Origin of the sequence: Agrobacterium sp. LAD9, from assembly GCF_003031125.1 — a bacterium.
In the GTDB taxonomy this organism is placed as follows: domain Bacteria; phylum Pseudomonadota; class Alphaproteobacteria; order Rhizobiales; family Rhizobiaceae; genus Agrobacterium; species Agrobacterium radiobacter.
Window position 1 is genome coordinate 1 of sequence record NZ_PHGS01000003.1, and the last position, 56925, is coordinate 56925.

General features: G+C 60.9%; 54 protein-coding genes and 1 pseudogene (1 of these 55 only partly in view). 28 read left to right on the top strand and 27 right to left on the bottom strand.

From position 1 onward, the window contains the following. The coding region (locus DA915_RS03205; protein ID WP_107675149.1) for a LysR substrate-binding domain-containing protein at positions 1-690 on the bottom strand (690 nt) is incomplete at its 3' end. A gap of 203 nt (positions 691-893) precedes the next feature. On the opposite strand from DA915_RS03205, the gene DA915_RS03210 reads away from it, so the two are divergent. After that, a complete protein-coding gene (locus tag DA915_RS03210) occupies positions 894-1187 on the top strand; it encodes a DUF1127 domain-containing protein (protein WP_060722940.1) in 294 nt (97 codons plus the stop codon). A gap of 164 nt (positions 1188-1351) precedes the next feature. On the opposite strand, the gene DA915_RS03215 is transcribed toward DA915_RS03210, so the two are convergent. The 7 genes from DA915_RS03215 to DA915_RS03245 form a co-directional block, all read right to left on the bottom strand. Continuing rightward, on the bottom strand, positions 1352-2725 hold the full coding sequence (locus DA915_RS03215) for a glutamate--cysteine ligase (protein ID WP_107675150.1): 1374 nt from the start codon (positions 2723-2725) through the stop codon (positions 1352-1354). 118 nt (positions 2726-2843) lie between these two features. After that, entirely contained in the window at positions 2844-3581 is a 738-nt protein-coding gene (locus tag DA915_RS03220) for a 16S rRNA (uracil(1498)-N(3))-methyltransferase (protein ID WP_003503215.1), read from the bottom strand. A gap of 14 nt (positions 3582-3595) precedes the next feature. After that, on the bottom strand, positions 3596-5104 hold the full coding sequence (locus DA915_RS03225) for an inorganic phosphate transporter (protein ID WP_060726040.1): 1509 nt from the start codon (positions 5102-5104) through the stop codon (positions 3596-3598). 161 nt (positions 5105-5265) lie between these two features. Beyond that, positions 5266-5706, bottom strand: coding sequence for an NUDIX hydrolase (locus DA915_RS03230; protein WP_035212549.1), 441 nt, complete (start codon positions 5704-5706; stop codon positions 5266-5268). A gap of 299 nt (positions 5707-6005) precedes the next feature. Further along, on the bottom strand, positions 6006-6752 hold the full coding sequence (locus tag DA915_RS03235) for an HAD family hydrolase (RefSeq protein ID WP_107675151.1): 747 nt from the start codon (positions 6750-6752) through the stop codon (positions 6006-6008). Further along, on the bottom strand, positions 6749-8095 hold the full coding sequence (locus DA915_RS03240) for a glycosyltransferase family 1 protein (RefSeq protein ID WP_192886392.1): 1347 nt from the start codon (positions 8093-8095) through the stop codon (positions 6749-6751). Before DA915_RS03240 ends, DA915_RS03235 begins: the two co-directional genes overlap by 4 nt. Positions 8096-8198: 103 nt before the next feature. Then, on the bottom strand, positions 8199-8972 hold the full coding sequence (locus tag DA915_RS03245; RefSeq protein WP_107675152.1) for a FadR/GntR family transcriptional regulator: 774 nt from the start codon (positions 8970-8972) through the stop codon (positions 8199-8201). A gap of 36 nt (positions 8973-9008) precedes the next feature. Here DA915_RS03245 and DA915_RS03250 point away from each other — a divergent pair, with 36 nt between their 5' ends. Together DA915_RS03250 and DA915_RS03255 are read left to right on the top strand one after the other, a co-directional pair. Continuing rightward, on the top strand, positions 9009-9278 hold the full coding sequence (locus DA915_RS03250) for a hypothetical protein (protein WP_080865866.1): 270 nt from the start codon (positions 9009-9011) through the stop codon (positions 9276-9278). Next, entirely contained in the window at positions 9265-10539 is a 1275-nt protein-coding gene (locus DA915_RS03255) for a DUF3422 family protein (RefSeq protein ID WP_107675153.1), read from the top strand. The genes DA915_RS03250 and DA915_RS03255 overlap by 14 nt, the downstream gene beginning before the upstream one ends. A 165-nt stretch (positions 10540-10704) precedes the next feature. Here DA915_RS03255 and DA915_RS03260 read toward each other — a convergent pair whose 3' ends face one another. Next, a complete protein-coding gene (locus DA915_RS03260; RefSeq protein ID WP_003503202.1) occupies positions 10705-11604 on the bottom strand; it encodes a LysR family transcriptional regulator in 900 nt (299 codons plus the stop codon). A gap of 110 nt (positions 11605-11714) precedes the next feature. On the opposite strand from DA915_RS03260, the gene DA915_RS03265 reads away from it, so the two are divergent. From DA915_RS03265 to glcF, 3 genes are all read left to right on the top strand, one after another. After that, positions 11715-13148, top strand: a complete 1434-nt coding sequence (locus DA915_RS03265) for an FAD-linked oxidase C-terminal domain-containing protein (protein WP_107675154.1) — start codon at positions 11715-11717, stop codon at positions 13146-13148. A 241-nt stretch (positions 13149-13389) separates the two neighbouring features. Continuing rightward, complete coding sequence (gene glcE / locus DA915_RS03275) at positions 13390-14604, top strand: glycolate oxidase subunit GlcE (RefSeq protein WP_107675155.1); 1215 nt, start codon at positions 13390-13392, stop codon at positions 14602-14604. A 3-nt stretch (positions 14605-14607) separates the two neighbouring features. Further along, positions 14608-15909, top strand: coding sequence for a glycolate oxidase subunit GlcF (gene glcF / locus DA915_RS03280; RefSeq protein ID WP_107675156.1), 1302 nt, complete (start codon positions 14608-14610; stop codon positions 15907-15909). Between the two features lie 223 nt (positions 15910-16132). Here the strand turns inward: glcF and DA915_RS03290 are convergent, their stop codons facing one another. Next, positions 16133-16792, bottom strand: a complete 660-nt coding sequence (locus DA915_RS03290) for an outer membrane beta-barrel protein (protein ID WP_003503198.1) — start codon at positions 16790-16792, stop codon at positions 16133-16135. A gap of 263 nt (positions 16793-17055) precedes the next feature. Then, entirely contained in the window at positions 17056-17835 is a 780-nt protein-coding gene (locus tag DA915_RS03295; RefSeq protein WP_003503197.1) for a L,D-transpeptidase, read from the bottom strand. Positions 17836-18072: 237 nt separating this feature from the next. Between DA915_RS03295 and DA915_RS03300 the strand changes: the two genes are divergently transcribed. Continuing rightward, positions 18073-18702 carry a DNA-3-methyladenine glycosylase I gene (locus DA915_RS03300; protein ID WP_107675157.1) on the top strand — a complete coding sequence of 210 codons (630 nt, stop codon included), beginning with the start codon at positions 18073-18075 and terminating at the stop codon, positions 18700-18702. Next, entirely contained in the window at positions 18699-19145 is a 447-nt protein-coding gene (locus tag DA915_RS03305; RefSeq protein ID WP_080865875.1) for a hypothetical protein, read from the top strand. The genes DA915_RS03300 and DA915_RS03305 overlap by 4 nt, the downstream gene beginning before the upstream one ends. Positions 19146-19160: 15 nt before the next feature. Here the strand turns inward: DA915_RS03305 and DA915_RS03310 are convergent, their stop codons facing one another. Beyond that, positions 19161-20204 carry a YeiH family protein gene (locus tag DA915_RS03310; RefSeq protein ID WP_065694890.1) on the bottom strand — a complete coding sequence of 348 codons (1044 nt, stop codon included), beginning with the start codon at positions 20202-20204 and terminating at the stop codon, positions 19161-19163. An 81-nt stretch (positions 20205-20285) separates the two neighbouring features. Here DA915_RS03310 and DA915_RS03315 point away from each other — a divergent pair, with 81 nt between their 5' ends. Next, positions 20286-21203 carry a LysR substrate-binding domain-containing protein gene (locus DA915_RS03315; RefSeq protein WP_026363679.1) on the top strand — a complete coding sequence of 306 codons (918 nt, stop codon included), beginning with the start codon at positions 20286-20288 and terminating at the stop codon, positions 21201-21203. A 170-nt stretch (positions 21204-21373) separates the two neighbouring features. On the opposite strand, the gene DA915_RS03320 is transcribed toward DA915_RS03315, so the two are convergent. From DA915_RS03320 to DA915_RS03340, 5 genes and pseudogenes are all read right to left on the bottom strand, one after another. Beyond that, positions 21374-21748, bottom strand: coding sequence for a DUF305 domain-containing protein (locus tag DA915_RS03320; protein WP_060726049.1), 375 nt, complete (start codon positions 21746-21748; stop codon positions 21374-21376). Positions 21749-21804: 56 nt separating this feature from the next. Beyond that, complete coding sequence (locus tag DA915_RS03325) at positions 21805-22197, bottom strand: hypothetical protein (RefSeq protein WP_223568205.1); 393 nt, start codon at positions 22195-22197, stop codon at positions 21805-21807. 41 nt (positions 22198-22238) lie between these two features. Next, a complete protein-coding gene (locus tag DA915_RS03330) occupies positions 22239-23003 on the bottom strand; it encodes a hypothetical protein (RefSeq protein ID WP_107675158.1) in 765 nt (254 codons plus the stop codon). A gap of 6 nt (positions 23004-23009) precedes the next feature. Further along, positions 23010-23277: pseudogene (locus tag DA915_RS03335) on the bottom strand (type II toxin-antitoxin system RelE/ParE family toxin). Continuing rightward, positions 23261-23494: a DUF6290 family protein gene (locus tag DA915_RS03340; protein ID WP_107675159.1), complete on the bottom strand. Its 234-nt coding sequence runs from the start codon at positions 23492-23494 to the stop codon at positions 23261-23263. The pseudogene DA915_RS03335 and the gene DA915_RS03340 overlap by 17 nt, the downstream one beginning before the upstream one ends. A gap of 157 nt (positions 23495-23651) precedes the next feature. Here DA915_RS03340 and hisS point away from each other — a divergent pair, with 157 nt between their 5' ends. From hisS to hisG, 4 genes are read left to right on the top strand one after another with little or no spacing between them, the layout of a single operon-like run. After that, a complete protein-coding gene (hisS, locus tag DA915_RS03345; protein WP_107675160.1) occupies positions 23652-25175 on the top strand; it encodes a histidine--tRNA ligase in 1524 nt (507 codons plus the stop codon). 4 nt (positions 25176-25179) lie between these two features. Beyond that, positions 25180-25548, top strand: a complete 369-nt coding sequence (locus DA915_RS03350; RefSeq protein ID WP_099085622.1) for a VOC family protein — start codon at positions 25180-25182, stop codon at positions 25546-25548. Between the two features lie 16 nt (positions 25549-25564). Further along, positions 25565-26692: an ATP phosphoribosyltransferase regulatory subunit gene (locus DA915_RS03355; protein ID WP_107675161.1), complete on the top strand. Its 1128-nt coding sequence runs from the start codon at positions 25565-25567 to the stop codon at positions 26690-26692. Continuing rightward, complete coding sequence (gene hisG, locus DA915_RS03360) at positions 26689-27381, top strand: ATP phosphoribosyltransferase (RefSeq protein WP_003503184.1); 693 nt, start codon at positions 26689-26691, stop codon at positions 27379-27381. The genes DA915_RS03355 and hisG overlap by 4 nt, the downstream gene beginning before the upstream one ends. Before the next feature lie 62 nt (positions 27382-27443). Here the strand turns inward: hisG and DA915_RS03365 are convergent, their stop codons facing one another. The 4 genes from DA915_RS03365 to groES form a co-directional block, all read right to left on the bottom strand. Then, on the bottom strand, positions 27444-27890 hold the full coding sequence (locus DA915_RS03365) for a DoxX family protein (RefSeq protein WP_003503183.1): 447 nt from the start codon (positions 27888-27890) through the stop codon (positions 27444-27446). 156 nt (positions 27891-28046) lie between these two features. Then, positions 28047-28481: a hypothetical protein gene (locus DA915_RS03370; RefSeq protein ID WP_003503182.1), complete on the bottom strand. Its 435-nt coding sequence runs from the start codon at positions 28479-28481 to the stop codon at positions 28047-28049. Positions 28482-29109: 628 nt separating this feature from the next. After that, complete coding sequence (gene groL, locus DA915_RS03375) at positions 29110-30744, bottom strand: chaperonin GroEL (protein WP_099085620.1); 1635 nt, start codon at positions 30742-30744, stop codon at positions 29110-29112. Between the two features lie 74 nt (positions 30745-30818). Further along, complete coding sequence (groES, locus tag DA915_RS03380; RefSeq protein ID WP_003503180.1) at positions 30819-31115, bottom strand: co-chaperone GroES; 297 nt, start codon at positions 31113-31115, stop codon at positions 30819-30821. Positions 31116-31484: 369 nt separating this feature from the next. On the opposite strand from groES, the gene DA915_RS03385 reads away from it, so the two are divergent. The 4 genes from DA915_RS03385 to DA915_RS03400 all read left to right on the top strand — a co-directional run bounded on the left by DA915_RS03385 (position 31485) and on the right by DA915_RS03400 (position 37329). Continuing rightward, a complete protein-coding gene (locus DA915_RS03385) occupies positions 31485-32333 on the top strand; it encodes a TIGR01459 family HAD-type hydrolase (protein WP_107675162.1) in 849 nt (282 codons plus the stop codon). A gap of 47 nt (positions 32334-32380) precedes the next feature. After that, positions 32381-33361, top strand: coding sequence for a bifunctional riboflavin kinase/FAD synthetase (locus tag DA915_RS03390; RefSeq protein ID WP_035261003.1), 981 nt, complete (start codon positions 32381-32383; stop codon positions 33359-33361). 280 nt (positions 33362-33641) lie between these two features. Next, a complete protein-coding gene (gene ileS, locus DA915_RS03395) occupies positions 33642-36545 on the top strand; it encodes an isoleucine--tRNA ligase (RefSeq protein WP_107675163.1) in 2904 nt (967 codons plus the stop codon). 142 nt (positions 36546-36687) lie between these two features. Beyond that, positions 36688-37329 (top strand): hypothetical protein, encoded by a 642-nt coding sequence (locus tag DA915_RS03400; RefSeq protein ID WP_020811949.1) that lies wholly within the window; start codon positions 36688-36690, stop codon positions 37327-37329. A gap of 50 nt (positions 37330-37379) precedes the next feature. Here the strand turns inward: DA915_RS03400 and DA915_RS03405 are convergent, their stop codons facing one another. Beyond that, positions 37380-37838, bottom strand: coding sequence for a nucleoside deaminase (locus tag DA915_RS03405; RefSeq protein WP_003503170.1), 459 nt, complete (start codon positions 37836-37838; stop codon positions 37380-37382). Between the two features lie 71 nt (positions 37839-37909). Between DA915_RS03405 and DA915_RS03410 the strand changes: the two genes are divergently transcribed. The 3 genes from DA915_RS03410 to DA915_RS03425 all read left to right on the top strand — a co-directional run bounded on the left by DA915_RS03410 (position 37910) and on the right by DA915_RS03425 (position 41520). Next, positions 37910-39868 (top strand): pseudouridine synthase, encoded by a 1959-nt coding sequence (locus DA915_RS03410; protein WP_003503168.1) that lies wholly within the window; start codon positions 37910-37912, stop codon positions 39866-39868. Further along, positions 39849-40406 (top strand): 16S rRNA (guanine(966)-N(2))-methyltransferase RsmD, encoded by a 558-nt coding sequence (gene rsmD, locus DA915_RS03415; protein WP_003503166.1) that lies wholly within the window; start codon positions 39849-39851, stop codon positions 40404-40406. Before DA915_RS03410 ends, rsmD begins: the two co-directional genes overlap by 20 nt. Before the next feature lie 187 nt (positions 40407-40593). After that, positions 40594-41520 (top strand): patatin-like phospholipase family protein, encoded by a 927-nt coding sequence (locus tag DA915_RS03425; protein ID WP_003503164.1) that lies wholly within the window; start codon positions 40594-40596, stop codon positions 41518-41520. A 61-nt stretch (positions 41521-41581) separates the two neighbouring features. On the opposite strand, the gene DA915_RS03430 is transcribed toward DA915_RS03425, so the two are convergent. Further along, positions 41582-43378, bottom strand: coding sequence for a cation:proton antiporter (locus DA915_RS03430; protein ID WP_107675165.1), 1797 nt, complete (start codon positions 43376-43378; stop codon positions 41582-41584). 116 nt (positions 43379-43494) lie between these two features. Between DA915_RS03430 and DA915_RS03440 the strand changes: the two genes are divergently transcribed. From DA915_RS03440 to lpxK, 6 genes are all read left to right on the top strand, one after another. Continuing rightward, positions 43495-44841: a TldD/PmbA family protein gene (locus DA915_RS03440; protein WP_087744264.1), complete on the top strand. Its 1347-nt coding sequence runs from the start codon at positions 43495-43497 to the stop codon at positions 44839-44841. Between the two features lie 93 nt (positions 44842-44934). Continuing rightward, positions 44935-45741 carry a 3'(2'),5'-bisphosphate nucleotidase CysQ gene (locus tag DA915_RS03445; protein ID WP_107675167.1) on the top strand — a complete coding sequence of 269 codons (807 nt, stop codon included), beginning with the start codon at positions 44935-44937 and terminating at the stop codon, positions 45739-45741. Between the two features lie 61 nt (positions 45742-45802). After that, positions 45803-46042 carry a DUF4170 domain-containing protein gene (locus tag DA915_RS03450; RefSeq protein ID WP_003503155.1) on the top strand — a complete coding sequence of 80 codons (240 nt, stop codon included), beginning with the start codon at positions 45803-45805 and terminating at the stop codon, positions 46040-46042. A gap of 215 nt (positions 46043-46257) precedes the next feature. Continuing rightward, positions 46258-47580, top strand: a complete 1323-nt coding sequence (gene waaA, locus DA915_RS03455) for a lipid IV(A) 3-deoxy-D-manno-octulosonic acid transferase (RefSeq protein ID WP_020010543.1) — start codon at positions 46258-46260, stop codon at positions 47578-47580. Further along, positions 47574-48311 carry an HAD family hydrolase gene (locus DA915_RS03460; RefSeq protein ID WP_003503151.1) on the top strand — a complete coding sequence of 246 codons (738 nt, stop codon included), beginning with the start codon at positions 47574-47576 and terminating at the stop codon, positions 48309-48311. Before waaA ends, DA915_RS03460 begins: the two co-directional genes overlap by 7 nt. A gap of 149 nt (positions 48312-48460) precedes the next feature. Then, positions 48461-49507 carry a tetraacyldisaccharide 4'-kinase gene (gene lpxK / locus DA915_RS03465; RefSeq protein WP_080865888.1) on the top strand — a complete coding sequence of 349 codons (1047 nt, stop codon included), beginning with the start codon at positions 48461-48463 and terminating at the stop codon, positions 49505-49507. A gap of 231 nt (positions 49508-49738) precedes the next feature. Here the strand turns inward: lpxK and DA915_RS03470 are convergent, their stop codons facing one another. Beyond that, positions 49739-49960 (bottom strand): DUF2093 domain-containing protein, encoded by a 222-nt coding sequence (locus DA915_RS03470; protein ID WP_003503147.1) that lies wholly within the window; start codon positions 49958-49960, stop codon positions 49739-49741. Between the two features lie 151 nt (positions 49961-50111). Next, entirely contained in the window at positions 50112-51944 is a 1833-nt protein-coding gene (gene mutL / locus DA915_RS03475; RefSeq protein ID WP_107675168.1) for a DNA mismatch repair endonuclease MutL, read from the bottom strand. Positions 51945-52353: 409 nt separating this feature from the next. On the opposite strand from mutL, the gene DA915_RS03480 reads away from it, so the two are divergent. Continuing rightward, on the top strand, positions 52354-53973 hold the full coding sequence (locus tag DA915_RS03480; protein ID WP_192886398.1) for a response regulator: 1620 nt from the start codon (positions 52354-52356) through the stop codon (positions 53971-53973). An 86-nt stretch (positions 53974-54059) separates the two neighbouring features. Then, positions 54060-55412 (top strand): bifunctional diguanylate cyclase/phosphodiesterase, encoded by a 1353-nt coding sequence (locus tag DA915_RS03485; protein ID WP_003503140.1) that lies wholly within the window; start codon positions 54060-54062, stop codon positions 55410-55412. Between the two features lie 191 nt (positions 55413-55603). Here the strand turns inward: DA915_RS03485 and DA915_RS03495 are convergent, their stop codons facing one another. Beyond that, positions 55604-56491, bottom strand: coding sequence for an SMP-30/gluconolactonase/LRE family protein (locus DA915_RS03495; protein ID WP_107675171.1), 888 nt, complete (start codon positions 56489-56491; stop codon positions 55604-55606). A 4-nt stretch (positions 56492-56495) separates the two neighbouring features. Next, a protein-coding gene (locus tag DA915_RS03500) for a 2-dehydro-3-deoxy-6-phosphogalactonate aldolase (protein ID WP_003503136.1) crosses the window boundary here: on the bottom strand, positions 56496-56925 show its 3' portion. It continues 200 nt past the right edge of the window; the window shows 430 of its 630 coding nt (coding positions 201-630); its start codon lies beyond the right edge, outside the window — the gene reads right to left on this strand; it ends in the stop codon at positions 56496-56498.

Here is a 56925-nt window from a genome sequence, read left to right on the forward strand (position 1 = left end):
CGAGACGGCCATTCCCGCCAGCACGGCGGCGGCGACCACGGTGGAAGACCAGCTCGTAAACAGAACCTGATACTCCCGCCCATCGGCATCGAGCGCCGAACAGGCGAGCTGACGCCAGTGGCAGTCGCGCCGGCCGACGGCAAGCGGCACCGGCGCGTCATCCTTCAGCGGATGGTTGGCGGAAGCGACCCAGCAGAGCGGTTCGGTGCGCACCACATCCGAGGAGCGCGCGCGCGGATTATGGGTGACGAGCGCGATATCCAGTTCGCCGCGCGCCATTTTTTCGGCAAGGCTCACGGATGGTTCGCAGACGATGTAGAGCTCGACATTGGGATGGGTCTTGGCAAAACGCCCGATGATCTCTGGCATGTAGCGGTCGGCATAGTCATCGGGCGTGCCGATGCGCAGCGTGCCCTCCAGCCGGTTGTCGTCGAAGGCGGCAATCGCCTCATTATTGAGGCGGATGATGCGGCGGGCATAATTCATCAGTTTTTCGCCCTCCGCCGTCAGGCGGTTGCCGCGCCCGTCTTTTGCAAAGAGCTGTTTGCCAATGCGTTCCTCAAGCCGTCGCATCTGCATGGAGACGGCGGATTGCGTCTTGAAGACGCGGTCTGCGGCCTTGGTGAAGCTGCCCGTATCAACGATGGCGATGAAGGTGTGCAGCTGGTCTATGTCGAGAGGTGCGGACATGGATGGTCATCCATCAGAATGATTGATGCCTCACATTAGAAACATTCGTTGGACTGATCAATAGTCTTGCGACATTTTGACACCAAGCAAATCAATATCAACCCCGGGCCGACGAGATGTCGAGCCCTCAACCCGAGGCAGCTTCTCGCGCGTGGTGCGCCGGGAGCGGTGCCGCATCGTGCCGTTACGGAAGGATAAGTGTCATGCGCACGGCAGAACGGAGAATGGAACTGGAACTCGCAACCGGCAGGGAAAGCGATGCGCTTCGTCGCCTCGTTGTCGGTGTTGCTTCGACCGTGAAAACCTTTCTGCAGCGCATCTATAACCGTATCTGCGCCAATGAGCTGACGGAACTCGACGACCGCCTGCTTGCGGATGTCGGTCTGGTGCGATCGGATGTGACGAATGCGCTCAATACCGGCCTTTTCGATGACCCGACCGCCCATCTGACCCGGGCCGCACAGCTACGCTCGGTCACGCGGTTTGAGGCGCTCTAAGTTTTGTTCGCGCAACTCCGGCAGACCTCCAGCTGCCGGAACTGCTCCGAGCTGAAAAGTTTTCCCCGCAGGGTGATTTGCCAATAGCCCTGCCTTTGCCCGGTGTCAGGCCCCTCGGCCGCGCCGGGCTTTTTTAATGGCGGTGCAGCTTTAGTGCCAATGCCTCAATATTGATATTCCTCGAAGACCGGCAGCACCGAACCGCCCCAGCGGCCATTATAAAGCGCAAGCAGGTCTTCGGCGAGGGTGGTCTTCTTGGCCAGAACCTCATCCAGCGAGGACAGGAACACGGTCTCATCCTGGCCTTCGCCATTCAGGCGTTTGCGGTTTTTCAGGCCGGTGCGGGAAATGTCGAGCACCTCACGGGCGATGCCGAGGAGCGGCTTGCCGGCGATCTCTGCGGCCAGACCCTTGGCCGGTACGGCGTCGCGAAGGGCGATGACCTCGTCGAAACTCCAGCCGGCCGTCAGTGCATCGGCAGCATCCAGCGCTTCCTGATCATAGAGAAGTCCGACCCAGAACGCCGGCAGGGCGCAGATGCGCCTCCACGGGCCGCCATCCGCACCGCGCATTTCGAGGAAGCGCTTCAGGCGCACATCCGGGAACAGGGTGGAAAGATGGTTCGTCCAGTCGCCCATTGTCGGCTGCCACTCGGCGATTTCGCCCTTCAGCGCGCCGTTCATGAACTGACGGAAGGTGACGTGGGTGCAATCGTGATATTTGCCGTCGCGCACGATGAAATACATCGGCACATCAAGCGCCCATTCCACATAATCCTTGAAGCCGAAATCCTGGTTGAAGGTGAAGGGCAGCACGCCCGAGCGACGATTATCGGTGTCGCGCCAGATATCGCCGCGCCAGGAGAGCAGACCGTTCGGCTTGCCTTCGGTGAAGGGCGAAGAGGCGAAGAGCGCGGTTGCCAGCGACTGCAGCTTCATGGAAACGCGCATCTTCTGGCGCATGTCCGCTTCGGAGGAGAAATCGAGATTAACCTGAATGGTGCAGGTGCGGTACATCATGTCGAGACCCTTGGTCCCGACCTTCGGCATATAGCGCGTCATGATCGCGTAACGCGATTTCGGCATATGCGGCGTTTCGTCATAGCTCCACAACGGGCTGCCGCCGATGCCGAGGAAACGAATGCCCATCGGCTCGGCCACTTCGCGCACGGTCGCCAGATGCTGATTGGATTCCTTGCAGGTCTGATGCAGGTTTTCGAGCGGCGCGCCTGACAGTTCGAACTGGCCGCCCGGCTCGATGGAGATGGCCCCCATGCCGTGCTGTTCGCCAAGGCCGATGATGTTCTCACCGTCCATGATCGGCTCCCAGCCGAGCTTTTCCTGCATGCCCTTCAAAAGGGCCGAAATGCTGGCTTCGCCGAAATAGGGAACGGGACTGTTATCCTTGCGGAAAAAGGCGAATTTTTCGTGTTCGGTGCCGATGCGGAAATCGGCTTCAGCTTTGCAACCGCCTGCCAGATAATCTGTAAGCTCCGTGACGGAGGAGAGGGGTGTCTGGTCGGTCGTGTCGCGTGCCATGGCTTACCTTGTTATGACGTCTCTGTTGCGGCGAGGCATATGATTGGCAGATAGGGCCGGATCGTATCCGGAGGCAAATGAATTTCTTTTAAAGATGCATGAAGCGCAATGGTGCCTCTCAGTTCCAGTCGCCGATAACAGCCTGAATGACTGCAAGTGCGGCGACGGCGGCCGTGTCGGCCCTCAGGATTCGCGGCCCGAGCGGAATGGGGGTGACGAAGGAAAGGCCGCGCAGAAGCTCCCGCTCCTCTTCGGAAAATCCGCCTTCCGGGCCGACCAGCAGGGCAATTTTGCGTTCCGTGACGGATTGCAGGATTGGCAACGGATTTTGCCCCGCATCGCCTTCGTCACAATAGATGATGCGCCGGTCGTGAGGCCAGGACTCGAGCATGTCCTTCAGTTTCACCGGCTCGGCCACGTCGGGCAGGGACAGTATGCCGCACTGCTCGGCGGCCTCGATGGCGTTGGCGCGCAGTTTTTCGGTGTTGTGAATCTTGCCCTGCACATGCTGCGTCATCACCGGCTGCAACAGGCCGGCGCCCATTTCCACCGCCTTCTGCACCACATAATCCATGCGCCCGACTTTCAGCGGTGCGAAAAGATAATGCAGGTCAGGTGCATCCGGCTGCGGACGTGTCTGCTCGAGGGGCACGAGAATGATCTTCTTGCGGCTCGGAAAGGAAAGTCTCGTTTTCCATTCGCCGTCACGCCCGTTGAACAGCAGGATTTCCGCGCCGTCGGTCATGCGCAGCACATTGGCGAGATAGTTGAACTGTTCGGTTGTTGCCTCCTGCGCGACGCCTTCGGCAAGATTGGCTTCGATGTACAGGCGTTGCATCCGGAAATTAGCGCGCATGGGATTTTTCGGTTTCAGAGAAAGAGGAAGGACATGAGCCAATAGAGCAGCGCCGCAAGCGTTGCACTTAAGGGAACGGTGACCAGCCAGGCGGCGATGATCGTCATGAAGTGGGAGCGCCGGACAAGATAACGGCGGCGCACCTCGGAGGGATTGTCGGCATATTTTTGGGCGCGGCGGATTGTCTGGCCGGCTCCCGCCTGAACGAGCTCCTGCCGCCGCCGTGACGATTGCGTATACCATTCACGGAAGAAGCCAACGCCGAACACCGCGCCGATGGCGGTGTGGGTGGTGCTGACCGGCAGGCCGAAGCGCGATGCAACGAGGACAGTGAGCGCCGTGGCCACGGAAACGCAAAACGCGCGCATCGGATTGAGCTTGGTGATCTGTTCACCGACGAGGCGGATGAGGCGCGGGCCATAAAGAAGAATACCGCAGGAAAGCCCGAAGGCGCCGACCAGCATCACCCACAGCGGTGCGCGGGCGGAGGTGCTCACCGCCTCATCATGCAGGGCGCGCACGATGGCCACGACAGGGCCGATGGCGTTCGAAACGTCATTTGCCCCATGCGCGAAGGACATCAAGGCGGCGGCGAGAACGAGCGGCCATTGGAACAGGATTCGAAGCGACTGGTTGCGGTTCTCCAGCCCTTCCGATTGTTTGTGGATGATCGGCACACAAAGCCGCCACGCCACAAGCCCGGTCACCAGCCCTATGAGGCTGGCATGGCCAAGCGACACATGCATGAGCTGCCGCAATCCGACCCAGATGAGATAGGCCATGAAGACGCCCGCCATCAGGCCGATGAGAACCGGAACCCACAGCCGGGCCGAGCCGATCTTGTCCTCGCGGTAAATGATGAATTCCTTGATGAAAGCAAGGATGGCGACGGCGATGAAGGCGCTGATGAAGGGTGCGAGTACCCATGCGAAGGCGATGCTGCCGAGCGAAAGCCAGTCGACCGCTTTCGCCCCATAGGCGGCCATTCCGGCGCCCGCAACCCCGCCGACCACCGTATGGGTGGTGGAGATCGGCGCTCTTGTCCAGGTCGAGATATTGACGAGAAGGCCGGCGGCGAGAAGCGCCGACAGCATCGCCCAGGAAAAGGCGGTCCTGTCGGGGATGGTCTCGACGTTGATGATGCCGCTGGAAATGGTCTCCACGACATTGCCGCCGGTGATCAATGCCCCGGCAATCTCGCAGATGGCGGCGACGATGAGCGCAACGGCAAGCGGCATGGCCTTGGCGCCGACCGCCGGGCCGACATTGTTCGTCACGTCGTTCGCGCCGATATTGATGGCCATATAGGCGCCGATGGCGACGGCGGCGATGATGATGACGGCACCCGCGGTGCCCGTGACGAAAGCGCCTGCGAAGACAGCCGCGAGAACAACGAACATGAACCCCGCGCCAAGGCCGGCAAGCTGCTGCGTGACGTGCAGCGTCGCCTCCTCGACACGGGTGAACTTGTCGAGATCCTTGTCGAGCGTCGGCTTCATGTTTGATGGCGGCTTCGTTGCCATTCACACCTCGTTTGCCAGCATTCCCTTTCGTCCGGCAGCGTCGCAGGTTGAAGGCAATTTACAGAAAGACTGTTACATCTCGCACATCTTTCCAAAAGGAAAGACGATAAAAGCCATGTTGGAAAAACAAACTGCACATTGCCACATCAGGGGCGGGCGCGCTATTTCGAATGCGCCATCCGCTTGTCGAAAGCGAGCATAAGCGCCTTCAGTTCCGGCTCGTTGACGCGCTTGCCGGCTTCTTGCGGACTGACCCATTCCAAACGTCTCGATTCCTTCTCGGGAAAGCTTTCCTGCATTTCCGAAACTTCGAGCAGATGCACCTGCACCCTGCATGGCACGTTGACGCCGCTGTTCAGCTTTTTCTCGTAGTCGTAATAACCGAAGGGCGCCTTTTCCACCGTGCCTTTGACACCGGCTTCCTCATAGGCTTCCTGCTCGGCCACCGCATGGGCCTTCTTGTTGGCCATCGGCCAGCCCTTGGGAATGACCCATCGGCCCGTATCCCTGCTGGTCAGCAGTAAGACTTCCGGCCCCGGATTTTTTTTCGACAATCGATAGCACAGCGCCGCATATTGCTGTCGCGGCGGTCTGCGCAACATCAAGCCAACATCTGTCGCCAATCGATTCAAAATCTTCAATCCGAATAAATCCTCTTTGCCGGGTAGTGATAATTGCTAATATAGAGATGCCGCAGATTCCGCCAATCCCCCTTTACCCATAACCCACTACTGTCTTCATGCTGATGAAGCCTTTGGGCGCAGGGGATGTGGTAGATTTGCGAACAAAGTTCTGACCGGGCGGTTCCCCGCGGCCGGACAGCCGATGCGGTAATACTCTCTCTGCCTGCCTTCAAGCCATTCAGAATGCAAAGCCGCTATGAATTGTGGCCGGGGCTGCTTTAATCAGGGGTTATCCCCCAGTGCCGGAGGCCCTCGACCACACCGTCCGCTTCTCTCGCAGCCGCGTGAAAAAAGCGCGTATCCTGATGTGCCAGCGAGACAAGCTCCGGCAGGGCATTGCCGACGATCACGCCGCGAATATTCTTCAACTCGAACATCGCCCGATCATTGCCAGTATCGCCCGCAACCACTGATTCGTCGAGGCCGATGCGTAATTGTCCACATAACCATGTGAGCGCTGCGCCCTTGTCCGCGGCTTTCGGCAAGATGTCGAGGTCGCGATCGCTGGAGTAGACGAGACGGGCGTCGATATCAGCCGCTACAAGCGCTGCTTCGATCTCTCCGAGCGCGGCGTCATCGGCGCCATGCAGGAACCAGCTCGATTTCAAGCCGTGCTGGTAACGCTCCTCCTGCATCGTCACACCGGGAATTCCGGCCATGACCTCGGTAATCCTCCGCGGGTCGAAACCGGTGCCGAGGGACTGTGTGTAGGCGCTTTCCAGTTCGCTTCGCTTTTTGGCGTGCAGCATCGTGCCGACGCCGCCGATGATGTAGTCCGGCTGCGGCAGCGGCACCTCTTCCAGGAGGGCAAGCTGGTCGTCGATCAGCCTGCCGCTGTTGAAAACGAGGAGGGGACGTTGCGCCTCCGGCAATGAGTGCCAGAAATCGCGAAACCGCCGCGTGGCGTCATTGTCGCCGACAACGGTTCCGTCGAGATCGGTGGAAAAAAGACGAAGCGGTTTCAATCGCCGTCATTCCATGGTTCGGCCCAGTCGGCTTCTTCCAGAACCGGCATCATGGTCCTGCCTTCCACAAGGGCGAGCAGCTGCTGGGCAATGCCGGTCCAGGTGAACAGGCTGCGCGCCTTGTGTGCCCCCATGCGGGAAAGCCGCCCGTAAAGCCGCTCGTGCTTGAACGGCTTCATCATGGTGATGCCGAGGTCTTCCTTGTCGAAAGGATCGGCAAACAGCGCATGACGGCCATAGCTCACGGCCCGGAACAACCCTCCATGGATGGTGACGACAGTTGGCGTGCCGCTCGCCATCGCCTCGATCGCGGTCATGCCGAACGGCTCATAGCGACTGGAAAGCACGAAAAGATCGGCAGCGCGATAGATATCCGGCAGGTCTTCATCCGCGACATAACCGGAAAAGGCCACCTTGTCTTCCAGACCGAGCGCTTTCACCCGCTCCTTCAGCTGGTTGAGGATCGTGGTTTCCTGTTCGTCCATATTCTCACCGCCAACGGCGAGATGCAGACGGGCTTCCGGTTCGCGCTCCGCAAGAACGGAGAAGCCGTCGATCAGCAGATCATAACCCTTGTTGGTGGCAAGCCGCCCAAGGGCCAGAACCGTCTTTCCCTCGAAGCCGAAACGCTGCCGGATCATCTGCCGCGTCGCATCCGAAACCGGGAAGAAACGGTTGTCGTCATAACCCGGCGGGATCATGTGGATGTGCTTGCGTTTTTGCCCGTAATCCTCAATCAGCACGTCGAGCTGCACCGGCGTCGTGGCGATCACTATGTCGCAGCTGCGATAGATGATAAGCTCGTGCTGAATGCGTTCCCTGAAGTTGAATTCCAGTTCGAACGTATCGGCCTTTTCCGGATAGTCCGTCTCCATCTGGCGCTTTTTCCAGATGCCGAGCGAATGCGGCGTGTGCAGATGCGGCACTTTCAGCGCTTCGGAGAGTCGCTGCCCGGCCACGCCGGCGTCCCAGTAATGGCTGTTGATGAAAGAATAATTCAGGTCGTTCTTCTTGATGAAACGCAGCGCGTTTTCGCACCATTCCATCAGGTGTCGGTGCAGATATTCCTTGGGAATGAAATCGCGTCCGCCGCAGGGAATGCGCACCACACGGACGCGCTCGTCAACCTCGTCGAATTCCGGCTGGTCTTCGAAGCGGCGGGTATAAAGATCGACGGTGTAACCGAGCTGGCCGAGTTTGCGTGCAAGCTCAAGCACATAAACCACCTGCCCCCCGGTATCGGCCGCGCCCAGTGGCGGATGCGCGGCGACATAGCCATGCGTCGATATGAGAGCTATCCGCGGATAGCGTTCAGTTTCGCTCGTGGTTGTCATGGGTCCCATCTTGGTAAATTTTTCCAATTAACCCGATAAAAAGACCGAAGAGCACAAAAGGTTCCATCAAAAACCGAATAAAATGGATGGCGCATTTCACCAATCGGTGTTTTCAGCCGCTGCGCTGCTGCTGTCGCAAACGGGAAATCCGGTCCCATTCCCGCGCCTGATGCGCCTTGGAGGTCGTCTCCACAATGAAATCGATATGGGCTTCCGCCGCCGCCCTCGCTGCTGCCGGATTGCCGGCGGCGATGGCGTCGTGGATGGCGATATGTTGCCTCAGCACCTCGTCATGGGCGCCCGCGACGGTGAAGATGAGATGGCGATTATAGAAGATGTCGTCGCTCAGAAGCTTGTAGCAGGAGCGCAGCGTATGCATCAGCACGATATTATGCGCCGCCTCGCCGATGGCATTGTGAAATTCCACATCGCCTGACAGTTCCTCTTCGAAGTGGCCCGCCTCATGCGCCTCACGCATTCTGTCGACGATGGCGGCAAGGTTGCGCCTGTCCGGCTCCGTCGCCCGCTGTGCGGCAAGTTCGGCGGTCATGCCTTCGATATAACGGCGATATTCGAGGAAATCCCGCGTCGCCCGGCTGTGACGGGTGATCAGTGCGCTCAACGGGTCTGAAAAGACCGCGCCGACGATATCGGCGACATAGGTGCCGCCGCCATGCCTGCTCACGAGAAGGCCGCGGGTCTCAAGCTCTTTCAGTGCTTCCCGCAGGATCGGGCGCGAGACATCGAGCTTCTGCGCCAGTTCCCGTTCGCCCGGCAGCCGGTCGCCATCCCGCAAGATGCCGTCGAGGATCAGTTCCTCGAACCGCAGCACGACCTCCTGCGATGTGCGGCTGTGCTCGATGCGCGCAAAAAGCGTTTCGTCCATCGCAGAAGTCTCCGGCGAGATGCCGCCCCGTATTTGATGCCGGGCAAAGTACCAGCGAAGCGTCGCACTGGTCAAATATTCTATCCAGTTCTCCGCCTGGCCGTGTCATGCCTGCGGCAACACGGCATCTGCCTTTTGAAACTGGCTTTTGTTAAAGCAGCAGCTGGACAGGGTGATGATGGCGGATTTTTCCGCCAGATGGATCAAAACAATTACATCGGCTTCGATTGCGGTGTTTTCATTGTGATCGATGGCTTAGAAATCCGGGACAAGAAGCGGGGACGATATCGCAATGGCCAAGGGTAGATTTGCATTCGCAAGCGCGCCGGAAAGGTCGCTGGCTCTGGGTGAGGTGCATGCGCGGCCGACCGTGCTGCTTGCCCCATCGCGCATCATCATCCAGCTCGCCTTCATGATGGATGGCGGCTCGGCCGTGCATCACTCGGTCATCGCGGAAATGTCGCGCAGCCGTGGTGTCGCACCACCGGAACGTGATGCCCGCCACCATGCGATGCCCTGGGGGCAGGGGACGCTTCGCTGGGAGCGGCATACCGAGTTCTCGACCTGGTTCTGGGATGGCCCCGCACCGGAAAAATTTGGCGGCGAAATCGCGGGCGATCCCTTCGGCGACGGCTTTTCGCCACCCGGCTCGCTAATCTCGGGCGTGCGGCTGGAAATCCGTCCTGAGAACGGTGTCACCTCCCAGGCGGAAGCGATGTTCGAACCGACCAGCCTCTGTCACAGCGATGTGCGCGACGGGCAGGCCGCTATCCTCACCGATTTCCGCCAGGATCGCGACGGGCTGACGCAGATATTGGTGATCGACCGGGGCCTCACCGATTACAGCCGCGGCGCGCTGGTGCAGCGGCTGCTCGACATCGAGACCTACCGCACGCTCGCCATGCTCGGCCTGCCGATGGCGCAGACGCTGTCGCCGGAAATCCGCCGCATCGAGGATGGTCTGACCGGCATCACCCAGCGCATGAAAAACGGTGCGCGCGACGAGGCCGATGCGCTGCTGGCGGAGATGACCCGGCTTGCGGCGGAACTCGAAGCCAATGCCGCGCTCAGCCTCTATCGTTTCGGCGCCAGCCGCGCCTATGACGGCATCGTGCGCGAACGCATCCGGGCGCTGGCGGAAACGCCGGTGCAGGGCCATGAGACCATGGGCAGCTTTCTGGAACGGCGCATGGCGCCCGCCATGCGCACCTGCCAGTCGGTGGAGGAGCGGCAGGCCAACCTGTCGCGCAAGCTCTATCGCGCCACGGCTCTGGTTCGAAGCTGGATCGATGTGGAACTGGAGCGGCAGAACACGGTGTTGCTCAACACCATGAACAAACGCGCCGCCATGCAGCTTCGCCTGCAGCAGACGGTCGAAGGCCTCTCGGTCGCCGCCATCTCCTATTATGTCGTCGGCCTCATCGGTTATCTCACCAAGGCGATCAGCCATGATGTTCTGCCGGTTGATCCGGCCATCGTCACCGGTATCTCCGTTCCCTTCGCTGTGCTTGGCGTGTGGTGGGTCGTGCGCCGCATCCGCCGGTCCCATGCAGAGGGCGGGCATTAAGGGGCAACCCAGTCTCCCTCATTACTGTGCTCGTCACAGGAATCCAGCCAACGCGCGTCTGCGCGGCGGAGGGAATCCTTTCAGCCCAAGGACTTGGGCTGGCTGGACCCTGTGACGAGCACAGGGATGAGGGAGGAGAGGTGGTGCTGATACGGCCTCGCCGCCTTAGCCTTGTTCCCAATAGGGTGAAGGCCCATAAAGCCCGGCCAGATAATCGATGAACAGCCGCACCTTCGCGGGTAGGAACTGCCGGCTCGGATAAACCGCCGACAGCGTGACATTGCGCGATCCCTCATAACCGGGCAGCACTTGTACCAGCTTCCCGCTGCGCAATTCATGGCCGATATCCCAGGTGGAGCGCAGCGCAATGCCAAGTCCTGATATCACCGCCTCGCGGATCACTTCGCTCGAATTGGTGACCAGCATTCCCTCCGGCCGGATGCTGAGCGCACCGCCCGGCCCCTCCAGTCGCCACACGTCGTTATTGTGCGCCGGCAGGCAGCGGTGTTTCTTCAGATCCTCGATTGTCGCCGGCATGCCGTGGGCCGCCACATAGTCCGCCGAGGCGCAGAGCACACGGCGCACCGGCGCCAGACGGCGGGCGACGAGGCTGGAGGAGTTGAGGTCGGCAATACGGATAGCCAGATCGTAACCGCCCTCGATGATATCGATGAACTCGTCGCTGAGCACCAGATGGACCGAGAGGTCCGGATGCCGCTCCATGAATGTCTTCAGATGCGGCGCGATATGCATGCGCCCGAAGGAGGTGGGTGCGGAAACCTTCAGTGTGCCGTTGACGGTGTTGGCGCGGCCGGAGACGAAATCCTCCGCTTCCTCCAGACCTTCCAATACGGCCAGCACCCGCTCGTAAAATCCCTGTCCCGCTTCGGTCAAAGAAATCTGCCGCGTGGTGCGCTGGAAAAGTCGTGCGCCGAGCTTTTCTTCCAGCCGCTTGATGCGCTTGGAAATCACGGCGGGCGAATAGCCAAGCTCCTTGGCGGCGAGCGACATGCTGCCGGAGGCGGCAACGCTTGCGAAGACTTCCAGATCGCCCAGATTTGTCATAGTTGCCCTTGATTATTTCCAGAATGGAAAAAATCCATATCATTTGATTGCGCCGTTTCAAAGTGGTAAAGAAACAATACCAGTTAGTGGAATGGCATGGAGGAGGGGCGGTGACACAGCCGATAAAGTTTCTGGCGCCGCGCGCGAAGGTGGTCGCAGATCGCGACCGCATCATAGCTGATCTCAAGGATATTCTGCCGGCGGACTGTCTTGTGCACGAGCCGCGCGAACTCGTGCCTTTCGAAACCGATGCCTTTGTCTCTTATCGCCGCCTGCCGCTTGCCGTGGCGCTGCCGAAGACGACCGAGGACGTGGCGGCGGTGATGAAATATTGTCATCGCTACGGCATTCCGGTCGTGCCGCGCGGCGCCGGCACCTCGCTCTCCGGCGGGGCGATCCCGCAGGAGGATGCGGTGGTGATCGGCCTTTCGAAGATGAGCGCGATCCTTGAGCTTGATTTTTACAATCGCACGGCGCGGGTGCAGGCGGGAGTCACCAATCTCTCCATTTCCGATGCGGCCGGCGCTGAAGGCTTCTTTTATGCGCCTGATCCCAGTTCGCAGCTGGCCTGCACCATCGGCGGCAATATCGGCATGAATTCCGGCGGCGCGCATTGCCTGAAATATGGCGTCACCACCAATAATCTGCTCGGCGTGAAAATGGTGCTGGTGGATGGCACTGTTCTCGAACTGGGCGGTAAATATCTCGATGCCGGCGGTTACGACCTGCTCGCCCTCGTCTGCGGCTCGGAAGGCCAGCTCGGCATCGTCACCGAGGCGACGGTACGGCTGATCGCCAAGCCGGAAGGCGCGCGCCCGGTACTGTTCGGCTTCGAAACCTCGGAAGAAGCGGGCTCCTGCGTGGCCGATATCATCGGTGCGGGCATCATCCCTGTTGCCATTGAGTTCATGGACAAGCCGGCCATCGAGATCTGCGAGGCCTTCGCCAAAGCGGGATATCCGCTGGATGTCGGCGCGCTTCTGATCGTGGAGGTCGAAGGCTCCGAGGCGGAAATGGACGCCATGCTTGCCGATATCGTCACCATTGCCCGAAAACATGGCGTGAAGACCGTGAAGGAATGCCAGTCGGCCATGGAGGCTGCGGCGATCTGGAAAGGCCGCAAATCCGCCTTCGGCGCAACGGGCCGCATCGCGGATTATATCTGCATGGATGGCACGGTGCCGCTTTCCCAGCTTTCTTATGTGCTGAAAAAGACGAGCGAGATCACCGACCGTCTCGGCCTGCGCGTCGCAAACGTCTTCCATGCCGGTGATGGCAACATGCATCCGCTCATCCTGTTCAATGCCAATGATCCTGAAGACGCGGCCCGCGCGGAAGAGGCAGGCAATGAAATATTGAAGCTCTGTGTGGATGCGGGTGGCTGTTTGACCGGCGAGCATGGTGTCGGCATCGAAAAACGCGATCTGATGCGCCACCAATATGGTGAGGCCGATCTTGCCCAGCAGATGGCGGTGCGGGCGGCTTTTGACGAGGGCTGGCTGATGAACCCTTCCAAGGTGTTTCCGCTGGAGGGGAGGGGATGATGGGTTTGAGTTTTATGGTCTCTGTGGGTACGGCTCACCCCCCTCTGCCCTGCCGGGCATCTCCCCCTCAAGGGGGGAGATCGGTAAGACGCCCGCGCATCGCTTCATTCGCAGCGTTCGAGAGTGGAGTGAGAGATCGCCTCGATTCGATCTCCCCCCTTGAGGGGGAGATGCCCGGCAGGGCAGAGGGGGGTATCCCTTGCGCAAACTTCGCTGTCCCATGCCCGGAGCCCGCAACCCCATGCTGACGCCGTACGCAGAAACCCAGGTCGCCGATATCATCCGCGACCACGCGACCCGAAGAATCCCGTTGAAAATCTTCGGCGGCAATACCCGCTCCGGTTTCGGCAATGCCGTGGCGGCGGAAACCGGGCTGAGCTCCCGCGCAATGGCTGGCATCGTTTCCTACGTCCCCGCCGAAATGGTCATGACCGTCAGGGCAGGCACCCCGCTCGCCACCATCGAAGCCGCCCTTGCACAAAACCGGCAGATGATGGCCTTCGAGCCGATGGACCACCGCCCGATCATGGGCACAGAAGGTGAGCCGACCATCGGCGGCGTCTTTGCCGCCAATGTCTCCGGCCCGCGCCGTTATGTGGCGGGTGCCGCCCGCGACAGCCTGCTCGGCATCCGTTTCGTCAATGGCAGCGGCGAGATCATCAAGGCCGGCGGCCGGGTGATGAAGAATGTCACCGGGCTCGACCTGTCGAAGTTCCTTGCCGGATCTTTCGGCACGCTCGGTTTTCTCACGGAGGTGACTTTCCGCGTATTGCCGAAACCGCCTGCAGAAAAAACCGTGGTCGTTTCCGGTCTCGACGATGAGGCGGCGACACGCATCATGGCCGCGGCGATGGCGCTGAGCGTCGAGGTCTCCGGAGCGGCGCATCTGCCCGAAAGCGTGCGTTCCCGCTTCATCGATGGCAACCTGCCGGAAGGTCCGGCGACAATTCTGCGGCTGGAAGGGCTCTCCGCCTCGGTGGAAGCGCGCGCCCGCAAGCTCCTCTCCGTCATGGACCGGGTCGGTCCATGGGCGCTGCTGGAGGGCGAGGAAAGCAGGCTTTTATGGCGGCAGGTGCGTGATGTCGCGCCCTATGCCGGTCAGAATACCAAGCCGCTGTGGAAAGTCTCCGTTGCACCTGCCGCCGGCCACCGGCTCGTCGCAGCGCTACGCATGGAAGCGGGCATCGACGCCTTTTATGACTGGCAGGGTGGTCTTGTCTGGATGCAGATGGAGGCGGACCCGGAGGCCGCTTTGCTGCGCGGCGCTATCAAGGCGCTGGGCGGCGGCCATGCCACGCTGGTGAGGGCAAGCGGTGCCGTGCGCGCCACTGTGGCGGCCTTCGAACCGCGCCCGGCGGCGGAGGCCATCCTGTCTGCACGTATCAGGGAAAAACTCGATCCGGCGGGCATCTTTAATCCCGGCAAGATGGCCGTAACGATGCAAAGGGCGGTCTGAACCATGCAAACATCCTTCACGCCGCAGCAACTGGCCGATCCGCATGTGGCGGAATCCGAAAAAATCCTGCGCAAATGCGTGCATTGCGGTTTCTGCACTGCCACCTGTCCCACCTATGTGACACTCGGCAACGAGCTGGACAGCCCGCGCGGCCGTATTTACCTCATCAAGGACATGCTGGAAAACAGCCGCCCGGCCGACCGTGAGGTCGTCACCCATATCGACCGCTGTCTTTCCTGTCTTGCCTGCACCACCACCTGTCCCTCCGGCGTGGATTACATGCATCTTGTCGATCATGCCCGCGCCCACATCGAACAGACGTACAAGCGCCCGTTCATGGATCGGCTGATCCGCAATCTTCTGGTCGCGGTTCTGCCCCATCCCACCCGTTTCCGGCTGGCCTTGCAGCTGGCAAGGCTGGCGCGGCCTTTCGCGGGCCTGCTTGCCAAGGCCCCGGCGCTAAAACCGCTGCAATCCATGCTCGCTCTCGCCCCCGCTGCCGTGCCTCCTGCCTCCGCCTCCACCCGTCCGGGTGAAAGACCGGCGGAGGGCGAAAAGCGCGGGCGCGTCGCCATCCTTACCGGTTGCGCCCAGCCGGTGCTCGACCCCGGTATCAATGAGGCAACGCTGCGGCTTCTCGCGCGGCTCGGCATTGAGGTTGTGGTGCCGAAGGGCGAGGGCTGCTGCGGCTCGCTGGTGCATCATATGGGCCGGGAGGAAGAGGCGCTCGCTCAAGCAAGGCGTAATGTCGATGTCTGGACCCGGGAGATGGAAAATGGCGGCCTTGACGCTATCATCATCACCGCGTCGGGTTGCGGCACCACCATCAAGGATTACGGCCACATGCTGCGGCTTGATCCCGCCTATGCGGAAAAAGCCGCGCGGGTTTCGGCGCTGGCGAAGGACATCACCGAATATCTCGCCGGTCTCGATCTGCCGCAAAGGCAGAGCCAGGGCCTGACGGTTGCCTATCATTCCGCCTGCTCCATGCAGCACGGCCAGAAGATAACGCTCGCACCGAAACAGCTGCTGAAGGCGGCGGGTTTCATAGTGCGTGATCCGGCGGAGGGGCATCTCTGCTGCGGCTCGGCAGGGACCTACAACATCCTGCAGCCGGAGATTTCCGGCAAGCTGAAGGCCCGCAAGGTGAAGAACATCGAGGCCACACGGGCGGATGTCATCGCCACCGGCAATATCGGCTGCATCATGCAGATCGGAACCGGCACTGATATGCCGATCCTGCATACGGTGGAACTGCTGGACTGGGCTTATGGCGGGCCGAAACCGGCGAGGCTTTCGGTTTAGAGCGCCGTTTGCCGATAAGGCAGCGATCCGGAATGACGGCGCGTGACGATAGGTTGGGGCCGGTGCGCCTTTCGGAGGCTTCTCCTCATCCTGTGCTTGTCACAGGGATCCAGCCAGCCCAAGGACTTGGGCTGAAAGGACTCTCCCCGCCGCGCAGACGCGCGCGACGGCTGGATTCCTGTGACGAGCACAGGAATGAGGGAAGAGGGTGGTTACTCCGATACTAGAACTTATACGCCACGCCGAAATTCACCGCATTGGTGATGATGTCGGTCTTCAACGAGCCGCCATTGTCGATATCGACGTCGACGAAGGAATAGGTGCCCTTATATTCCACGAAGGTCGACCAATTGTCGGTGATGCGGTAGCTGAGGCCGGCCTGCGCCTGCAGGGTTGCGCCGCCGAACTGGTATTCGAAGGTCTTGCCCGAGGGACGATATACTTCCACATGCGGCACGTTGATGCCGACGCCGGCGCCGACGTAAGGGGTGATCGGCAGGGATTCCAGCGGAAAGCGGTAGAGCGCGTTCAGCGTCAAAAGGTTCAGGCCGTCGGTGAATTCGAAATGCGACCAGCCGGAGCGGGCTAGCGTCTGATCGTCGGCATAGACCTTGTCATGGGTGAAATCGAGCGAGATACCGAAATTCCGGAGCTGGCCCTCATCGAACCAGTAGGTGCCGCGCACGCCCCAATAGGGCGGGTTGGAAAAGGACTTTCCTTCCCATCCGGCCCGGAAATCCGGCCCGTCGGAAACCTTCACATCGCTGTGCGGCGCGCTTTGCCAGCCGCCGTAACCGGAAATTTCAAATTCGCCCGCTATTGCGGCAGAGAAGGAAACGCCGCTGCAGAGCAGGGCGCAAACAAATAAAGTATGGCGCGACATGAAGTGAATCCAGATTGATATCAGTAATTCACCAAAGCGTTTTTTGATAACATTTGAATGACAGAAACGAAAAACGGGCGGTCTATTGACCACCCGTTTTAAGGCCGTTCCGTCATCCCCTGAGAGAGGTCCGGCGCCTGGCGTCCCCCGCCAAGTCTCAATTTCATTGAAGTGAGCCGGATTGTACCGCTGCAAGGCGGCAATTCAAGCGGATACGCCGCCATTCCGGCCCTGCAGCGGCCGGAATGACTGAACCGTTGCCATCATATCACTATGACCCTGGTTCCCACATTCACGCGCTCGTAAAGATCGGTGACATCCTCGTTGCGCATGCGGATGCAGCCGGAGGAATTGTTGCTGCCGATCGTCCAGGGCTGGTTGGTGCCGTGAATGCGGTAAAGAGTCGAGCCGAGATACATGGCGCGCGCGCCCATCGGGTTGGCCGGGCCGCCTTCCATGAAGGCCGGCAGGTAATGTCCCTTGGCCGCCTCGCGGGTGATCATTTCCTTCGGCGGGGTCCAGCTCGGCCACTCCGCCTTGCGGGTCACCTTGTGGGTTCCGGCCCATTCGAAACCGGGCTTGCCGACGCCGACCCCGTAACGCCGGGCCTTGCCATCGGCGAGCACGAGATAGAGGAAGCGGTTCGGCGTATCGATGACGATGGTGCCGGGCTTCTCAGCGGTGTCATAGTTCACGATCTGCGGCAGGAATTGCGGCGCGATCTGGGTGCGCACCGGCGCGTTGGGGCGTACGGCGGCATTCTGCACCCGTGCCGGGCGCTGCGATGTGACGCCGGAGCTGGGTCGCTGCGGCATGGCGGCCGCCTGGCGCTGCTGGAACAGCGGCTGGCGTGCGGCAGGTGCGCGCGGATAGACCACGGGTCGGACATTGCCGCGGCCACCGAGCTGGGTTACCCAAGGGGCAGAAAGGTCCGGGCTGACGACGACGGGCGGACGCTCGCGATAACGCTCATTGGCCATGGCGGCCGGGACGGCGAGGGTGGAAACGAGGCTCAGCGCCAGAAAAACGGACTTCATCGGCATCGGGTGGACTCTCTCTGCGGGATGTCGCAACTATGAATTTGCGGGACTGTTCGTCCGCTTTGCCGGACACGTTCGCACCTCGACGCCAGCGAATCGTAAATGGCTGTTCATTAAAAAGCGCTTGATTAGGGAAAGCTGGATTTAAGGTTAGCGCCCGGTTTTGAAACGTGGTGAATGAGTGGTAAGCGCGCAGGTTCACACCGCTTGCGAGCGGTAGCGAAAGGGATTGTCGGCACAATGAGCGAAGCGGGACTTGAAACGGGCGCGGATGGCCTTGTGCGGTGTTTCTGGCAGCAGGGGCTGGAGGATTACAGCCGTTATCACGACGAGGAATGGGGTTATCCCGTCACCGATGATCGCCGCCTGTTCGAGAAGATCTGTCTGGAAGGTTTTCAGTCCGGCCTTTCCTGGCTGACGGTTCTGCGCAAGCGCGAGGCTTTCCGTCTTGCCTTCGCCAATTTCGAATTCGAAAAGGTGGCTGAGTTCGGCGAGGCCGATATTGAGCGCTGCCTTGCCGACAAGGGCATCATCCGCCATCGCGGCAAGATCGTTTCGACCATCAACAATGCCCGCCGCGCCGTGGCGCTGCGCGACGAATTCGGTTCGCTCGCGCGTTATTTCTGGGGTTTCGAACCCGCCGCCGCAGAAAGGCCGCAAAGGCTCGACTATGCGACGTTAAGGGCCAACCCCACCAGTGTCGCCTCCACTCGTCTTTCCAGGGATCTGAAGAAGCGGGGCTGGACTTTCGTCGGCCCGACGACCGTCTATGCATTCATGCAGGCCATGGGTATGGTCAACGATCATATCGAAGGCTGTCATTGCCGCCAGCCGATAGAGGTCATGCGGCGGGAGTTTGTACGTCCATGAAGGTAACCTCCCTTCTCCTGGCTCTCACCATGGCCGTGGCCGCCGTGCCGCATTCCTCCTTCGCCGAAGAAGGCCGCAATGTCGACGGCATCTGGCTGGATGACGGCGAAAGGCTGAAGGAAGTGGCGCTGCCACCGGCCGGCCCGCTGAAGCTTGACGGCTGGACGCGGCGCGGGCGCGGCGATGTCTATCGCCTGAAGGTGAAGGCCGGGCAGACGGTGAAGATCGAGCTTGCCGCCTCCAGCGAATTCGTCCTGATGGCGGTCTTCGATTTTTCGACGCCGGATGAGGATGCGATCTTCTTCAGCGATTCCGAAGGCAAGGTCGCGACGCTGACGCCGAAGGCGGATACGGAATGGCTGATCCGCCCGACGCTTATTCTGGGATCACCGCGCCGTGGGCTGGGCGCGCACTACACGTTGACGGTCAGCACCGGAAAATAACGGCCCGCCTTTTGCTCAGGCCGCCTGGGTCAGCACAATCAGTCCGAAACTCAGAACACAAAGCAGCACGAGCGACAGGCTGGCGGCGATGATGACCTTGCCGCCGGCATGGCGCAGGCTGCGGATATCGACCGAAAGGCCCAAAGCCGCCATCGACATGATGGTGAGGATGTTGGAGAGCGAGGCGACGGGGCCGATCAGAGCCTCGGGAATAAGGCCGAAGGACCGGGCCATGATCATCAGCACGAAGCCGATGATGAACCACGGAACCATCTGCTGCAGCTTCAGGCGTCCCTTGTCGGACCGGCCGTGGATAACGGAGAGGGCAGCGATCACGGGCCCCAGCATCAAAACGCGGATGAGCTTGACGATGGTGCCGGTCTGCACGGCGATCGCGCCGAGCGGGGCGGTGGCCGCCAGAACCTGCGGCACGGCATAGACCGTCAGGCCGGCGAAAATTCCGTATTGGGTGGCATCGAGACCCAAAAGCTGCGGCAGGAACGGCATCAAAAGAACGGCGGCGACGCCGAGAACCGCGGTAAAGGCAATCGAGGCGGCAACATCTTCCGGCTTGGCGCCAATGGCGGGCGCTGCGGCGGCAATGGCGGAATTGCCGCAGATGGAGTTGCCGCAGGCAATCAGCGTCGCGAGCTTGGGTGGCAGGCCCAGCATTCGTCCGGCCGCGTAGCTCACGACCAGCGACAGCGCGACGATCAGCGCAATGCCGCCGATCAGCAAGCCGCCTGCGCCTTTGAGGATGGAAAGGCTCAGGGATGCGCCAAGAAGCGCCACCGCGATTTCGAGCAGCGTCTTGGCGCTGAACTTTATGCCGGCCGAAGCGACGGCAGGCAGAGACACCAGCGAACGCAGCAGCGTGCCGATCAGAATGGCGAGCACAAGATCGCCAAGCCATGCGTGGCCCGCAAGCCGCACCTGAAAGCGTTCCGCCAGAATGGCGGCGCAGCTGACCGCCGCGCAGATGAGAATTCCCGGCAGAAGCGGGGTAAGCCAGCGAAGCGAAAACTGAAAGGGGTGAGCGAGGGTGCGATGTTGTGCCATGGCCAGACAATGCCGCAGCCGCCTGTTTTATTCTATCAAATAATATGGCATATATCATTCGATAAAATCGAATGAATGATCATGACCTTTGAACAGCTCCGCATCTTCATCGCCGTTGCCGAACGCGAACACCTCACAAGGGCCGCAGAAGCTATCGGTTTGACGGCCTCCGCTGTCAGCTCCGCCATCAAGAATCTCGAAGCTTTTTATAATGTCGAGCTGTTCCATCGCGTCGGCCGCAACATTGAATTGACCGAAAGTGGTCGGGTTTTTCTGGGTGAAGCCAAGGCGACGCTGGCGCGTGTGCGCAATGCGGAATTGATTCTCTCCGAAATGGGCGGGCTGACGCGTGGTGAAATCACCGTCTGCGCCAGCCAGACCATTGCAAGCTACTGGCTGCCGCCGATCCTGATGCAGTTCAAGAAACTCTATCCCGGCGTGACCGTGCGGCTGGATATCGGCAATACCAAGACGGTGACGCAGGCGGTGCTTGACGGTCTGGCGGAGGTCGGTTTCATCGAAGGCAGGATTGATGAACCGGCTTTGATGGTGCAGCCCGTCGTCTCCGACAAGCTGCTGGTCGTCACCGGTTCGGCCCACCCCTTTGCCGATGGTCGTTACCTCACCGCGCTCGATATGCTCTATGGCACCTCCTGGGTGCTGCGCGAACAGGGCTCCGGCACCCGCTCCGCCTTCGAGGCGGCCGTGCGGCAGATGGGGGTGGACCCCGCGGAACTGTCCGTCATGCTGGAACTGCCGTCCAATGAGGCGGTGGTGATGGCGGCGCGTTCCGGCGGCGCCGCCACGGCGGTGTCCGCCTCAGTGGCATCCCTGTTTCTGCGGCAGGGATTGCTTGTCCGCGCCGGCATCGATCTGCCTGCCCGCAACTTCGCCCTGCTGCGCCACAAGGAACGCCATACCAGCCGGGCGGCGATGGAACTGGAGCGCCTCAGCCGGGCGGCGTCGGAGGATTACAAGGCCGGCCTCGCGGGTCTTTAGGCTGTGAGTGTGCCAAACATTCCCTAAATCCGGCATCGTCTCACCCTTGCGTAACGCCGTCGCCGATGAAGCGAAGGGGTGCCGCTTGCTTCTCTCCCCGGCGGGGAGAAGAAGAAAGTCGCAACCTCGGAGAAGCGCCATAACCGGCGCTCCTCGTTTAACAGTGTCAATCACTTACCCCTGGACTTCAACCAGGCCTTCATCATGGCGATCTCGCCTTCCTGGGCCTTGATCACCTCTTCGGCCAGCTTGCGGATTTCCGGATCCTTGCCGTATTCCAGCTGGACCTTGGCCATATCGATCGCGCCCTGATGATGTGGGATCATGCCGCGAACGAAATCGACATCGGCATCGCCGCTATAATCGATGGCCATATCGCCATGCATTTTCTTGCTGGCTTCCATGAAGGCCTTGGTGGAAGCGCTGTCGCTCGCGGTGCCTTTTGACATGCTGTGCCCGGCATGGCCGCTCGCCTCCTGTGCGAAAACGGGCATGGTGAGGGAGGCTGCGAAAGCGGCGGCCAGCGTGATGGTTTTGATAGACATGGATTATCCTTCCTGTGTCTGACGGATTTTTCGATGGTGGTCTGAAAAATCTGCAGTCAGGCGCGGGGAGGCGGCAGCGGCGGGGCGAAAGCCTTGCCGTCAAAGACAATGCCGCGCTGCGGTTTCGGATAGGCAAACGTCATCCGACCGCCATCGGCGAAGGTCGTGCGCGGAACCACGATCAGGCAGGCGGCACAGGAACCGGGATGTGCGGCATGGTCACCATGCGGGCAGCAGCCGACCGTGCCCGCTTTATGAGCCTTATTCTCTGCATGCGCCTGAAAAGCATCGTCCCGATCAGCAGCATGATGCGAATGGGCATCGCCGTGTTTCATCGGCGATTGTGAGGAAACCGCCATGCCCATCGGCATGCTCATCGCCATCTGCGCCGGCATTGCACCGTAAAGCAGGCAGGCAAGGAACATCAATGTGCGTACCACCTGAGACATGGCGTGAATCTACCGTGGAAATTATGGAATAAGCATGACGATCAGGTGAGTTCACACGCAATGACGTGATGCACGATACGATAATCCCTGCTTTCCTCGCCAAACGGGGCGAGCGGCCACTCCCATGCGGCCGCGGGTGCAGGAAGCTCGACGTCATGCAGCAGGTCTTCGTGCTGGTGCAGATTGCCATCCCTGCCGATGATGTCGAAGGATGTGTCGGTTATCAGGCAGGCCTTGCAGGGCAGGCCAGCCAGCGCTTCCAGATGGGTGTGAATGAGCTTCGGCAAAAGATCGTCCGGCGCAGCCGCAATCTTTTCCCGCTCCAGCCGGTGGCGCGCACCGGTGCCGATCTGTGACAGGAGATTGGCCGATACCACGAGATCGAGATAGGGCACGCGCCGCAGGAAATCGAGCGGCTCGGCTGCTTTGCCGGCAAGAATATCGTCAAAGCCGGAAAGATCGCGATTGGCAATACGGACGTTCTTTTTGGCATTGAGGCGCAGTTTTGCCTGCAGGCTGGCGAGATGCACCAGATCGACCAGAACGACGGTATCGAACATCGCCACCAGCGCATCATAGGGCACATCGCGCAACAGGCCCGACCCAAGCACGACTGCCGTTCGCCGCTGTTTCAGCTTTCCGGCCGATTGCAGCACGAATTGCCGGCTGTTGTTTTCATGCTCCGCCCACGCTTTGGCGCAGCGGTTGGCGCGCGCCCAGAGATTGACGGAATAGCGGATATGCGGCCGGAATTCTTTCGGCGTAACCGCGCGTGTGGCGGCATATTGCAGGGCTTCGAGGATCATGAATGCCTAACGGTAAATATCACGGCGATGGCCGATTTCGACCACCAGCACGACGAGGTTGTGATCCTGTATATCGCAGATGATGCGGTAATCGCCCACCCGGTAGCGCCAAATTTCCGAGTTCGGAGCCTTGAAGGGCGGAGCCGGTCCTTCGAGGGTTGCCATCTCTGGCAATGCGGTCCGCTAGAAAAGAAACGATGCGATTGGAATCGCTTTTCGTCAAATTGCCCAGTTTCTTGATGGCAGCGCGCTGAAACTCAATTTTCCAGATCAAGATCACGCATCACTTCTTCCAGAGTGTAGGTGCGTTCTTTATTAGCGATGCGCTGCCGCGTCGCTTCCTCTGCGAGATACAGGTCTTCCATATCTTCGATATGTTTCTCGATTGCCTCGCGGAGGTAATAGGCGGATGTGCGGCCGGTGCGCTCGGAAAGCGCCTTCAGCTGCTCATAGGTCTCATCAGGCAGGCGGATGGCCGTCTGTTTGCTCATGGGTCGTGTCCCTCCCGATCCGAAATGGGATACACGTATCCCATATAGCGCCGCCTGGCTGCGTGAGCCAGCAAAACCGGAGCCTTTGCGGCTTGCCGCACAGGGCTTCATCCTCTAATACACCGGCATAATTTCAGGAAAATATCGGATCGGCATCATGAGCGAAAAAGCAAAAAAGCCTCAGAAACTGAAAGCCCGCCTGCCGCGCGGCTTCGTGGATCGAACGGCTGCCGATATTCATGCCGTGAACGAGATGATCGAGAAGATCCGCAAGGTCTATGAGCTCTACGGCTTCGACCCGATCGAAACCCCGCTGTTCGAATATACCGATGCGCTCGGCAAATTCCTGCCCGATAGCGACCGTCCGAACGAAGGCGTGTTTTCGCTGCAGGATGACGACGATCAGTGGATGAGCCTGCGCTACGATCTGACCGCGCCGCTCGCCCGTCATGTCGCGGAAAACTTCAACGAAATCCAGCTGCCATACCGCACCTATCGCGCTGGCTACGTGTTCCGCAATGAAAAGCCCGGCCCCGGCCGCTTCCGGCAGTTCATGCAGTTCGATGCCGATACGGTGGGCGCCGCCGGCGTGCAGGCCGATGCCGAAATGTGCATGATGATGGCCGATACGCTGGAAGCGCTCGGAATCAAGCGCGGCGATTACGTCATTCGCGTCAACAACCGCAAGGTGCTTGATGGCGTCATGGAAGCCATCGGCCTCGGCGGCGAGGAAAATGCCGGCCGTCGTCTGAACGTGCTGCGCGCCATCGACAAGCTCGACAAGTTCGGTCCTGAAGGGGTGAGGTTGCTGCTCGGTCCCGGTCGCAAGGACGAGTCCGGTGATTTCACCAAGGGCGCGGGCCTTGGCGATGAGCAGATCGAAAAGGTCCTGTTTTTCGTCGGCATCAAGGACTATGCGGCAAGCGCCGATGATCTGGCGAGACTGGTTGCGGGCACCTCGAAAGGCGCGGAAGGCGTTGAGGAGCTGAACATCATTGGCGCTCTGGTCACCAGTGCCGGTTACGATGCGACGCGCATCAAGATCGACCCCTCCGTCGTTCGCGGCCTCGAATATTATACCGGCCCGGTCTATGAGGCCGAGCTGTCCTTCGATGTCACCAATGAAAAGGGCGAAAAGGTCGTGTTCGGCTCTGTCGGCGGCGGCGGGCGTTATGACGGTCTCGTCTCGCGCTTCATGGGTCAGCCGGTTCCGGCCACGGGCTTCTCCATCGGCGTTTCGCGCCTGATGACGGCGTTGAAGAACCTCGGCAAGCTCGGCCAGGTCAAGCCGCTCGCCCCTGTTCTGATCACCGTCATGGATGGCGATGTGGAAAGCATGGGCCATTACCAGCGCTTCACGCAGGCGCTGCGCACCGAGGGCATCCGTGCTGAAATGTACCAGGGCAACTGGAAGAAATTCGGCAACCAGCTGAAATATGCCGACCGTCTCGGCTCCCCCATCGCCGTCATCCAGGGTGGCGACGAGCGTGCCGAAGGCGTGGTCCAGATCAAGGATCTGATCGAAGGCAAGCGCCTCTCCGGCGAGATCGAGGACAATGCCAGCTGGCGCGAGGCGCGCGTGGCGCAGGTCAGCGTGCCGGAGGCCGAACTGGTGGCGAAGGTCCGCGAGATTCTTGAGCATCAGGCAGAGGACGTTCGCCGCGCCGCCGAAGGGCGCTGAAGCCATGGCGATCCTTGCGCTCGACCATGTTCAGCTGGCGATGCCGGCGGGCCGCGAAGATGAGGCGCGTGCCTTTTATGGCGGCCTGCTTGGCTTTGCGGAGCAGGTCAAACCCGCTAATCTGGCCGCGCGTGGCGGATGCTGGTTTACCTGCGGCCCGATAAAACTGCATCTCGGCGTTGAGCAAGATTTCCGGCCGGCGCGGAAAGCCCATCCGGCCTTTCTGGTCGATGATCTGGCGATCTTGCGAAAAACACTTGAAACTGCGGGCTACCATGTGATTGAGGATGAGCCGTTTGAAGGATATCACCGGTTTTATGTCCATGATCCCTTCGGAAACCGCATCGAATTGATGCAACCGCTCGAACCGTGACGAAAAGTACCGTTTCATGCCCCTGATCGACATGCCGGAATTTTCCGGAGAGCTACTGGAAGAATTCGCCGCGCGGCGCACGAGCCGTGTGAACACGCCCGTCATCCAGCCCGCCGAACCGTTTCTGGATATGGCCGGCGAGGATTTGCGCCGCCGTATCTTCATGACGGAGAGCGAAACGGGGACGAGCCTTTGCCTGCGTCCCGAATTCACCATCCCCGTCTGCCTGCGCCATATCGAGACGGCGACCGGCACGCCGAAGCGTTATTCCTATCTGGGCGAGGTCTTCCGCCAGCGTCGTGAAGGTGCGAACGAGTTTTATCAGGCCGGCATCGAAGACCTTGGCGATACCGATATTGCCGCCGCCGATGCCCGTGCCGTCATCGATGCCACCGGCATTCTGCAGCGCCTGCTGCCGGGCCGGGTGCTTGCCGTTACGCTGGGCGACCAGCAGGTGTTCGAGGCGGTGGTTGCCGCCCTTGGCCTGCCGCTCGGTTGGCAGAAGCGGCTGGTGCAGGCCTTTGGCGATATGGCGCAGCTCGACGCGCTGCTGGAAAGCCTCGTGCATCCCAAGCCGATGACCGGTCTTGATGCCCGGGTCGCGGGCCTGCTGGCGACTGGCGACGAGGCGGTGCTGGTCGATTATCTCGATACGGTGATGCAGGAGACCGGCTATTCCACCAATGCCAGCCGTTCGCCGCAGGAAATCGCCCGCCGTCTGCGGGAGAAACTGGCGCTTGCGGCCACCCGCCTGCCGGATGATAGCTTCGCGTTGCTCAAGCAGTTTCTGGCCCTGAAGGCGCCGCTGCTGCAGGCCTCGCAGGTTCTGGCTGATTTTGCCGCAAAGGCGAAGCTGAAGCTGGATGGCGCGCTTTCCGCTTTCGACAAACGTGTCGCAGCCCTTGCCAATGCCGGTGTCGATCTTGAGACCGTCACCTATGGCGCGGCCTTCGGCCGTCCGCTCGATTATTATACCGGCCTTGTTTTCGAGGTGGTGGAAGCGGGTGGAGACAGCGTTCTGGCCGGTGGCGGCCGTTTCGACCGGCTGCTGACGCTGCTCGGCGCACAGGAAAAAATACCGGCTGTGGGTTTTTCGCTCTGGCTGGATCGCATCGAAGCGGTGCGGGGGAGCGACAAGCCATGATCACCATCGCATTGCCCTCCAAGGGCCGGATGAAGGAAGACGCTTCGGCCGTTCTGGAACGCGCCGGATTGAAGGTCGCGGCCGTCGGCAATGACCGCTCCTATCGCGGCCGTATCGAAGGACGGGACGATATCGAGATCGCCTATCTGTCGGCCTCCGAGATCGCCCGCGAGATCGGCGCGGGCACGGTGGATTTCGGCGTGACGGGTGAGGACCTTGTGCGCGAGGGACTGACCAATGCCGATGCGCAGGTGGAATTCTGCGCCCGCCTCGGTTTCGGCCATGCCGACGTTGTGGTCGCCGTGCCGGAAATCTGGCTGGATGTGGACAGCATGGCCGATCTCGGCGACGTCGCTTCGGAATTCCGCGCCCGTCATGGCCGCAGGCTGGCGATCGCCACCAAATACTGGCGGCTGACGCAGCAGTTCTTTTCGCGCCAGCACGGCATCCAGCTTTACCGTATCGTCGAAAGCCTTGGCGCGACCGAGGGTGCGCCGGCGGCGGGGCAGGCGGATATCATCGTCGATATCACCTCAACCGGTTCGACGCTGAAAGCCAATCATCTGAAAATCCTCTCCGACGGCATCATCGTCCGTTCGGAGGCCTGCTTTGTCCGCGCCCGCAAGCCGGAGCACGATGGCGATGCGAGGGTTGAGGAGATCGCGTCGCGCATAAGGGCGGCGGTCTGACGCCAGACAAAAAAAGCCGCCGGAGCGATCCGGCGGCTTTTTTGTTGGTCGATCTATCTGGCTCAGGCGTGGGCCACAGCCGCGCCGCGCTTTGCGTCGACGGAGTAGGCGCCAGCGCCGAAGGCGGCAAGCAGGATGTAAGCGCCGGCAAGCGTGATGTTCTTCACCATCATGATGCCGTTCAGCGTGTTGATCCAGCCAAGAGCCGGTTCAGGCCAGCCGGGAACGGCAACCGTGCCGCTGTGGAAAACCAGACCGGTGAAGACGCAGAAGACGGCAAGCGCCCAGGCGGCGATTTTGGTCTGGAAACCAGCGAGAATGGCAAGACCGGCAACGAGTTCGAACAGGCCTGCGACATAGGCAAGCGCGGTTGCGGCGGGCAGGCCGGCGCCGGTGATCATGCCGGCCGTGCCGGCCGGATCGACGAGCTTGCTGAAGCCCGAAGTAATGAAGATGAAGGAAAGCAGAATGCGGGCGATGAGAACGAGAACGTTCTGGCTGCTGGACATGGATATCTCCGGTAATTGATCGGCGTGTTGCCGGTTGATCTGCAGGGCAATGTCTGGAGACATCAATGTCGGAAAATCACTCATCCATAAAGATGAACAACAGAAGACAAATTGTCTTCATTTTGTGAACGGTGGATGGCATCGCTGCAAAAAGCCTTAGGCGGCGAAGCGAATATCCTCAAGACGCGGAAACAGGAAAAGCCCTGATATGCGCCCTTGCTGGCCGTCTTCGAAGCCGGAAGATTCACCCATGCAGATGACCGGCTGCCGCATTGCCGGCAAGATGGAAAGGCCGGTTGAAAAACAGAAACGTGAGGGCGCCGTGGAAACCTGCTCGAAAAGTTCCAGCACGCGGGCGTGGTCAGCGCGGTCGTAACAGCGGACAAGGCTCAGCAACCCGCACTCGCCCGGCGGCAGGCCGTGCATGAATGATGCGTGTTCGCCGAGCCGGATGACGCCGCTCGAAAGATCGCTGCTCCACTCCTCCGAAATGAAGAAATGCGACATGGTCCGGGGATCGGGCGTGGTCGTCACCGCCGTTGGCAGAGCATCGTTGCGTCTTGATATTTCAAACAAATCGCGCCCCCGCATGAACACGTGCCAGCGCCGCCATTTCTAGCGCCTCTGCCAGGTTGAACCTTTACCGCCACCCGCAGTCGAACGTGTTTGCCAAGCATCGAAACCCCTTCAATGCTCGCCGCCCAGTCGCGGAACCCTTACGGGGGCTGACTTATAGTTTATTTTCCCCTACCTACAACAACCAGTCAGTGAGAAAATCAAAAATATTATGTATTTCTTCTTCAAAATCGCGAGATTTGCGAAAAAGCACAACTAAATAGCGCACTTATAAGCCGGTCCGAGTGAAAACCGAGCACCTTTGGGGTGGTGATTCGCTCATGGCGCTGCCGCATTATTGCATGGGATGGCAAAAAATAGCCGGATAAAATCATGGCTGTTCCAAAACGGGACAATATTTGAGCGCTTCCGCTTTCGGCCTTCAGAATTATGCAACCGGTTGATTTTATGAGGCATCTCTCGCAAGAGAGACGACGTCCTCCTCGGCCTCGTGCCGAGGATCTAATCACGTCGCGGGAAATCAATCGGTTGCAGATGCTCGGGACAGGCCCAAAGATGACGCCCCTTTCGTCAAACGTGCAGGGACGGCAAAGAAAAAGGGCGATCCGAAGACCGCCCTTTCTTATTCCAGTGACAGGACTGATTAGAAGTCCATGCCGCCCATGCCGCCGCCGGGCATCTGCGGCATTGCCGATTCCTTCTTCGGAAGCTCGGCGATCATGGCTTCGGTGGTGATCAGCAGCGAAGCAACCGAAGCTGCGTTCTGCAGAGCCGTACGTACAACCTTGACCGGGTCGACGATGCCGAGCTGGATCAGGTCGCCATATTCGCCGGTCTGGGCGTTGTAGCCGTAGTTGTCTTCGTTCTTGTCGAGGATCTTGCCGACAACGATCGAAGCTTCGTCACCTGCGTTTTCTGCGATCTGGCGAACCAGAGCCTGCAGAGCCTTGCGCACGATGTTGATGCCGGCTTCCTGGTCGTCGTTTGCACCCTTGGCGGTGATCTTCGTGGAAGAACGCAGCAGGGCAACGCCGCCGCCCGGTACGATGCCTTCCTGAACAGCAGCGCGCGTTGCGTTGAGAGCGTCGTCGATGCGGTCCTTCTTTTCCTTCACTTCAACTTCCGTCGAACCGCCAACGCGGATCACGGCAACGCCGCCAGCGAGCTTGGCAAGACGTTCCTGCAGCTTTTCGCGGTCGTAATCGGAAGTGGTTTCTTCGATCTGCGCCTTGATCTGGGCAACGCGGCCTTCGATGTCGGACTTCTGGCCGGCACCGTCAACGATCGTGGTGTTTTCCTTGGAGATCGAAACCTTCTTCGACTTGCCGAGCATGTCGAGGGTAACGCTTTCGAGCTTGATGCCGAGGTCTTCGGAAATGACGGTACCACCGGTCAGGATGGCGATGTCTTCCAGCATGGCCTTGCGGCGGTCGCCGAAGCCAGGAGCCTTGACGGCAGCGATCTTGAGGCCGCCACGCAGCTTGTTGACGACGAGCGTTGCAAGAGCTTCGCCTTCTACGTCTTCAGCGATGATGACGAGCGGCTTGCCGGTCTGAACGACAGCTTCGAGAACAGGCAGCATGGCCTGGAGGTTCGAAAGCTTCTTTTCGTGCAGAAGGATGTAAGCGTCTTCGAGGTCCGCAACCATCTTTTCCGGGTTGGTCACGAAGTAAGGCGACAGGTAGCCGCGGTCGAACTGCATGCCTTCGACGACTTCGAGTTCGGTTTCAGCGGTCTTGGCTTCTTCAACGGTGATGACGCCTTCGTTGCCGACGCGCTGCATTGCTTCAGCGATGTCGAGACCGATCTGACGCTCGCCGTTTGCGGAGATCGTGCCGACCTGTGCAACTTCTTCCGAAGTGTTGATCTTCTTGGCCTTGGCCTGAAGGTCCTTGACGACTTCTGCAACAGCAAGATCGATGCCGCGCTTGAGGTCCATCGGGTTCATGCCGGCAGCAACTGCCTTTGCACCTTCGCGAACGATGGCCTGGGCCAGAACCGTTGCCGTCGTGGTGCCGTCACCGGCGATGTCGTTGGTCTTGGAGGCAACTTCGCGAACGAGCTGTGCGCCCATGTTCTCGAACTTGTCTTCCAGTTCGATTTCCTTAGCGACCGAAACGCCGTCCTTGGTGATGCGCGGAGCGCCGAAGGACTTGTCGATAACGACGTTACGACCCTTCGGGCCGAGGGTTACCTTCACTGCATCAGCAAGAATGTCGACGCCCTTGAGCATCTTTTCGCGCGCTGAGCGGCCGAATTTGACTTCTTTGGCTGCCATTTTCAAAACTCCTGGTTTCGAACGGCCGGAATGGATCCGGCTTGAAATTTAAGGAAACAATGGGTTCGGCGAAATCAGCCGATGATACCCATGATGTCGGCTTCCTTCATGATCAGAAGGTCTTCGCCGTTGAGCTTGACTTCGGTGCCCGACCACTTGCCGAACAGGACGCGATCGCCAACCTTGACGTCGAGAGCGACGACCTTGCCGGCCTCATCGCGAGCGCCGGAGCCGACGGCGACGATTTCGCCTTCCTGCGGCTTTTCCTTGGCGGTATCGGGAATGATGATGCCGCCCTTGGTCTTTGCTTCGGATTCAACGCGACGAACGACGACGCGATCATGAAGCGGGCGGAAATTGGTGCTTGTCATTGCCTAATCCCTCGATCAAATGACTGCGCGAGCTTTTGGAACTCGCCTGATGGGTGTTAGCACTCTCCTTTATCGAGTGCCAGCGGAACCGAGATAAGGAGGGCATCTGCCGGAGTCAAGAACGCCCTGTCTGAAAAATTTCATGGCTTATGGTTATCAGCGTTCCATGACAGAAATTTCCCATGTGCGGATGCGCGCCATGACGACATTCTTTTCGCGCGATGCGCGTCGCATCCATCTGCGGGACATTTGTGTTCATGCTGCGTCAGGCGGGGCCGAAGACCGGTCACGCACCGCTTTTTTCCTTGCCATCGGCGTCCCGCTTTGCGATGTGACGCTCACCCTCTTCTCGCATCCGGAAAGCATCTCATGGCCCACCGCATTCTCACTCTCGGCGAAATCACTGATGGGTTCGACGTTATTCTTTCGGATGTCTGGGGTGTGCTGCACAATGGGGTCAGCGCCTTTCCGGATGCGGCGGTTGCGCTGCGGGAAGCGCGCAAGGCTGGCAAGACGGTGGTGCTCATCACCAATTCGCCGCGTCCCGCCCCCGGCGTCATCGCCCAGCTTCGCGTTCTCGGCGTGCCTGATGAGGCCTATGACCGTATCATCACCTCGGGCGACGTTACCCGTGGTCTGATCGCGGAAGGCCCAAAAAAGGTCTTCCTGCTCGGCCCGGAACGGGACATGCCGCTGCTGGAAGGTCTCGATGTCGAATGTGTCGGCGAGGCGGAAACGGAATCCGTGGTCTGCACCGGCTTCTTCGACGACGAGACGGAGACGCCCGAAGACTATACCGAAATGCTCAAGGGCTTCATTGCCCGCAAGGTGCCGATGATCTGCGCCAACCCCGATCTGGTGGTGGAACGCGGCGAGCGCATCATTCCCTGCGCCGGCGCCATGGCCGCCTATTACGAACAGCTCGGCGGCGAAGTCCGCATTGCCGGCAAACCGCACGCGCCGATCTACGAAGCCTGCTTAGCTGCCGCCAAGGAAGTGCGCGGCTCCTTCCCGAAGGATCGCGTGCTCGCCATTGGCGATGGCATGCCGACGGATGTGAAGGGCGCGATTGCGAGCGGCCTCAACCTTCTTTATATCAGCGGCGGCATTCACGCGGCGGAATATACGCTGAACGGCCAGACGGACGAGGCGCTTCTGAACGCCTATCTGAAGGGGCAGGGTGCAGCTCCCGGCTGGTGGATGCCCCGTCTCGCCTGAGGATATCTTGCCTGAGGAATAGCTGGCGCAGGAATGGATCGATTGCCATGACCGTCTTTCACCGCAATGAAAAAAAGGAGCCGCTGCCGGAAGCTCTTCGTGGCGGCGTCATCGCCATCGGCAATTTCGACGGCGTGCATCGCGGCCACCGGGCTGTGCTGGATCGTGCTCTGGAACTGGCGGAAGCCCGTGGCGTTCCCGCGCTGGTACTGACCTTCGAGCCGCATCCCCGTTCCGTCTTCCGTCCCGACACGCCGGTGTTTCGCCTCACGCCCGCGCCTTTGAAGGCGCGCATCCTTGAGGCCATCGGTTTCCGCTCCGTCATCGAATATCCCTTCGACCGGGAATTTTCGCAGCGCTCGGCGGAGGAATTCGTTCAATCCATCCTGGTCGACTGGCTTCATGCCAGCGCCGTCGTCACCGGCTTCGATTTCCATTTCGGCAAGGGCCGCGAAGGTGGCCCGGCATTCCTGATGGAGGCCGGCAAACGCCATGGTTTTGATGTGACGCTGGTGGATGCCTTCCGCGACGAGGGTGCGGATGTCGTCTCCTCCAGCCGTATCCGCTCGCTTCTGTGCGACGGTGATGTGGCAGGCGCCGCAGGCCTGCTCGGATACCGCTTCACGGTGGAAAGCGAGGTCATTGGCGGCCAGAAGCTGGGGCGCACGCTGGGTTATCCCACCGCCAACATGGCGCTCGCCCCGGAAACGGAACTGAAGGCCGGCATCTATGCCGTGCGGTTCCGTCGCCCCGATGGTTCTATCCACGATGGCGTGGCAAGCTTCGGTTATCGTCCGACCGTCACCGAAAACGGCGCGGCGCTGCTCGAAACATTCGTCTTCGATTTCTCCGGCGATCTCTACGGTGAGGTCTGTTCGGTCTCCTTCTTCGGGCACCTGCGCGATGAATTGAAATTCGATGGCCTCGATCCGCTCGTTGCCCAGATCAGGCGCGATGAAGAAGAGGCGAGAGCGATGCTATCGGGCGTGCGCCCGCTCAGCGCGTTGGATGCGAAGATTGCGTTTTGAGCTGATGAGGCCGGCAAGCCCGTATTCCGGCCGATATTGCCGTCGCTTTTCTCTTCCTTTTTACCGGAAAACCGCATAAACAACCGGCCATGTCCCAATACCGGTTGAAGTTTACAGTTCAGATTGGCCGAATTATTGGCCCGGCCTTCCGCCCGCTCTGAAGAGCCGGAAGGTCCGGGATTTTGGCGCTCGTCATGGCATTTGACATGGCGCTTTCCGTATTTGCCCTCTTTGAAATTGAGACGGCGCGACCGACACGGCGCGCAACAACGGTACAATTATGAGCGACACCGCAGAAAAATTCGACTATTCCTCGACCCTCTATTTGCCGCAGACGGATTTCCCGATGCGTGCCGGCCTGCCGCAGAAAGAACCGGAAACGGTGAAGCGCTGGCAGGAAATGGGGCTGTATAAAAAGCTCCGCGCTTCCGCCGCCGGCCGCGAGAAATTCGTGCTGCATGACGGCCCGCCCTATGCCAACGGCAACATCCACATCGGCCATGCGCTGAACAAGATCCTGAAGGACGTCATCACCCGCTCGTTCCAGATGCGCGGTTACGATGCCAATTACGTTCCGGGCTGGGATTGCCACGGCCTGCCGATCGAATGGAAGATCGAAGAAGCCTATCGCGCCAAGGGCAAGAACAAGGACGAGGTTCCGGTCAACGAATTCCGTAAGGAATGCCGTGACTTCGCGGCCGGCTGGATCAAGGTCCAGTCGGAAGAGTTCAAGCGTCTCGGCATCGAGGGCGACTTCGAAAACCCCTACACGACGATGAACTTCCACGCCGAAGCCCGCATCGCCGGCGAACTCCTGAAGATCGCCAAGAGCGGCCAGCTCTATCGCGGCTCCAAGCCGATCATGTGGTCGGTCGTCGAGCGCACGGCGCTGGCGGAAGCCGAAGTCGAATATGCGGATGTCGAGAGTGACATGATCTGGGTGAAGTTCCCGGTAAAGGACGCTGCGCCCGCGCTTGCCGGCGTTTCCGTCGTCATCTGGACGACCACACCGTGGACCATCCCCGGCAACCGCGCCATCGCGTTTTCTTCGCGGGTCGAATATGGCCTGTTCGAAGTCGAGAGCGCCCAGAACGATTTCGGTCCGCAGCCGGGTGAAAAGCTGATCTTCGCCAAGAAGCTGGCCGATGAGGCCGCCGCCAAGGCGAAGCTGACCTTCAAGCTCGTTCGCGACGTGAAAACCGAAGAACTGGCCGCCATCACCTGCGCCCATCCTTTGGCGGCGCTCGGTTACGATTTCCCGGTTCCGCTTCTCGAAGGCGATCACGTCACCGACGATGCCGGTACGGGCTTCGTGCACACCGCGCCGAGCCATGGCCGCGAGGACTTTGACGTCTGGACCGCGCATCAGCGCGAGCTGGAAGCGCGCGGCGTCTCGTCGGCCATCCCGTTCCCGGTTGGTGATGACGGTTTCTACACCGAGGACGCTCCCGGTTTCGGCCCGTCCGCCGAAGGCGGCGCTGCCCGCGTCATGGACGACAACGGCAAGAAGGGCGACGCCAACGACCGCGTCATCAAGGCGCTGATCGCGGCCCATAACCTCTTTGCCCGCGGCCGCCTGAAGCACAGCTATCCGCATAGCTGGCGCTCCAAGAAGCCGGTCATCTTCCGCAACACGCCGCAATGGTTCGTCTATATGGACAAGGAACTGGGCGACGGCACGACGCTGCGTTCGCGCTCCTTGAACGCCATCGATCAGACCCGTTTCGTTCCGGCTTCCGGCCAGAACCGCCTGCGCGCCATGATCGAAGGCCGGCCCGACTGGGTTCTGTCGCGCCAGCGCAGCTGGGGCGTGCCGATCGCCGTTTTCGCCGACGAGCATGGTGAGGTTCTGGTCGACGAGGCCGTCAACGCCCGTATCATCGAGGCTTTCGAAGCTGAAGGTGCGGATGCCTGGTTTGCCGAAGGCGCCAAGGAACGTTTCCTCGGCAATGACCACGACCACGCCAAATGGCAGCAGGTCATGGACATCCTCGATGTGTGGTTCGACAGCGGTTGCACCCACACCTTCACGCTTGAAGACCGCCCGGACATGAAGTGGCCGGCGGATGTCTATCTGGAAGGTTCCGACCAGCATCGCGGCTGGTTCCATTCGTCGCTGCTCGAAAGCTGCGCGACGCGCGGCCGCGCGCCCTATAACGCCGTTGTCACCCATGGTTTCACCATGGATGAGAAGGGCGAGAAGATGTCCAAGTCCAAGGGCAACGTCGTCTCGCCGCAGGAAGTCATGAAGGACGCCGGCGCCGATATCCTGCGCCTGTGGGTCATGACGACGGATTACTGGGAAGACCAGCGTCTCGGCAAGGCCATCATCCAGACCAATGTCGATGCCTATCGCAAGCTGCGTAACACCATCCGCTGGATGCTCGGTACGCTCGCCCATTATAAGGGCGAAGAGATCGCCTATGACGATCTGCCGGAGCTGGAAAAGCTGGTGCTGCATCGCCTGTCCGATCTGGATAAGGTCGTGCGCGAGGGTTATGACGGCTTCGAGTTCAAGAAGATCGCCCGCGCGCTGGTGGATTTCGCCAATGTCGAGCTTTCGGCTTTCTATTTCGATATCCGCAAGGACACGCTTTATTGCGACGCGCCGTCGTCGCTGAAGCGCCGGGCATCGCTGTCGGTCATCGCCAAGCTGTTCGACTGCCTCGTTTCGTGGCTCGCGCCCATGCTGCCCTTCACGACGGAAGAAGCGTGGCTATCGCGTTATCCGGATGCGGAATCGGTGCATCTCGTCCAGTTCCCGGAAATCCCGGCCGAATGGAAGAACGATGCGCTGGAAGCGAAGTGGGAGAAAATCCGCAAGGTCCGCACGGTCGTGACAGGCGCGCTGGAAGTCGAACGCCGCGAAAAGCGTATCGGCTCCTCGCTCGAAGCGGCACCCGTCGTGCACATTGCCGACGCCGATCTTCTGGCGGCGCTGAAGGGGCAGGATTTCGCCGAAATCTGCATCACCTCGGCCATCTCGGTGGTTGGTGACGAAGGCCCCGCCGATGGCTTCCGCCTGCCGGAAGTGGCAAAGGTCGTGGTCGAGCAGAAGCTGGCGGAGGGCGTAAAATGCGCTCGCTCCTGGCGCATCACCACCGATGTCGGTTCCGATCCGGACTATCCGGAGGTTTCCGCCCGCGATGCGGCCGCGCTGCGCGAGCTTGCAGCCCTGGCATAATGAAAATGGCCGGATGAATTGCGCTTTGCCTCTTCATCCGGTACACCTGCCTGAAAATGGCCGGATTTGCACGGCAATGCGGGCTGCCGCCTGCCGAAAGACGATGTCTGGCGCAGTGGGACGGACGGCTGGAAGGGTTTCGATGAAGACGATGCAGGGTAATGCGCAGGGTTTGGGCATGTTTCGCACGGTTGTTGGCATCACGGCGATAGGCGTGTTGCTCGGCGCCTGCACGAGCCCGACCTACGGTACGGGCAAGACGGCGGCTGAACAGCTTGTCGACGATCTTGGCAATGCGACCTCGATCACCGGTGACCAGAGCAAGCGCAACCTGAAATACAGCCCCCGCCCGGGTCTCGTCGTTCCCGCCCAGACCCGTGCCGAACAGCTGGCCACGCCGCAGCAGAACATGGCAAGCCGCGAAAACAACCCGCAATGGGTGGAATCGCCGGAAGAAACCCGCGAACGTCTGCGCGACGAAGCGGATGCCAACAAGAACAACCCGCATTACCGCTCGCCGTTGCTCGCCGGTAACGGCACTGCCGGCCAGATGACCGAAAGCCAGAAATGGGAAGCCTTCCGCAAGGCGAAGGCCGAAGCCCAGGGCGGCTCCGTCGTCAACGCCCAGCGCAAGTTCCTCACCGACCCGCCGGCTGAATATCGCAGCGTCCCGCAGGATCAGCTGACCGATCTCGGCGAGCCGGAGCAGAAGAAAGAAAAGCGCCGCAAGAAAGAAGCGGCAGTCGCCGGCACCGGCAAGAGCTGGTGGAACCCCTTCCAGTAAAAACGAATGGCTGATGGCCTGCGGGAAAGCATGAGCCTCCCGCCGGCCGCTCAATCGTCGAGGCGTTTCTCGCGAAAGAATTGCCGCAGGATGTCGGCACTTTCGCTTTCCGCCAGCCCGGAATAGACATCCGGCGCGTGGTGGCAGGTCGGCTGGCTGAAGAAGCGCACGCCATTATGCACCGCGCCGCCCTTCGGGTCTTCCGCGCCATAATAGAGCCGGCGGATACGGGCGAATGAAATCGCCGCAGCACACATGGTGCAGGGCTCCAGTGTCACGTAGAGATCAGCGCCGGGCAGGCGTTCCTGCTCCAGCGCTTCGCAGGCCATGCGGATCACGGCGATTTCGGCGTGCGCCGTCACATCATTCAATTCACGGGTGCGGTTGCCGGAACGGGCGATGACGCGGCCGTCCAGAACCAGTACGGCGCCGATCGGAACCTCCTGCCGCTCGCCGGCGGCACGGGCTTCCGCCAGCGCCAGTTCCATGAAATGCGTCCTTTCGGCCATTGCGTTTCAATTTCCTCTTAACCCTTGTGCTTGGACCTGATAGGACAGCCCAAACAACAGGCAAACAGCAAATGACTTTTAAAGACAAGCCGAAGCGTGACGGCGGCAAGACAATTAGCCGCGACAAGAAGCCGAAAGGCCCCGGCAAGCCCGCCGCAGAGCGCGAAAAGAAACCGACCGAGGCAAAGGCCGCCCCGGCGCCGGAAACCGTTGGCGGCTCCAAGCCCGAGCGCATTTCCAAGATCATGGCGCGCGCAGGTGTGGCCTCGCGCCGCGATGTCGAGCGCATGATCATGGAAGGCCGCGTGTCGCTGAACGGCGTCAAGCTGGATACGCCGGTGGTCAACGCCACGCTGTCGGACAAGATCGAAGTCGACGGCATGCCGATTCGCGGTGCCGAGCGCACGCGCCTGTGGCTCTATCACAAGCCCGCCGGTCTGGTGACGACCAATTCCGACCCGGAAGGCCGCCCGACCGTTTTCGACAATCTGCCGAGCGAACTGCCGCGCGTTCTGTCCATCGGCCGCCTCGATATCAATACCGAAGGCCTGCTGCTGCTCACCAATGATGGCGGTCTTTCCCGCGTGCTGGAACTGCCGACCACCGGCTGGCTGCGCCGTTACCGCGTCCGCGCCCATGGCGAGGTCGATCAGGCAGCGCTCGACAAGCTGAAGGAAGGCATTGCCGTCGATGGCGTGCTCTACGGCGCAATCGACGCGACGCTCGACCGTACCCAGGGTCACAACGTCTGGATCAGCATGGGCCTGCGTGAAGGCAAGAACCGCGAGATCAAGAACGTGCTCGGCGCACTCGGCCTCGAGGTCAACCGCCTGATCCGCGTTTCCTACGGTCCGTTCCAGCTCGGCGATCTCGCCGAAGGCAAGGTGCTGGAAGTGCGCGGCCGCATGCTGCGCGACCAGCTCGGACCGCGTCTGATCGAACAGGCCGGCGCCAATTTTGACGCGCCGATCTATAATGCGCCCGTTGAAGACGAGGAAGACAACACGCCGAAGCGGGCGGTGAAGTCCGAATGGGCAAAGAGCGATGCGCCGGAAGGCAAGCCGCGTTTCGACAAGGCTGCCGGCAAGCCGGAAGACCGTCGCGAAAAGGCGCTCGGACGGCTGGATACCAAGCGCGGCGACAAGCCGGCTGGCAAGTTCGGCTCCAAGCCCGCCGGGAAATTTGGCGCAAAGGGCCGCAGCGAGGATGATGGCGACGACCGCCGCCCACGCCAGCCCGCCGGCACCAGCCGCACGGCCAATGTCTGGATGGCGCCCGGTGCAAGGCCCACCCGTGATGGCAAGGAGCGCAAGTCTTCCGCCCGCGCGGAAGCCGAAAACCTCTTCAAGAAGCCTTCCGCCCAGGACGAGGCGCGCCGCAACGTTGTGCGGCATGCGGATGCCGAGGGCGAGTGGATCCGCTCAGATTCCCCCCGCGAAGAAGAAGGTGGCCGCGGACGCGGCGACCGTCCGCGCGGCGAAAAGAGCTTTGGCGATCGTGGTGGCCGCGGCGGAAAGCCGTTCGGCGACCGGCCATTCCGCGACAAGCCGCGTGAAGAAGGTGATCGCCCGCGTGGCGACCGTCCGCGCGGCGAAAAGAGCTTCGGTGACCGCCCGGCGCGCGGCGGCAAACCTTTCGGCGACCGGCCGTTCCGTGACAAGCCGCGTGAAGAGGGTGATCGTCCGCGCAGTGACCGCCCACGCGGCGAGAAGAGTTTCGGTGATCGCACCGCCCGCGGTGAAAAACCTTTCGGTGACCGTCCGTTCCGTGACAGGCCCCGTGAAGACGGTGAGCGCCCACGCGGCGAGCGCCCGGCGGGAGACAAGCCTCGTGGCGGCAAGCCGGGCGGTAAACCCGGATTCGGCAAGCCGTCCTTCGGGAAATCGGGCGAGCGTGGCGAACGTTCTGGTTTCTCAGGCAAGAGCAAAGGCCCCGGTGGTCCCGGCGGCGGCAAGCCGGGCGGCAAAGGCCCGGGTGGCAAACCTTCTGGAGGCAGGGGAATGACACGTAATGCGGATCGTAGGCGGTGAGTTCCGCGGCCGGACACTGGCCGCGCCGAAATCGAATTCCATTCGTCCGACCATCGACAGGACGCGGGAAAGCCTCTTCAACATTTTAAGCCACGCCTATCCGGAAAGTCTGGACGGCACGCGCGTTCTGGACGTTTTTGCCGGAACGGGCGCGGTTGGTCTGGAGGCGCTTTCGCGCGGCTGTCGTGTGGCGCTCTTCGTCGAAAACGGCGTGGAGGGCAGGGGGCTGCTCTGGGAAAATATCGATGCGCTGGGTCTGCATGGCCGCGCCCGCATTTTGCGGCGTGACGCCACCAAGCTCGGCGGCGTCAACAATATCGAGCCCTTCGATCTTCTGTTCGCCGACCCGCCCTATGGCCATGGCCATGGTGAGAAGGCTTTCTCGGCAGCCCATGGCGGCGGCTGGCTGACACCTGGCGCGCTTGCCATTCTGGAAGAGCGCGGCGATGTGGCGGTGAAGGTCGATCCGGTATTCAAGCCGCTCGAAAGCCGCATCTTCGGCGACACGAAAATGCATTTCTACCGCTACGAGCCCTAGAACCTTTCCAGGAAAAGTGGAGCCCGGTTTTCCGTCCGGAAATGCGGCAGAACAAAGAGTTGGAGTGTTTTCGCGATTCGAAGAAAAGCGAAAACACTCTAATAGGAACACCTCCCGTCACGCCACGGTCTTGTCTTGTTTGCCAAATAGGCAGAGTCTTTGCTGCGGAAAGAATTTGGGTGTTCGCATGGAGCAGGGTGTAAACGAAAGCGTCACGATCGTCCGCGCCGGGGAAGAGGTTCTCCAAGTTGACGGCGCGGGTGGCCACGAGCCGACATTCGGACTGGCGCTCGGCGGCGGCGGGGCGCGGGGCATCTGCCACATCAACGTCATCGAGGCGCTGGACGAACTCGGCATCCGGCCCGTCGCGATTTCCGGTTCTTCCATCGGCTCCATCATCGGCGCGGGCATGGCAGCCGGCATGACCGGCCGCGAAATCCGCGAATACACGCTTGAACTCATGGGACGAAAGGGCTCGGTCGCCAACCGGCTCTGGAGCCTCGGCCCGGCATCGATGCGACACGCGGTGGACGGTTTTCGCCTTGGGCAGTTCAACCTCGAACTCATTCTGCACGCGCTGATGCCGCAGGCTCTGCCGAAGGATTTTTCGGAGCTTGCCATTCCGCTCAAAGTGATAACCACAGACTATTACGCGCAGACCGAAGTGGTGGTGGAACGCGGGGAGATCATCCAGGCGCTGGCGGCATCCGCGGCCATTCCGGCACTGTTCATGCCTGTTCGTATCGATGGCCGCATCATGATCGATGGCGGCATCTTCAACCCCGTGCCCTACGAACATCTGCTGGATCGGGCCGATATCGTCATCGGCGTCGATGTTGTCGGCGGCCCCGAAGGCGACGGCACCACCATGCCGAACCGGCTGGACAGTCTGTTCGGCGCCAGCCAGCTGATGATGCAGGCGGCAATCGCCCTGAAACTGAGGCTACGCCCGCCGCATATTTTCCTGCGCCCGCCGGTGCACCGTTTCGGCGTGCTGGATTTCCTGAAGTCCGAGGAGGTGCTGAACGCGTCGGCTAGCATCAAGGACGACCTGAAACGGCAGATCGACATGCAGGTGGAGCTGTTTCATCGCGGGCAGGGTGTGGAGGCTTGAGCGGTACGTCCTGGATATTCGCTGGGAAACAAGTGGCGCTCTTTCAGCCATCGCCTTTGAATCACAGCGAAACTTCCGTCTCGCTCTCCTCCGAACCCTCTTCCTCCTCCCACTTTTCCGCCTTGGTCTTCGGCTTCATCAGCGGTTCCGGCTTCACCTCGCGCACCGGCTTGTTGTGCAGCATCTGCCGGCCGGCGGCGAGGCCTTCGACGGCCTGAAGCTCCAGCCGCTGCTCGTCGCGTTCGCGAATATCGTCGGCGATTGCCAACGCCCTTTCGCCGTCCATGTCCAGCCCCTCCAGAATGCGCCTGCCGAACAGCAGGCCGGATTCCAGCGTCTCGCGGATTTCATATTCCACGCCTCTTTTCCTGAGGTCGAGGGAATGCACGCGGTCATAAGAGCGGGCATAGATGCGCACGCTTGGAAATTCTGACTGGATCATGTCGATGATACGGTCGGTGACCTCCTTTTTATGGGTACAGACCGCCACGAGATCGGCCCTTTCTATGCCGGCGGCGATCAGCACGTCCTTGCGGGTGCCGTCACCGAAAAAGATGCGAAAGCCGAAGCGGGCGGCCTGACGCACACGGTCGGCGGAACTGTCGATGACGGTTACGTCGCGCCCGCCGGCGAGAAGGATTTGCGAGGCGATCTGGCCGAAACGGGAAAAGCCGATCATCAGCACATCCGCGCCCGCCCCGTCGAAATCCTCTTCCAGCTTGTCCTCTTCCGCATCCTCCGCCGTCAGCCGCCGCGAAATCACGGCCAGAAGCGGCGTCAGCGCCATGGAAAGCGTGACAACGGCAACGAGGATCGAGGCGGTTGCCTGCGGAAACAGCCCGGAGGCCGCCGCCGTGGTGAAAAGCACGAAACCGAATTCGCCGCCCTGCGCCAGAAGCAGCGCAATCCGGCTCGATGCATAACGCGAGGAGCCCGCGATGCGGCAGAGGCCATAGATCAGGGCAGCCTTCACCGCCATCATCGCCGGCACGGCGATCAGGATGAGGACGATGTGCTCATAAACGATATGGATGTGCAGTGACATGCCGACGGCCATGAAGAACAGCGCCAGAAACAGCCCGCGGAACGGCTCGATATCGGCCTCCAGCTCATGGCGATAGGAAGATTCCGACAGCATCAGCCCCGCCAGCAGCGCACCCATGCCCATGGAAAGCCCGACCATCTCCATGGCCGCGATCATCACTTCACGCGCACCCGTGCGGGCGATGATCTGGAACATCGGCGTGAGCAGGTAACGCCCGGCCAGCACCATGCCCGCCACAGCAACGACGGAGGCGATGAGATCGGACACCATCGAATCCGTCGGCACATCCGGGCGGTTGGAAAGAATGGTGACGAGGGCAAGAAGCGGCACGATGGCAAGGTCCTGAAACAGCAGGATAGAGAAGGACCGGTTGCCATGCCGCGTATTCATGTCGCCGTCATCGGCAAGGATTTGCAGCGCAAAGGCGGTGGAGGAAAGCGCAAGACCGAAACCCGCAACCACGCTTCCCCGCCAGTCGATCAGCCCCGCCCACCATGCAATGGCCGCCAGCACGCTGCCGGTCACCAGCACCTGAGCCAACCCCAGGCCTAAAATATCGCGCCGCATCTGCCAGATGCGTGAAGGCTTGAGTTCAAGGCCGATGATGAAGAGCAGGAAAACGACGCCCAGTTCCGAGACGTTGAAGATGTCCTTCGCATCCGTGACCAGATGCAGGAACGGGCCGATGATGATGCCGGCGACCAGATAACCGAGCACGGTGCCAAGCCCGAGCTTGCGGAAAACGGAGGCCGCGATGACTGCGCCGGCCAGAAGCAGCAATGGTTCGGAAAAGAGAGCGTCGTGCTCGGTCATGCGGGCGGACTTTCGAATAGGGTGGCGACAAAACCGTCCGAATGGAGAAAGCGGCGTTTCGCCCTTGATGCGGGGTTGCTGGCACAATAAATGGAACAGGAATGAAAGGCCAACTCATGTCCTCAGAAATAGATTCTTCCAAACTTCTCGATCGCGCCAGCGAACTTGTCGATCTTGCCCGTGCCGCCGGTGCGGATGAGGCGGATGCCGTTGTCGTCCGCTCGCGCTCGCAGTCGGTCGGCGTGCGGCTCGGCAAGGTGGAAAGCACCGAATCCTCCGAAAGCGACGATTTTTCCCTGCGCGTCTTCGTTGGCCGCCGGGTGGCGAGCGTGTCCGCCAATCCCGGCTTCGATCTGAAGACGCTGGCGGAACGGGCCGTCGCCATGGCCAAGGTCTCGCCGGAAGATCCCTTTGCCTGCCTGGCGGACAAGGAGCGGCTTGCGACGTCGTATGACGATCTCCAGCTTTTCGATGCGACTGAGGTCTCGGCCGATCAGCTGCGTGAGGCAGCCCTTGCTTCTGAAGAAGCAGCACTCGGCGTCAAGGGCGTCAGCAATTCCTCCGGTGCGGGTGCATCAAGTGGCATGGGCGGTCTCGTCCTCGCTACGTCACACGGTTTTTCCGGCAGCTATATGGGCAGCCGCTTCAGTCGCTCCGTCAGCGTCATCGCCGGCGAAGGCACGAAGATGGAGCGCGACTACGATTTCGACAGCCGCCTTTATTATGCCGATCTGGATGCGGCCGAAGAGATCGGCCGCCGCGCCGGTGAAAAAGTCGTGCGGCGTGTCGGCCCGCGCCAGGTCGATACCGGCAGCAACATCACTGTGGTTTTCGATCCACGCATCGCCCGCGGCTTCGTCGGTGCGATTGCCGGCGCGATCAACGGCGCTTCGGTTGCCCGCAAGACCAGCTTCCTGCGCGATAAAATGGGTCAGCAGGTTCTGAAAAAGGGCCTCTATCTCACCGACGACCCGCAGATCGTGCGCGGCCCGTCCTCGCGTCCCTTCGATGGCGAGGGTGTCAGGGGCGAGAAGATGACGATGATCGAGGACGGTGTTTTGAAGCACTGGTTCCTTTCCACTTCGGCGGCGCGGGAACTTGGCCTTGAAACCAACGGGCGCGGCGTGCGCGGCGGCACGGCGGTTTCGCCGGCCTCTACCAATCTCGCGCTGGAGCCGGGCGATCTCTCGCCGGAGGACTTGCTGAGGCAGGTCGGAACCGGCTTTTACGTCACCGAGCTGATCGGCCACGGGGCCAATATGATCACGGGTGAATATAGTTGCGGCGCCAGCGGTTTCTGGATCGAGAATGGCGAAAAGACCTTCGCGGTTTCCGAGGTCACCATTGCCTCGAACCTGAAGGACATGTTCATGCGGGTCACGCCGGCCAATGATATCGATCGCAAATACGGCGTCGCGGCCCCGACGCTCGCCATTGAAGGCATGACGATCGCGGGCAAGTGAGGCGGCCTGCGGGTTGTTTTCGCCGACACTTTATGTGCAAGTGCGAAGAGAAAAACGGGCGCGCCGTTTGAGGCGCGCGGAAAAGACGGCAAAATGAACGATATGGCTGAAGCCCGCTGGGCCTCCGATCTGCGGCTGGTCCTTAAAGCCGCCCGCAAGGCGGGTGAGACGGCCCTCGGTTTCTTCCGCAAGGATCCCGAGGTCTGGTGGAAAAATGGCGGGCTTTCGCCGGTCAGCGCGGCCGATTACGCCGCCAATGAAATCCTCGAAACCATCCTGCGCTCCGCCCGGCCGGATTATGGCTGGCTTTCCGAAGAGACGGATGACGATACGGACAGGCTTTCCCGCTCCACCGTCTTCGTCGTCGACCCCATTGACGGTACCCGCGCCTTCATCGGCGGCCGGGATACATGGTGCGTCAGCGTCGCGGTGGTGCATGAAGGCCGACCGGTGGTCGCGGCTCTTGTCGCCCCGGCGCTTGCGGAGGAGTTTACCACATTTGAAGGTGGTGAAGCTCTGAAGAACGGGTCACCCGTTTTTGCCGCGCGCGAAAATGCCGGCATCTTCCATCTGGCAGCGCCCGAAGACGTGATCACGCATCTGCCGGAAGAGGTGCGCTGCACCGTCAAACGCATTCCACACGTGCCCTCGCTCGCCTACCGGCTGGCCATGGTGGCGGATGGCCGCATCGACGGAACGCTGGTCAAGGCCAACTCGCACGAGTGGGATCTGGCCGCCGCCGACCTCATTCTGGAGAAGGCCGGTGGTCGTCTGGTCGGGCTCGATGGAAAACCTCTGATGTATAATCGCCGGCAGGTTAACCACCCCGCATTGTGCGCTGCAGCAGATTATGCGCTGCCTGCACTTTTGAAAGCGTTTTCACATCTGTCTGACAGTTGACGTTTGCCGGGAAATCCCGCAGATGAAGGCCTCTCTCAGCGTTTAAGAAAGAGACTAAGAAATGACGGAATCTGGCAAACCGAAACAGCTGCTGCACCTCGTCTTCGGCGGCGAACTTGAAAACCTTCAGGATGTTCAGTTCCGGGATTTGAACGCGCTCGATATCGTCGGCATCTATCCGGACTATGCTTCCGCGCTCACCGCATGGAAGTCCAAGGCGCAAATGACTGTTGATAACGCCCATATGCGTTATTTTATCGTGCATATGCACCGTCTTCTCAATCCGGACGATAAAATTTGAGTCCTTTTGCCCTTGCGTTGTAATACTATTGGGTGAAGGCGAGCTTTCCCGTGATTCCTGCGCGAGCGGCGCAGGCCGGGAATGCCGTTGCGAGAAAATGTGATCGCGCTTTCGTTTCCGATGACAAAAAATGACGCAATTTAAGAAGAAGTAGGCGGCGATAACAACCAGAACAGGGGCAGGGCATTGCGCGGAATGATCAAGGGCAGAATGTCATGAGCAGCCGTCTCGCACGTTTCGCTCTTTCCGGTTACCGCATTGCCGGTATCGCCGCGTACCCGTTCGCCAAGCCCTATCTGTCCTATCGGGCCGCGAAGGGCAAGGAAGACAAGCGCCGCCGGCTCGAACGTTTCGGTTATGCGAGCGCCGAGCGCCCGCGCGGCCCGCTCGTCTGGTTCCACGCCGCAAGTGTCGGCGAAACCCTTGCCCTCATCCCGCTGATCCGTGAAATCCGCAAGCGCGATATCTTCGTGCTTCTGACCACCGGCACGGTCACCTCGGCCGAACTGACCCGCACCCGGCTCGGCGATGACGTGATCCACCAATATGTGCCGCTCGACATCAAGATCGCGGTCAATCGCTTCCTCACCTACTGGGCGCCGGATGCCGCCATCACAGCGGAATCGGAAATCTGGCCGGTGACGATGATGGAGCTGGAGCGCCGGCACATTCCGCAGATCCGGGTCAATGCCCGTCTCTCCGACCGTTCCTTCGACCGCTGGAAAGCCCGGCATGATATTGCGGAATCGCTGTTTTCAAAGCTGGCGCTGGTGGTTGCTCAGTCCGATCTCGATGCCGAACGTTTCCGTGATCTCGGCTCCTGGCCGGTGGTGATTTCGGGCAATCTCAAGGGCGATACCGACCCGCCGCCCTGTGACGAGGCGCTTCTGGAGCACTATCGCAAGCAGGTCGGCAATCGCAAGACATGGGCCGCCATCTCCACTTTCGACGGCGAGGAGAAGGCTGCCGCCACCGTGCATGCGGCGATCAAGTCCCGCAATGGCCAGTTGACCATCATCGTGCCGCGCCATCCCGAGCGCGGCGATGATGTGGAAGCCATGCTGAAGGGCATGGGGCTCACCGTGGCGCGTCGCAGCCGCAATGACGTGATAACGCCGGAAACCGATATTTTCCTCGGCGATTCCATCGGCGAAATGGGGCTTTACCTGCGGCTGACCGAACTTGCCTTTGTTGGCCGCTCGCTGACGGCCGAAGGCGGGCAGAACCCGCTCGAGCCTGCGATGCTCGGCTGCGCCGTCCTGTCAGGCGCGCATGTGCAGAATTTCCGCGAAGCCTATCAGAAGCTCATCCGTGCCGGCGGCGGTCGTATCATTCGGGATGTCGAGATGCTGGCCAAGGCGGTGCATTACCTCCTGGTCAACGACAATGAGCGTTACAAGATGATCGATGCGGGCAACCGGGTCATTCAGGATATGCGCGGCGCGCTGTCCTCCACCGTCAAGGCGCTGGAGCCCTATATCAATCCGCTCACCGTTTCCGCCAAGCTGCAACCGCGGAGCGCCATCGGTTCATGGTAGCGGATATCGAACTCAACGCGGCGCAATCGATCGCCGCAGTCCTTTTCGACAAGGACGGAACGCTTTTAGGCTATGACGCCAGCTGGGGACCGGTGAACCGCGAACTTGCGGCCATCGCGGCCAAGGGCGATCCCGTTCTCGCCGACCGGCTTCTCTCCGCCTGCGGCATGGACCCCGTTACCGGTCATGTGGTGCCGGACAGCCTGCTGGCCGCCGGCAACACGGCGGAAATTGCCGCCGGTCTGGTTGCCGCGGGCTCGCCCTGCGATGTCGGGGAACTGACTGCTCGCCTTGACCGGCTGTTCACCGAGGCTGCGGATAAATCCGTGCCGGTGACCGATCTCAAGGCATTTTTCGCAAGGTTGAAGGCGCGCGGCTACAAGCTCGGCATTGCCTCCAGCGACAATGAAAACTCCATTCGACAGACGGCCATCCGCTTCGGTTTCGAAAACGACGTCGATTTCGTCGCGGGATATGACAGCGGTTACGGCACCAAGCCGCAGCCCGGCATGGTTCTGGGATTTTGCGAGGCGATCGGCTTCCCGCCGGAACGCGTGGCCGTTGTCGGCGACAATAACCACGATCTGCACATGGCGAAAAATGCCGGAGCCGGTCTGCGTATCGCCGTCCTGACGGGAACAGGCTCGCGCGAAAGCCTGGGTGCGGATGCTGATTATTGTTTCGAGGACATTACCGCTCTCGAAGCGCTTTTGCCGGAACGGGCTCTCTGAACCCGGTTAGATTTCCGCCGGGCCCGGCATGGCCCGGTGGAACCGTCTAATCCATTTTTGCAATTTACGGTTTTTTCTGGCAAACAACCTCCCTGACATGTGACAAGCGAACGGAATGCCGTGGGCGACGCGGCCGGGAGCGGGAATAGATGGTTTCTGAAGCGCCGCCGTTCTGGTGGCAGAAAGCGGGCTGGCAGGCGTGGCTCCTGTCTCCTTTCTCGCTTCTTTACGGGAAGGTTGCCGGCCGGCGGATGCGGACAGCGAAACGGGCAAGTGTTCCCGTTCCGGTCATCTGCATCGGCAACTTCACCGTGGGTGGCGCCGGCAAGACGCCGACAGCGATGGCAATTGCGAGAGCCGCCGTTGCAAAAGGCCTGAAACCCGGATTCCTCAGCCGCGGTTATGGCGGCACGCTTGACGTTACCACCCTTGTCGATCCCGGACAGCACCGCTCCGCCGATGTCGGAGACGAGCCGCTGCTTCTGGCGCGCGAGGCGATCACGGTCATTTCCCGCAAGCGGGTGGAAGGTGCGCACCGGCTGGTGAAGGAAGGCGTCGATCTCATCATCATGGATGATGGTTTCCAGAGCGCGCGCCTGACGCTGGATTATGCGCTGGTTGTCATCGATACGGTGCGCGGCATCGGCAACGGCCATCTCGTGCCGGGCGGTCCGGTAAGAGCGCCGCTTGCCGAACAGATGCGGCATATGACCGGGCTCCTGAAGGTCGGCAAAGGCCATGCGGCCGATGCGCTGGTCAGGCAGGCGGCAAAGGCTGCCAAACCCGTCTTCGTTGCGGCGATCACCCCACAGGAGCCGCAGGACTTCAGGGGAAGGCGCGTGCTGGCCTATGCGGGCATTGCCGACCCGGCCAAATTCTTCAGAACCGTCGAGGCGCTCGGCGGCGAGATCGTGCTGCAGCGCTCTTTCCCGGATCATCACCACTTCAGCGACGACGAGATCGCCGATCTTCTGCAGGACGCCGGCAAGCAAAATTTGCAGCTGGTGACGACGGCCAAGGATGCGGTGCGGCTCAACGGCCACCACGGCCGGGCGGAAGAATTACTGTGGAACAGCCTGGTGATCGAAATCGACATGGTGTTCGATGACCCCAACGCGGCCACGACGATCATCGAGACGGCGGTAGGGAACTGCCGCGCGCGTTTGCTGCGGGAAAATGCGCGGACGTCGCTTTAAGCTTTTTCCGAATGTAAGCCGCCCGCCACCTTACCTCTCCTCATTCCTGTGCTTGTCACAGGAATCCAGTCGACACGCGTCTGCGTGGCGGGAAGAGCCTTGTCAGCCCAAGGACTTGGGCTGGCTGGATCCCTGTGACGAGCACAGGGATGAGGGTGGAGAGTTGAGCAGTCTCAGCGTGAAAAAGCCTTCTCACGCATGGCTCTTTATGGGCGTGCTTCCGCGCCCTTATCAGGCGGGCAAATTACCAGCCTTCTTTTCGGCCTCCAGCGAAGCCGCCGCATCCACATAGGCTTCCTGCCTCGCCACGCTCCAGTAGCGCAGCTCATCAACCGGGATTGTCTTGCCTGTCATGGCGCAGATGACATGCGAGCCGGTCTGGACGATGCGGAAGTCACCGTCGAGATATTCGATGACGGCGAGGCGGTTGCCGCCTCCTTCAAATCTGTTCATCCGTTTTCGTCTCCTGCTCTGTCCTGTCAGGGCACCCAGTCCGAAACGGCGTAGCGTTTTCCTGAACAATCCGGATGCTCCAGTATCCTGAATTTATATAGCCCGGCGCGGCGCAAGGCCAGCCCCGCCTGCTTGCGGCTGGATGAAGGTGTCAGCTGCGGCCGAAGAGCCGTTCTATATCGGAAAGTTTCAGTTCGATATAGGTCGGTCGGCCATGATTGCATTGACCGGAACCCGGCGTGTTTTCCATCTGCCGTAGAAGCGCGTTCATCTCTTCCGGCCGCATACGCCGGCCGGAACGCACCGAGCCGTGGCAGGCCATGGTGGCCGCGACATATTCCAGCTTGTTGGCAAGCGTGGAGGCGGCGTCCCATTCGGCGATCTCGTCGGCAAGCTGACGCACCAGCCCCTGCACATTGACCTCACCCAGCATGGCAGGTGTTTCCCGGACGGCGACCGCGCCCGGCCCGAAACGTTCGATGACGAGCCCCAGTGCATCGAACCCGGCGGCGTGATCCATCAGCCGGTCGCAATCCTCTTCCGGCAGGTCGATGATTTCAGGGATGAGCAGCACCTGCGACGGCGGACGCCGGGAATGCAGTGCATTGCGCATTTCCTCAAACACCAGCCGCTCATGCGCGGCATGCTGGTCGACGATGACAAGGCCGTTTTCCGTCTGGGCGATGATGTAGTTCTCGTGCAGCTGCGCCCGCGCGGCGCCGAGCGGGTAAAGCACGGGTTCCGGCGAGGGGCTCGCGGCGGTCTCGTAAATCTCCCGAGGCTCGGCCCGCGCCGTCGGCATGGTGATGTCGGAAAAGCGCGATTGCACCGCCTCGGCAAATTGCATGTCCCCGGAAACCGCAAGCGGCCGCGACGGTGAGGTGGCGGCGGACCACGGCGCGGCTGCTGCCATGGAAGGCGAGGGCCTGAGGCCGGACGGGCTATAGCCGGGGCGGAACGCATTCATCATCTGGCTCGCGCCCGTCGTCGCGGCCCTGTCGCCGTCGCGCGTCAACGCCTGGCGGATCGCCCCGACGATCAGCCCGCGAATGAGGCCGGGATCGCGAAAACGCACGTCGGATTTCGCCGGATGCACGTTCACATCCACAAAGGCGGGGTCAAGCGTGATGGACAGCACCGCGACCGGATATCGCCCATGCGGCACTGTTTCGGCATAAGCGCCGCGAATGGCGGATAAAAGCAGTTTGTCCTGCACCGGGCGGCCATTGACGAAGACATATTGATGCGCCGAGTTGCCGCGATTGAAGGTCGGAACACCGGCAAAACCGGTCAGCGTCACATCCTCGCGCCCGGCATCGATCTCGATGGCGTTGTCCTTGAACTCGGCACCCAGAATCTGCGCCATGCGGGCCAGATGATCGTCGCCGGTCGAAGGAATTTCGAGCGTCGAACGGTCGGTGCCTGATAGCACGAAACGGATATGCGGGAAGGCGATCGCCATGCGCTTGACGACTTCGGTAATCGCGGCCGCCTCGGCCCGTTCCGTCTTCAGGAATTTCAGCCGCGCGGGGGTGGCGAAAAACAGGTCGCGCACCTCGACGATTGTGCCGGCATTCGAGGCGGCGGGCCGGACATCGGAAACCTTGCCGCCGGTAACGGAAATCACCGAACCCTGTTCCGCGCCCTGTTGGCGGCTGGTAATCGTCAGCTTGGCGACCGAGCCGATGGAGGGCAGCGCCTCGCCACGAAACCCGAGCGTGCGGATATCATCCAGCGTATCGGAAATTTTCGAGGTGCAGTGACGCCGCACCGCAAGCTCCAGATCGGCAGGTGACATGCCGGAACCGTTATCGGTAATCCGCACCAGCCCCTTGCCGCCGCCCGCCGTGGCGATCTCGATCCTGGTCGCGCCTGCGTCGATGGCGTTTTCCACCAGTTCCTTCGTGGCGCTGGAGGGTCTTTCGATGACCTCGCCGGCGGCGATCTGGTTGATAAGGGTTTCTGAAAGCTGCTTGATGGCCATGATCGTCATTTTCGCGGATTCGCTACGGCTTCGAAAGCAAAAAACTCGGGCTGTGGAAATTTGCACATGTTTTACGGTCCCTTGGGCATTTGATCATTTCGGTCAACATGGCGTTAAGCGTTAATCCGCCTTTAATCGGCCTTGATTATGGTGAGGCGGCTTGAAATGACCGCAGGAACGGGGCCGCCTTCGCCGGGCGGCGTGTGACGTCGACTATGGGTGAGCGTCATCTTCCCCTCAAGACTGCTTCAAGTTGCAAACCCTGATGTCTCTTTTTCGGAATTTTTCGTTTCATCCCGGCATTTGCCCTGGACGATTCCACTAGAAACATAAGCCTGACCCCTGAAAAACAGGCGGGAGTTTGCAGTTGAGTGATTTGGCGTCCTCTGGCGCGGGCGTTCATACGGTGATGCTTGATGCCCTTTGCGACGCGCTTGGCGCGGCGATCGTCGTTTACGACCGTAATGATCACATTATTTTTGCAAGCCGGAAACTCCTCAGCTTTTTTCCGCTGGAAGAGGCCGTTATCGGCCCGGGCGCGCGGCTGCGCGACTATCTGAGCGCGCTATATGATTGTTATCTGCTCGAGGCGGAAAGCCTCTCCGCCAATGCCCGCCCGCTCGGCCGGGAGGAATGGATCGGCGAGCGGCTGGCGCTGCACTGGAAGGAAAGATCGGAAAAAACCGAACGGCTGAAGGGAGAGCGCTTCCTGCGCTTCGTCATGAACCGCCTGCCGTCCGGCCTCGGCATCAGCGTGGTTGCCGATATTTCCGAACAGAAGAAACGCGAAGAGCAATGGCGCATCGACCTTGAGCGCGTACAGCTCGTTGAGGAAATTCTCGACAATCTGCCATTTCCCGTCTTCGTCAAGGATCGGAACATGGCCTATGTCGCCCTCAACAAATCCGCCAGCGCCCTGGTCGAAACCAGTCCCGAGAGCATTCTCGGCCGTACCGTTTTCGATCTCCACTCGCGCAAGGTCGCCGGACGGATCGATGCCGCCGATCGTATAGTGCTGGATAGCGGTACGCCGGCTGTCATTCCCGAAAGGGTGCGACGCCTGAATGGCGAAGAGGTGCTGACAATCACCCGCAAGCAGCGTGTGGGCCGGCCCGGCCGATATTTCCTGGTGACGACGATGGAGGACGTGACCGCTCTTGCCACCATCGATGCCAATGGCACGCCCGTCATCCCCTCGCTCGAACATGTTCCTTTCGTGGCCTCCATCTATGGCAGGGACGAGGAAACGGACAATCGCGGCGGGGTTTTAAAGAGCAAGGCGGTGTTGGTCGTCTCTGAAAACGGGCGCTTTGCGGAAGCCGCCGGTCGTCTTCTGACCGCGGGCGGCATGGACCATGCGGCGGTGACGAGCGAGGACGAGCAGCGCGCATTCATCGATGTCGCGGCTTCCGCCGGTGTGAGCATCGATGTGGTCGTTGTCGACGCCCAGATGAGCGTCGCTTGCCTCGATATTGCTGCCGCGCATGATCTGCCCGTCGTCACCATCGAGGAAGAGGAGATAGATGCTTCCCTGCTGCATTATCTTGCGGCCGGGTTGAAATCCTCCCCGAAGGAGAAAACCGCTGACGAGGACTGGGAGATCATGACGGAGGATCTGCCCGAAATACTCAAGACCGGCGGCGTCTGCGAGATACTTCTCGTCGAGGATAACAGGGTTAACCAGATCGTCTTCTCGCAGATACTCGAAGGCCTGGGGCTTTCCTGGCGGCTCGCCACCTCTGGCGAGGAAGCCTTGCGTCTCTTTGTGGAACAGCCGCCTTCCGCCGTCCTGCTCGACACGACGCTGGGCGATATCGACGGCTTCGAGGTCGCCCGCCGCATGCGCGGCCTGGGCGGCGAGAAACATATTCCCATCGTCGGTGTCATCACCCACGCATTCGAGGGCGATCTCGACAAGTGCCGGGCCTCCGGCATGGACGACATGCTGCTGAAACCCGTCAGTCCTGACATGGTCGAGGCTGTTTTCCTGCGGCTTTTCGGCAAGGACGCCCTGCGGCTGCAGGCCTGAAATTGCCATTGCCGGGAGGCTATGGCTTTTTTAATACTTGCCCTGCATTGTGAGCGCGGTCGACACAGGATTCACGAGATGCAGGAATGAAACGGGCAGAGCCGCAATCGTTGCAGGTCAGCCAGAACGAGTTGCAGGCGATGGCCTACAGCGACCCGCTGACGGGGCTGGGCAACCGCTACCGTTTGCGGGACAAGATCAGGATGCTTGCCAGCGAGCGCTCCAGCGATCCCGCCCCCTTCACGGTCGGCATTGCCAATATAGACGGCTTCAAACCCATCAACGATCTTTTCGGCGTGCAGGCGGGCGATGAAATCCTCTGTCAGGTCGCGCACCGGCTGAAGGCCTGCATTCCCGATGGCGCGGTCGTGACGCGCCATGACGGTGACGAATTCGCTTTCGTGCTGCCGCTGGTCTTCGAGCGCACTGGCGCCGAACGTATCGGCAACATGATCAAGGACGTGCTTTCTGCCCCTTATGATCTCGGCGACCGCAACGTCCGGCTTTCTTCCTCCTTCGGTTTCGCCATCTATCCCTTCGCCGGCGATGAATTCGAGGATTTGCTGAAAAGCGCCGAGACGGCGCTATACCGTTCGAAGCGGCGTGGCCGCGGCCAGATCACGGTCTATTCGCGTGAGATCGCTCAGGAGATGAAGCGCGCCACGCAGCTGGAACAGGCGCTTAGAAACGCCATCATCACCGATGCCATCGATGTGCATTTCCAGCCCATCGTCCGGCTGGAAGAGGCAAAGGTCATTGGTTTCGAGGCGCTGGCCCGCTGGAACGATCCCGATCTCGGTTTCGTATCGCCCGCGGTTTTTGTGCCGCTCGCCGAAGAGCGCGGTTTCATCGATGCGCTGTCGGAAGCCCTGCTCAGAAAGGCGGCGGAAGCGGCCCTGTTCTGGCCGCGTGAACTCTTCCTGTCCTTCAATCTCTCTTCCGCGCAATTGATGGACCCCAGCACGGCGGACAATATTCTGTCCATTCTCTCGCGTGTCGGCCTCGATCCGCATCGGCTGGAACTTGAGATCACCGAAACGGCTGTCATGACATCAGCCGATACCGCGCAACGCATCATCAGCGAATTGCAGAGCGCCGGCGTTCGCATTTCGCTTGACGATTTCGGCACCGGCCAGTCGAGCCTCGGCCGCCTGCGGGATTTCACCTTCGACAAGGTAAAGATCGACCGCGCCTTCGTGTCACGCATCAGCAGCGATCGTCCTTCCGAACATATCATCAAGGCCATCGTCGCCATGTGCGAAGGGCTCGATCTCGAAGTCGTGGCCGAGGGGATAGAAGAACGGGCGGAAGAGGAAAAGCTGCGCGCGCTCGGTTGCGCCATGGGGCAGGGCTATTTCTACGGCCGCCCCGCCGATGCCGCGGCGACCCAGCGGTATCTGCACGAGAATTACCGCGAGATATTGTCGGATATTTCCTGAGACAGAGCGGTCTGGCCGCGGCTGCAAGGCGGCGGACGCAATCTCCAACTTCCCTCATTCCTGTGCTTGTCACAGGAATCCAGCCGACGCGCGTCTGCGCGGCGAAACGACTCCTTTCAGCCCAAGGACTTGGGCTGGCTAGATTCCTGTGACAAGCACAGGAATGAGGAGAGTGCGGTGCGTGCCGCGTCTCAGAGCCTGTAAAGCGGCTCAAACCGGCCCTTGACGTCAACCCCGAGCTCGAACGTCAACCCATGCTGCGGATTGGCGGCAATGGCGTCGTCGTCTAGATGTTCGCGCGCCGAGGTGACAAGAAGGCGTGACGCGTCGGGGCCGATGAAGGCCGGGCAGGTCGTCTGTTTGCCGGGCACCTCATATCGGGCGATGTGATTGCCGTCCATATCGTAACGATCGACCGCACCCTCACCCCAGCGGGCGTTCCAGATATGCCCTTCGGCATCGCAGACGGATCCGTCCACGCCGCCTTTGATACCCGTGGAATCGATGAAGACTTCCGCCTTGCCGGAGGGCAGGCCGGTCCCGGCGTCAAGCGGCACCCGCATCAGCTTGTTCACCTTGGTATCGACGTAATATCCCGTCGCGCCATCGGGCGAGAAGCAGATCGAATTCGGAATGCTGATCTCGGCAAAGAGCTTCGTCACGATGCCTTTGGAAACATGGTAGATGCTGCCCGCGCCTGTCTCCGCCTTGCGACCCATGGTGCCGATCCACAGCGCGCCGGACGGGTGCATGCGCCCGTCATTGGAGCGGTTGCCGGGCAGGTCCTTTTCCAGCTCGGCATGCAGCGTCAGCACGCCGGTCGCCGTGTCTCGCAGGAAAAGCCCGTCATCGGAGGCGATCAGCTGCCTGCTGTCGCTGACCTTGGCGAGCGCGCTGCCCATGAAGGGCAGGGCGTGCACGGTCTTGCGGCCGGACGCGAGATGCAGCTCGTGCAGTTCCCGCTCGAGAATATTGAACCACCAGGCGGTGCCGGTCGCAGGGTCGAAGGTCGGGCCTTCGCCGAGCAGCATCGGCGTCTCGTCCAGAACACGTCCGGCAAAGGGAAAAACAGTCGCCAAGCTCTTATCCTCCGATGGCTGCATCATAGGCTGAAAGTGTGACGGTGGCGCGTTCGCGCACCTCCGCCGCCGTCATGCCCGGCTTGTAAAGGCTGGTGCCAAGCCCGAAAGCCGTAATGCCGGCGTTGGTATATTCCGCGAAGTTCCTGTCCGAGACGCCGCCGACAGCGGCGATGACCAGATCCTTCGGCAGGATGGTCCGGATCGCATTGATACCCGCGGGGCCGATGATGCTGGCGGGAAAGAACTTCAGCCCGGTCGCCCCGGCCTTTGCGGCCACCAGCGCCTCGGTGGGGGTGAGAACGCCCGGCATCGTCACCATGCCCTTGACGCGGGCGGCGACGATAACGTCGGCATCGGCATTGGGGCTGACCATCAGCTTGCCGCCGGCCGCATCCAGCGATTCCACCTCTTCCACGCTAAGCACGGTGCCG

Coding starts and splice junctions, on each gene's coding strand:
- DA915_RS03305 (WP_080865875.1), top strand. CDS start 18,699: ATGAAGGTAACCTCCCTTCTCCTGGCTCTCACCATGGCCGTGGCCGCC.
- DA915_RS03485 (WP_003503140.1), top strand. CDS start 54,060: ATGAAACGGGCAGAGCCGCAATCGTTGCAGGTCAGCCAGAACGAGTTG.
- groL (WP_099085620.1), bottom strand. CDS start 30,744: ATGGCAGCCAAAGAAGTCAAATTCGGCCGCTCAGCGCGCGAAAAGATG.
- DA915_RS03425 (WP_003503164.1), top strand. CDS start 40,594: ATGGAGCAGGGTGTAAACGAAAGCGTCACGATCGTCCGCGCCGGGGAA.
- DA915_RS03330 (WP_107675158.1), bottom strand. CDS start 23,003: ATGATCCTCGAAGCCCTGCAATATGCCGCCACACGCGCGGTTACGCCG.
- DA915_RS03400 (WP_020811949.1), top strand. CDS start 36,688: ATGAAGACGATGCAGGGTAATGCGCAGGGTTTGGGCATGTTTCGCACG.
- DA915_RS03310 (WP_065694890.1), bottom strand. CDS start 20,204: ATGGCACAACATCGCACCCTCGCTCACCCCTTTCAGTTTTCGCTTCGC.
- DA915_RS03430 (WP_107675165.1), bottom strand. CDS start 43,378: ATGACCGAGCACGACGCTCTCTTTTCCGAACCATTGCTGCTTCTGGCC.
- DA915_RS03290 (WP_003503198.1), bottom strand. CDS start 16,792: ATGTCGCGCCATACTTTATTTGTTTGCGCCCTGCTCTGCAGCGGCGTT.
- DA915_RS03300 (WP_107675157.1), top strand. CDS start 18,073: ATGAGCGAAGCGGGACTTGAAACGGGCGCGGATGGCCTTGTGCGGTGT.
- DA915_RS03355 (WP_107675161.1), top strand. CDS start 25,565: ATGCCCCTGATCGACATGCCGGAATTTTCCGGAGAGCTACTGGAAGAA.
- lpxK (WP_080865888.1), top strand. CDS start 48,461: ATGGTTTCTGAAGCGCCGCCGTTCTGGTGGCAGAAAGCGGGCTGGCAG.
- DA915_RS03365 (WP_003503183.1), bottom strand. CDS start 27,890: ATGTCCAGCAGCCAGAACGTTCTCGTTCTCATCGCCCGCATTCTGCTT.
- DA915_RS03255 (WP_107675153.1), top strand. CDS start 9,265: ATGGCCAAGGGTAGATTTGCATTCGCAAGCGCGCCGGAAAGGTCGCTG.
- ileS (WP_107675163.1), top strand. CDS start 33,642: ATGAGCGACACCGCAGAAAAATTCGACTATTCCTCGACCCTCTATTTG.
- DA915_RS03210 (WP_060722940.1), top strand. CDS start 894: ATGCGCACGGCAGAACGGAGAATGGAACTGGAACTCGCAACCGGCAGG.
- groES (WP_003503180.1), bottom strand. CDS start 31,115: ATGACAAGCACCAATTTCCGCCCGCTTCATGATCGCGTCGTCGTTCGT.
- DA915_RS03240 (WP_192886392.1), bottom strand. CDS start 8,095: ATGGGACCCATGACAACCACGAGCGAAACTGAACGCTATCCGCGGATA.
- DA915_RS03295 (WP_003503197.1), bottom strand. CDS start 17,835: ATGCCGATGAAGTCCGTTTTTCTGGCGCTGAGCCTCGTTTCCACCCTC.
- DA915_RS03470 (WP_003503147.1), bottom strand. CDS start 49,960: ATGAACAGATTTGAAGGAGGCGGCAACCGCCTCGCCGTCATCGAATAT.
- DA915_RS03245 (WP_107675152.1), bottom strand. CDS start 8,972: ATGGACGAAACGCTTTTTGCGCGCATCGAGCACAGCCGCACATCGCAG.
- DA915_RS03220 (WP_003503215.1), bottom strand. CDS start 3,581: ATGCGCGCTAATTTCCGGATGCAACGCCTGTACATCGAAGCCAATCTT.
- rsmD (WP_003503166.1), top strand. CDS start 39,849: ATGCGGATCGTAGGCGGTGAGTTCCGCGGCCGGACACTGGCCGCGCCG.
- hisG (WP_003503184.1), top strand. CDS start 26,689: ATGATCACCATCGCATTGCCCTCCAAGGGCCGGATGAAGGAAGACGCT.
- DA915_RS03370 (WP_003503182.1), bottom strand. CDS start 28,481: ATGCGGGGGCGCGATTTGTTTGAAATATCAAGACGCAACGATGCTCTG.
- DA915_RS03450 (WP_003503155.1), top strand. CDS start 45,803: ATGACGGAATCTGGCAAACCGAAACAGCTGCTGCACCTCGTCTTCGGC.
- DA915_RS03250 (WP_080865866.1), top strand. CDS start 9,009: ATGCCGGGCAAAGTACCAGCGAAGCGTCGCACTGGTCAAATATTCTAT.
- DA915_RS03340 (WP_107675159.1), bottom strand. CDS start 23,494: ATGAGCAAACAGACGGCCATCCGCCTGCCTGATGAGACCTATGAGCAG.
- mutL (WP_107675168.1), bottom strand. CDS start 51,944: ATGGCCATCAAGCAGCTTTCAGAAACCCTTATCAACCAGATCGCCGCC.
- DA915_RS03260 (WP_003503202.1), bottom strand. CDS start 11,604: ATGACAAATCTGGGCGATCTGGAAGTCTTCGCAAGCGTTGCCGCCTCC.
- DA915_RS03440 (WP_087744264.1), top strand. CDS start 43,495: ATGTCCTCAGAAATAGATTCTTCCAAACTTCTCGATCGCGCCAGCGAA.
- DA915_RS03390 (WP_035261003.1), top strand. CDS start 32,381: ATGACCGTCTTTCACCGCAATGAAAAAAAGGAGCCGCTGCCGGAAGCT.
- DA915_RS03325 (WP_223568205.1), bottom strand. CDS start 22,197: ATGTCTCAGGTGGTACGCACATTGATGTTCCTTGCCTGCCTGCTTTAC.
- DA915_RS03480 (WP_192886398.1), top strand. CDS start 52,354: ATGCTTGATGCCCTTTGCGACGCGCTTGGCGCGGCGATCGTCGTTTAC.
- DA915_RS03320 (WP_060726049.1), bottom strand. CDS start 21,748: ATGTCTATCAAAACCATCACGCTGGCCGCCGCTTTCGCAGCCTCCCTC.
- DA915_RS03410 (WP_003503168.1), top strand. CDS start 37,910: ATGACTTTTAAAGACAAGCCGAAGCGTGACGGCGGCAAGACAATTAGC.
- DA915_RS03350 (WP_099085622.1), top strand. CDS start 25,180: ATGGCGATCCTTGCGCTCGACCATGTTCAGCTGGCGATGCCGGCGGGC.
- hisS (WP_107675160.1), top strand. CDS start 23,652: ATGAGCGAAAAAGCAAAAAAGCCTCAGAAACTGAAAGCCCGCCTGCCG.
- DA915_RS03405 (WP_003503170.1), bottom strand. CDS start 37,838: ATGGCCGAAAGGACGCATTTCATGGAACTGGCGCTGGCGGAAGCCCGT.
- DA915_RS03215 (WP_107675150.1), bottom strand. CDS start 2,725: ATGGCACGCGACACGACCGACCAGACACCCCTCTCCTCCGTCACGGAG.
- glcE (WP_107675155.1), top strand. CDS start 13,390: ATGCTGACGCCGTACGCAGAAACCCAGGTCGCCGATATCATCCGCGAC.
- waaA (WP_020010543.1), top strand. CDS start 46,258: ATGAGCAGCCGTCTCGCACGTTTCGCTCTTTCCGGTTACCGCATTGCC.
- DA915_RS03385 (WP_107675162.1), top strand. CDS start 31,485: ATGGCCCACCGCATTCTCACTCTCGGCGAAATCACTGATGGGTTCGAC.
- glcF (WP_107675156.1), top strand. CDS start 14,608: ATGCAAACATCCTTCACGCCGCAGCAACTGGCCGATCCGCATGTGGCG.
- DA915_RS03230 (WP_035212549.1), bottom strand. CDS start 5,706: ATGTTGCGCAGACCGCCGCGACAGCAATATGCGGCGCTGTGCTATCGA.
- DA915_RS03460 (WP_003503151.1), top strand. CDS start 47,574: ATGGTAGCGGATATCGAACTCAACGCGGCGCAATCGATCGCCGCAGTC.
- DA915_RS03225 (WP_060726040.1), bottom strand. CDS start 5,104: ATGGCAACGAAGCCGCCATCAAACATGAAGCCGACGCTCGACAAGGAT.
- DA915_RS03315 (WP_026363679.1), top strand. CDS start 20,286: ATGACCTTTGAACAGCTCCGCATCTTCATCGCCGTTGCCGAACGCGAA.
- DA915_RS03445 (WP_107675167.1), top strand. CDS start 44,935: ATGAACGATATGGCTGAAGCCCGCTGGGCCTCCGATCTGCGGCTGGTC.